We start from the raw sequence: 43,377 nt of genomic DNA on the forward strand, positions 1-43,377 counted from the left end.
CACCCGCTACGACAAGCGCGACGACAACTTCCTCGCTTCCGTCCAGCTTGCTTCAATCCGCATCTGGTTGCGTAGTTATGAGTCGGTCACCTAGCAAGGTCTGATCGGCCCGTGGGGGCGCAGAGGCAACCCCTACGATCTCGACTTTAGGGAACTGGGCTCTCTGCGCCCACCAACTGGATGTTGCCTATGACGATTCAGCAATTCAGGCGTTGTATATCTGTAGAAGATGACGAGTTTGAATTATTTTGAGGTAGGCAGTTATATATTGCACAACAGAAAATCATTATTGGCTACGCTGCACGCGCTTCGACGTCGGCAGTCTCGTTTGTCACGACCTCAGAAAACAAGCGTGAGAGAGCGGCCTGTCTTGCCGTCCGATCGAGAGCGTAGGAAGTTCGCTTAAACTGCACGCCGTCCAGCAGTCCATCGATGTAGCCCGCGATTGTGTCAGCCGCCATGATCAGTGCAGTATCAATGGTGTGGATGTAGCGGCTCGTGACTGTGCTGCGAGAATGACCGAGCAACGCGGCAACTGTGGCTTCCGTAAATCCAAGATCGTTGGCGATGCTGGCGAAGCTGTGGCGGAGCACGTGGGGTGTTATGCCCTCAAGCGTCGTCCCCTTGAGAACCTTTTTCCAATATTTTGGAAAGCCACCCAGCGATTTGCCCTCGGCCGTTCCTGGAAAAACGAACGTGCCCGGTTCATCAGTCCTAAGACCATCAGTCAAATCCAGAACGGACAGCCCGACCGGCCTTACGGAGGTTCCTTCCTTGCTGTCTTCAAATCGAAGGCAGCTATTTTCCTCATCCACCTCCGCCCATTTCAGGCTCAGCACTTCGCCTCTCCGACATCCCGTAAGGGCGAGAAACCGTATCACTGCGACGGAAGTGCCCAAGGCGACATTCTTTCGAGCCCTCTGCAAAATCACTCCGAGTTCGCGATACTCCTGCTCTGTCAGATGGCGATCTTTGATACGATCGGCCTGCTTCTTGACGCCGTGGGCTGGGTTCTTCTCAATAATCCCTTGTTCAATTGCGTATGTGAAAATGCCGCCGAGCAACCCTAGTGCACGGGCGGCTGTTCCGGCTCCACCACGAACAATTGCGCGACCTCGCGCCTTCGTTTTCACATTGGCCTTGGTCCGTCCGGCCGTGACGTCCCGGACGAAGCGGTTGACGTCGGTGGAAGCGATGTCCTTGACGCGACGGGTGCCCAGAAGTGGGACGATGTGACGGCGAATCCGGCTCTTGTCGATCGTCAGCGTAGATATCTTCTTAGGTCGGCGCGCTTTGCCTAGGATCAAGCCATTGTCAGCATCTTCGAGATATCGCTCACAAAGTTCCTTCACAGTGATGGCTTGGTGATCGAGGCGCCGTTCCTCGGATGGGTTTTCGCCCTGGGCGATTCTTCCGAGAAGCATTCGAGCTTCACGACGGGCGGTCTCGGGCGTCCATACGCCGTGAATCCCAATCGTATAGCGGCGGGTACGGCCGGCGGCGCGGTACTGGACGAGGTAGCTTCGTTTTCCTGACCGAAATATGCGTAGTCCAAACCCGGGCAACTCGTCGTCCCAGATGAAATAATCCACACCACGTGTTTCGGTGGCATCGACAACGCGCTTTGTCAGTCTGGCCATATGTCGCCTTCTTGCACCTTCCCGCCTGCTTCCGCGGAAGCGCCACGGAAGCAGGCAGGAGAAAATCTCGACCTGTCATAGCCTACAAAATTCGGCGCTGGTGTCAAAATAAATACGTAGAATCAAAGTGATAGAGAGCTACGGCGTGCAAAGAGAAACGTTGATGAAAGCTGTAAAATTTTCCTCCGAAGGCAGAGGTCACAGGTTCGAATCCTGTCGGGTGCGCCAATCTTTTCAATGACTTGTGATGTTTGATCGAGCTTGGCGAAATTGCCAACTCACCACACGCTCACCATTGAAGAGTAGGCCGCTCATGACCTTCAACACACCGCGTCAGCGCATGAGCGACAAGCGCCGGCAGCACATCTTTTCCGAGAACTGCACCGGCCACAACGTCGCGCCCTGTTGCCTCTGCGGTCGGCCGATCCACCGCCACAACGACCGGTGGATCGTTGAACACAAGCGGGCCCTTGCCCTACTCGGCAAGGACGTCAACACCAACTGCGGGCCGGCTCACTATAACTGCGCCCAGGTGAAGACCCACACCGAGGACTTGCCTCGCATCAGGAAGGCCAAGCGTCAGCAAGCGATGAACGAGGGCACCAAAGAGATATCGCGCCGCTTCGCACGCCCGGCAGGCATGGTCTATGATTGGCAGAGGCGCCGGTACGTGCAACAACCAGCGTAGCGATCCGGGGGGATTTCCTATGCTTACGCTCATAGCGGCGACGGTCATTTCGTGCATGCAGCTCAGCGCGGTGGATGGCGACACCATCAAGTGCAACGGCCAGAACATGCGCCTGATCGGCGACGGAGTTCCGTTCAAGTCGGGTATCGATACACCGGAGACAGGCGGGCTTGCGAAGTGCGCCCGCGAACGCATGCTTGGCAAGGAGGCCAAGAAGCGGCTGGCCGAATTGCTGCGCGATCCTGGCGGCGTGCGCATCGAGGACACGGGTCAAGTCGACGACACCGATCAGCGCCGGCCGCTCGTGCGCGTCAGGCTCGGAAACGGCAAGCTGGCTGAAAATGTGCTCTTGCAGGAGGGCCACGCCATCCGCTGGCGCCCGAAGATGAAGCGGCCATGGTGCGGATAATCAGTCGGCGGGCAATGCTTGCGATTCCGGTTGCGCTGATCGCCTCACCGGCGCTCGCTCGGCGAGGCGGCAGAAGTCGAGGGATAGGTGGAAGCCGGCAGGGTATAGGCGGCTCTGGCGTCCTTGCAGTCGTCGTGTTTGGATCGTTCATATCCTGGCTGATCTATCTGTTCATTCGTCGAAAGCCGCCTACGAGTGATCCTCGAAAGCCCACGCCTATGCGCAAGATTTCGGGAAAGCAGCAAAGAGCGATCGGGAAATCGATCCGGCGGCACCAACGTCGAACTGGCGCATAACGCAAAAAAAGCCCCGCGACCTTGCGGCGGCGGGGCTTGTTGCCTGAGGCGGGAACTCAAACAATCCCGCCAGCGCCCGATGAAGGCGCATTGTGTTCGAAGTTGGATCACCCGGGCGGCATGCCCTTGAACCTTCGGATCACCACATCAAAAGCGATATCGGAAATCCACATCGCACACACGCCAATCAAGAACGCGGTCGCATGCGTGGCGGCGGGATCGTCCGGCAGCGGCCAGTTGATCGATCGCAGATAGTAGACCGTCGGCATGGTCAGATACGCCGCCGCGATTGCGCCGCACACTGGCGAGGCGAACATTTCCCGCAGCTTGTAATGCCGATGCGACAGCGCCCGCAGGACGCCGCCGAAGAGGCCGGCCGCGAGCACGGAAGCTTTGATGCCCAAGATGTCAAAGAAGTCCTGCATGCCTTATGCTCCCACAGGCTTCTTGGCGATGAACCGCCCATAGAGCGCCCACACCGAACCGAAGAGGATGGTGACGGGGGCGACATAGAGCGTAGGCGCATCGGGGACGCCATTCGTCCATAGCTCTGCGAAGAGGGCCGCGGCGCCGAGGAATGAGGCGACAGAGCCCTGTGCAACGCGAGACTGATAGGCGGGCTCGCTGTTGGTTGAATGCTGCTCTCGCGCTTCGAGTTCGCGTCGCACGGTGTCGGCCACCACTTCGCGAACTGCCGGCACGTCCTGCGGCTCAAGCGAGATTTTCGGATTTACCGCCACCTTGTCGAGCACCCGCCCGATGACGGTTTCAAGCACCTTGCCGGCGATCAGCGGCCCAAGGAAGTTCTGTTGCTGAGACATGTCTATTTCCTTTTACGAGAAGAGCCGGGAGAGGACGCGGGACAGCCAGCCACGCGTTGGCTCAGGTGCGGGCGCTGGAATGGGTGCGGGAATAGGAGCGGGTTGCGGCGCGGCCAACTTCAGCGCGTCGGCCCGAACGCTGGAAACGCGAGCGGTCCAGCCGTTGCCGAATGTCGGCCAGGTCTTGAGCCCGCGCAGGAACTTCATGCGCTTGTCGCAGAGGTCATTGATGACGGTCGCGCGCATCATGGCCTTGGTCGCGGCGATGGTGGCCGGGCCGATCCGGCCGTCTTGCACAACACCGACGACGCCCTGCAGATATTTGGCCGCCCTGCCCGGCCCGCTGTTCACGGCAAAGTCGAAGACGGCGTAATCGACGCCGTCGGGCAGCTCGGCGCCATGCACGGCGTCCCAGTAGAAGCGGCGGTAGACCGTGGCCAACTGCTCGTCGGTGATCCGGCGCAGATCGTCCTTGGTCGCGTCCGGCTTCACGTATCGGCGGAAGTTCGCCAGCGTCACCCCCTTCATGGTGGCGCCGCCAGGGTCGGCCGGATGGTCCGACCAGCCCCCTTCATGTTTCAGGACGAGCGTTAGCGCCCGCGCGAAATTGCGGTCCATGTGATGCTCCATTGTGGGTGTTGGCCGGCGACGGGAGAATTGCCCGGCTCAGATTGAAATTCTCAAATCGCCCCGCTACGAGTGCGGGTAGTTCGACCGTCGATCAAAAAAGGGCGATGATGACCACTCTTGACCACTTCCATGCGATGCAGGCGCCGGCTCCTTATATTCCTGTCCATCGCTTCGACGGAGCGGCCATTGATGACTTCCACGCGCATCTACTGAACGCCCCCCTGGAAGAGGGCTCGGTCAAGATTGCCATGCCGATCAAAGGTTCACTGAGGCGAGAAGATGCAGCAAAACTGTACGAGCTCGCCTACTTTGCCGAAGGCGACGTACTGGACATTGGCACGAATAGGGGGCTCTCAGCATCGATCTTGAGCAGGGCACTGGCCGATACAGGGCGTAAGGTTCTGTCCGTGGATATGGACCCAAAGCTTTCAGGCATCGCTGCCAAGTCTTTGGCGCAACACGACCACACGAACGTTGAATGCAACGTCAGTGAAGCCGGGGCATGGCTTGAAGGGCTGCGCTCTGAGGGAAGGAAATTCGGCTTCGCCTTCGTCGACCACAGCCACCAGTACGAGCCCGTTCGAGCGGTATCATCGCTGTTGCGCGATGTCCTCCTGCCCGGCTCGTACGTGGCGTTTCATGATTTCATCGACCACCGGAACGGCAAGGCAGATTTCCCCGATTATGATGTCGCGCGAGGCGCCATCGATGGAATGGGCTCAGATTTCCTGGCTGCCGGTTGCAGTGGCTGCATGGGCGTCTTCCGTCTGGCCTAGCCGGCCAGGGCGTCGATCCTCACACCGATCTTAAAGGTTGCGCCAACTGTCGCGCTGGCCGTCGAAACGCGCGCCCTGACATTAACGTTGGTGGCGTCGACACCGTCGACCTGCAAAAAGGCGATCCCGTGGTCGGCAACTGCGGTTTCGCGCAGGAACGTGAGGGCTACATCTTGCAGGGCCGGCGTCACTCCAAGGCCATGGGGGATCACAGCGGTTTTGCTCCCTGTGCTGTCCAGGGTGAGAGACCCGCTGATGAGATTGGCGCTGGTCTTGAAGCCTTCAAGATTTCTGATGATCGTGTTGGTCCCGGAATTTCCAACATTTGCGCCGTTGCCATTGGCGCGCCCGCCGATGATCTTTGTTCCATCAGCCGCGCCGTCGATCAGGAAGCCGTGGCCGACGTTGCCGATTGCTTGACACCCGATGAACTGGGTTCCGTCTGCCGTCGCCCTGAAGCCACGGAGCGTGTTGTTCAGTGCCACACACGCCGTAAAGATTGCCCCGTCGCCTTCGTATGGCGCACTTTCAATGGTGTGAAAGCCCTCGCTAGCAGTGCCTTCGCAGGTAACCTGAGAGACGCGGCAGCGCAACTCTCCGACCTGGACGCCACGATGCCCGCCTGAAACGTAACCGTCCGAAACAACGACGTCGCGGGCAAACACGTTGACACCGAGGCCAGTTGCCGCCGCCCCCATGCGGATATCGAAGCCTTTGAGCGATGAGCGATGCGCGCCAAAACCCATAGAATCGAGCAGTTCGCCCTGCCGGAAACGCACACCGGTTCCGTCAGCAGGAGCGCCACTGATTGCTATGTTCGAAATATGCACCGGGCCTCGACAGTCGATGCCGGCCTGGGTTGGTGAACCTACGGTGTCGAGACCGAAATTAACGACCGTCACGTCGCTGATGAAGTTGGCGCGATTGATGTCCTCGAGGTTCTTGAAGTCGATGCCGTCGCCGCCGGTATCCTTGATCAGGCCGCGCGTAATGGTGACGCCGGATATTTCACCGCCTTGCGCCCCGATGCCATAGTGATAGGCATCGTGGACGTAAAAGTCCTGGATGACGAAGTTGGATGCCCAGTCCAGCCGGATCCCGTGACCAGCGTTCTGGTTTGTGCGATTTCCGTCGATCTCAAGACCGCGAATGCCCCCACCGGTAAGCAGAGAGGCACCGCCGTCGACACTGATGATGTTGCAGTTCTGGTTATTGGCGAGCCTGATGATGCTCGCACCCGCCCCATCGCCTGCCAAGTAAATATCGTTTGTGCTCACCATGATGGCTACAGTGGCTGTCGACCCCTCCGACACAAGGTAGCTGCTAGCAGGGAAATAGACGGTCCCGCCCCCGATGGCTGCCGCTGCATCAATCGCGGCCTGAATGGCGACAGTGTCGTCCGCTACACCGTTGCCAATTGCGCCAAATGCCAGGACGTTGAACCATGTGCGGGAGAGCAAATAGCCGCTCGCATCTTGTTTGATGACAAGTGTCTTGCTGGCGTCACCGGGCTGAATGGCTGGCAGGTTTAAGCTCGTCGCGGCGGCTTCTGCCGCAGCCTGCGCCGCCTGCGCAGCTAGAACGGCGGATGACAGTTCGTTGAGCGGGAAGACCACCTCAAAGCGAGCCCCGGTGAAGAACAGTACAGCCTGCCTTCCGGTCGTGAATTCGGTCGCCCCAACGTCGGAGCCGTCGCCGTATTTCACAGCATAGGTGCCCACACCCGCGACATTGATCGTGGTCGCGCCGCTGTTGTCAGCCGTGGGCGTCACAAGGTAGAGGCGGTTTGCCTGAAATCCTATCGGCTGGGAAACCACGACAGCGTTGCCCGTTCCGCCCGTCACCGTGAGCTTATCGACAGCGGCGCGGCCGAACAGCCGGCCATAGGTCATTGGCACCCAGGAAGCCCCGGTCGCGTCCCATTCCTTCAGGACAGCAGGATCGAAGTTCTTGTCCAGCCAGAGCTTGTCTGTTGCCGGTGCGACGGTGCCGTCGACCATGTTGCTGAACACGCCGGCCGCGCGCAACGCCGACAACACCAGCTCGGACACCCTGACATATTTGCCAGTCTCGCTGGTGAGCGTCGTTCCGGTGAGGAAGAAGCCCCAATGCAATGAGTTGTCAAATTCTGTGGCCATGTTTTATCCTCAACGGAAGGCGGCCCGCCGTGGCGAGCTGTTCAGGTCGGTTTGGGATGGGCTTTCAATGGGTAAACCCGCAGGGAAACTTGAGCTTGCTTGGCTTCATCTCAGGGATGCGGCCCCGTGGGGCGGCGTCTTCCTGGCGGTGTTCTTGGCAGCGTTTCTTTTCTTGATCGTCGCGGGCGCAACCGGTTTGATGCCAACGAAGTGGGGGCCTGGTGGTGACTGCGGTCCTCGGGGTATGACCCTGGCCGACAACTGCTAGTCGGCCAGTTCCTTCAGGGAAGGCTCGACACCTTTGAAGCCGCTCCATTCGTCCATATTGAAGCCGCCTTCGAGGATCCAGCGCCAGTATGGCAACGTGGCAAACGGGATCATTCCTGTTGCTCGCCCAACGTCGGCCGGCGAAACATCGAGGTCGCCAGACAGCCCCCGAGCCGGAACACCCAACAGTTGCGCCGCATCCGTGCCCAACTGAAATGAAGGGCCAAGGAGTGCGCCGAAGGCGTCACGGTTGGCATATCGAGATGCCGGCTGGCGGCCATCGGCGCCGGGCACCGCGAGACGTCCTGTCGCTGAGGCGAGCGCAAAGAAGCCCGGCCCGCCAATTTTCTCCCACGTGTTGTTGATCTCCATGCCGACAGACAGAATGCCCGAGCGCTCAAAACCCTCGGCAATCCATGTGCCCGGGTTGTTTGAAAGCTCCCGGCCGCTCTCCTTCTGCTTGAAGTAATAAGCGGCCATTCCCAGCGTCGACATTCCAAGGATGCCGGTGACCATCGAGCCGGGCCCGTCCTGAAGACCTCGCATCAAAACACGCTGGTTCGAGGCAATGGCAAAAGTCTTGAATTGGAGCAGTGCCCGGCCTGTCGGGGTATGAGCGAACAGTGGGACATCGGCCACGCTTTTGGTGACGATGATGCTGTCGACGTCCTTGTTGAGGCCGCCGGCGAAGGCGCGGCGCGCGCCTTCGTCGTCCCATCGCTCGATGCCGGGAATGTGGACGTTGCCGTCGACTTCGCCGAACTGATCGAACTGCCTGGCGATCCGCTCAGCCATGTGTTCGTCGATGCCAAGGAAACCCATGTAACGGCGCTCGTCTGGGTCGAGCTTGGCATAGTCGCCGAGGGCGGCGTTTTTCAGGATACGGTTCTGCACCAGCACCGACGCAATGGACTTATGCATGTCGTTCCACCACGACAGCAGCGACATGCGTGAGAACAGCGTCCCCATGTTGTCGATCAGCCGCTCAAACGGGCTGTTCTGTGCATAGGGATCGGCGAGTTCAGCCATTGTCGCAATGCGCGACTGCGTCATCCTCTCTGTCACTGCACCCACCGTCTTGGCATCGGCAATCGAAAGCTTTACCGCGTCGAGATTAGACAACAGCGGCGCGATGCCTTCGCTCATGTACCGGCCCAGACCGTGGACCATTGCCGGCCGCACGGCATCCGTCACCGAAGCAACGAGAACGCCGCCAAGCTGGCGGATGTAGTTGAACGTGCCGGCTGCGCGCAGCGCGCGGGCATAGTTCGTGTGCTGGCTGTCGACCTTGTACTGGCCGCGCAGCAGATCGCGGACGCTGGAAAAGTCCTCAACGTCGCTCTTCTCGCGGTTCTTGAGCCTCTTGAGTTCCTTGGCCTTCGCGTCCGCGCCCAGGTCGGAAGCTTCGACTTGCTCTCGCAGTGACCGGTAATCGTCCTTGAGACGATCGATCTGGGCCTGCAGCGTCGGCTTGCCGGGGCCACCATGGCGCTGATCCATGCGCGTCAACTCGACGTCGGCCGCCATGACGCGGGCATAGCGCCGCGCGATGAGCTCAATGTCGTGCTCCAGGAACTCTTCGATGAGGTGGTCGGGGATGTTGAAGGTGCGTTCCTTCAGCGGCCCGCGCGACGACATCACCATGTCATAGGACGGCATGCCCTGATTGGCCCGACCGGTGAGCTGGTCAAAGATATCGTCGACAATCCCATTCACATAATCGGCCCGGTCCTGTGGCGAGACAAACTCGGGGATCTCCTGTTTGACCTTCGGCACCATCGGTTCGAGCTTGTCAGCCTTCACCTTGAGCCCGCCGATGTCAGCCTGCATCCGCTCAAGGTCAACCGACTTGGCGGCCAGCTCGGCCAGCATGTCATCGTTGGCCTTGCCTTCGGCCTCCATGCGCTTCAGCGCGTCGACGCGTTTGCGCAACGAGCGCTCGGCCAGCTTTGCCTTGAACAGGTCGCGCTTGGTCGTGGCATAGTCGACGACGAGGCTGACACGCGGCGAGGCGTTAGCGAGGTCGCGCACCCCGTCTAACTCTAGCTCCAGCTTGGTCAGGCCCTCGCTCAACGTGCGGGCTTCCATGGCCGAAATCTCGCGTTCATTGACCAGCTTGTCGCCGGCCGCGTCGAAGTCGGCGAGTTCGCTTTCGAGCCGGGAAATCCGGCTGTCCATGCCATCGAGATTTTTTTCGGCTCCAGTCACGCGATCGATGAAATCGCGGACTTCCTTGACCGACGCATTCGGCGGCAGGCCGACGTCTTCCAGCCACTTCGCGGCCACCTTGTCGAGGTTGTCGAGCAGTGCGGCTGCAGCATCTTCGTCGGCGGTGCGCAGCGGCACCCCAGCCAGTTCGCCGCGGATCGCGTCAAGCACAGCGTTTGCGTCGACATAGCCGGCCCCGTCGCCTGGCAGGTTCGCAAACATGGCGTCTTCAGCCTGGACGAAGTTGTCGAGGTCGCCGATGCCGCCTTCCTTCCTGAACATGCCAGGATGCGTCTTCGGGGTGACGTCCATTGCCCGCAAGGCTTGGTCGAGCTTGGAGCCGATACGGACACCGCCCTTGCTCCTGATCAGCGCCAGAACCGGGCTGCGCTCGCCGAAGGACTGCTTGCGGCCTGCGGCGCGCTCGGCTTTGCGGACTTCCTTGACCGCATCCACCATGACCGCGTTTTCGTCCATGTTCCGAAGGCGCTTCACCAGATCGGCCGGCGCGCGCTCTTTCAGCACATCGAGGCGGGTCTTGCGCAACCCTTCCAGCGAAGCGGCCTTGCGATCACGAATGCCGCGCCGTTGGGTCAGTCGATCTTCCAGGCCTTCGAGCCGATCGGTCGCTTTGGTCAGCGCTTCACGCTGCTTGTCGGCATCGACAATCTTGTTGCCGATCCGGATCTCGTCCGCCTTGAACTCGAGTTGCGCAAGCTGCTCATCAATCCATGGGCCAACGATGCTTTTGAAGCGGGCTTCACCGGCATTCAGCCGCGGCGAATTCCAGATGCGGGTCAGGTAGGAGACTGCGGTTTTGACGTTCACGTCCGCCGGCAGCAAGCCGACCTCGATTGCCGCCTGCTTCAACGGCTCGAAAAGCCTTTCGCGCCAGACCGATGCAGCCTTGCTGATGACGTCGTTGTCGCCGACGTCACCCCGGCGCATGGCCTTGCTGACTGCCGTCCGGAACTCTTCAGGCGTCATGTCGAAATCAGCTGTCTTGCGCGCTTCGGCGTAGATGGCCTGCGTTTCCTCCAGGCCCTTGGTCAGCGCGCCCCGGTCCCAGTATTTCACGGCGCTTTCGACGGCCAGGTTGCCTTCGCCGCGCACATTCTTTTCGAGGTAATAGCCCGTCTCTGCGATATCGGCCATGTTCGCGCGATGCACCGCCGACGGGCTGTGAGCTGCACGCGTCAGTGGGTTCAGTTGCGCAGTAGCCTTGCCCACCGCCTTGGCGCCCTTGGCAATGTCATAGTCTTCAAGCACAGGCTTTTCGACCGCAGCAGCGCCAGCGCTCTGCCCCTCAGCCAAGCCAGCCCGGAAGTCAGCCAGCGCCGCGCCGTCGTCGTCAGGCTGTGCCCTGACATGATCAACCGAGGCCAGCGCTGCCTTACGTTCGGCGGCAGAGAACAGCGCGCCGACGCCGGAGCCGAGCAGCGTGCCCAGAACCGCACCGCCGCCAATGGCAAGGACGCTTTCTTCGAGAGGCCGCGTCTCCTGTGTCGCCTGCAACGCGAATTCCGACACACCAGCACCAAGCGCGCCGGCAAGGCCGGTTGAGACAGCGGTCCGCGCGATGGTTGCACCAGTCGTCGCGCCCTTCACCAGAGCGCCGCCCGGCAGCAGGGAAGGCCAATCGAACAATGACACGCCAAACTGCGCTCCCACGGCAGTCCATCCGCCAGCATCGAGAATGCGCCGGTCTTCCCGCTCCATGTCGATCTGGCTTTTCAGCGCCGTGAAGGCTCGCCGATTGAAGACGCCGGCGAGCCGGTCCCAATGCTGCTCATAGGGCGTGCCCTGGATTTCGCTCCAGACCTCTTCGCCGGTGAGCCCGTCTCGCGTTGCCCGGTCAATCCCGGCCATCTTGTTGTTGCTGGCCGACCCGATGGTGTGGTCTTGCCGCCAGGCAGCGCCCAAGATTGTCATGGTGTCCGGGGCAATCTCCGGCTCTTCTGGGGTGTAGTCCAGCGCACGGAAGGTGCCGAGCGCCGGACGTTCATCGGGATACTCAATCTGCGGCATCGTCACCCCACACAGCTTTGTCGATCGTGCGCTTTCGCGCCATGCCCGGACTGTCGGGCAGCGTCTTGGGATCAATGATCGGTCCAGGTGCTGCCGGCACATCAGACGGCTGGCGACGGATAGTGGCTGCTTCCGACCGGCCGAGTTCGCGTGCACCTTCTGCGGCTCGCGCCTTCATCCAGTCAGGACCGACAGTTTCATCAAGAGCACGGGCAGCAGCAGCCTCGCCAGCGCGTTCGGCGTCGTTGGCCGCGTCATTGCGCCCACGGGTCGCTAGGAAGCGTTCCTTGGCCTCGCCTGCGGCCTTGTCGCTCAGTTCCTTGATCGTGGCAGGCGTGACACCCCATGGCGGGCCAAGGACTTCATCGTACTGTACCTGGCCGCCCTCGGTGTATTGATAGAACAGGCGATAGCGTGGTGGCCTGCCTGCTTTGACTCCGCCGGCCTCAATGTCGGCGCGGGTCTTGTCACTCGCCAGGATCGCGACGTTCTCGACTTTCCGGCCGAACTTGGCGGCGTAGTCGCTGGCGGTCTTCATGGCATCTTCGCGCAGATAGTCCTGCGTGTCGCCGATTGCCGGATAGTGCAGCTCGGGCGGCATACGCATCAGGTTCGGCTTGCCCGAAATGTTGCTGACGTTCCAACGGGTCTTCAGGTCGGCGAGTGCTGCCGCCTTTGCCGAACCAGCATCGCCGCCCATCTCGTAGAACTTTTCTTCGGCAATCTCTCGGTACTCTGTCAGTAGGCCGACTGGATGATCGGGAATGATGCCGGCGCCAGGCTCCGACGTGAAGATGCTTGGGTCATACATAGCAGTCACGTCAGCAACCGTGAGGTCTTTGACGAACTTCTGAAGCTCCGGCTTGAGCACTTCCCGTTTGGCCTTCACCGCCGGATCGGCCATCGCGATAATGCGGGTCGCTGCTTCCTCGCCGCTGAGGCCCCGGTCGTTGACCAGGTGCCGGAATACGGCCAGCTTGTCGCGCGCCTGTGCGCCGCCTTCGAAAGCCCCGAACGAGATGGGCGCAATACGCTCGACGGCGTCGGCCGCTGACATGGCTTTCGCGAAAGTCGCCGGATCGGTCGACGCCACACCCTGGCGAACCATGGCCTGAACGGTCTTGGGGATGTATTTGGTGCGGTCGATGAAATCGGACGTGATGGCCTGTTGCTGGTCAGCATCTTCGGCCCGGGCGATCAACTGGTCGTAGGTCTTGTCGGCAACCTTGGTCTGGTCGTTGTCGAACGAGTTCACCGAGACGTCGCCGCTCGCCATGGCCTTGATCATGGCATTGACGTCGCCACTGTCTTTCTGCGCGGTGCGCAGAGCTCCAATCAATTCGGCCTTGTCGCCGTTGTCGAGCGTCGTGTCGGCTAGGATGACACTCTCCCGCACCTGGTCGGGTTCGGTCTTGATCAGAAGGCTGTAGTTGTCCTTTGCCGCCGCGCGCTCCTGCGTGACCTGCTGGCTGTATTCCGTCTCGCCCCATGAGGCCAATTGGTCACGGCGGTCGTGCGGGATCGCGTCGAGATCAGGGTCACCGGTTGCGGGCGTGTAGGTTCCGCCCAACAGCGCTGCAGCCTTCTGCTTATGGCCCTCCATCTGGAACTTGACCTTGTCGGCAACCGTGCCAGGCGCGCCGCCGGCCTTATAGTCCGAGCGGTCGTATCGCCCAGGTGCGCCGGCATTGATCGCCGAATAGATGTCGATCAGCCCCATACCCGGCTTGACGCCGGCATCGCGCAGATACTGGCCGGCAGCAGCAACCTGCTGCTCGATCGGCATGTCTTTGGTGACGCCATACTTCGCAGCCTGCGGCTCGCCCCACTGGATCAGCCCGCGATGGGTGCCCCATTTGGTGGTCGGCCCCTTGATCCATGGGTCAAACGTGCCCCCGGTTTCGTAAGACATGACCGTCGCGAGGTCGACAGGATCGATGCCGAGCTGCTCCGCGGTCTGCTGGATGGCGCCCGCAAGTCCCTTCGTGTCGACCTTGATGCCCTTGATGTCGCGGATTGCCGTCTGTGGATCCTGCTGAAACTTCCAACGCCATTTGCTTTCGGCTGCATCGGCCTCCCACTTCTGGCGGCGTTCAGCCTTCCACGGCTCCGGCATGTTCGCCGAGTTGATCGCCTCGAGGCCCTGGCGCTTCAAATCCTCGAAGCTGGCGGCATTGTTCTGGATCTGGGTCCGATAGGTACTGAGGTTGGTGTTCGTGGTGCGGTCGTAGTAGGCCGACTTCGTGGTGTTCTCGAAGTTGTTGGCCTTCTCGAACAGTGCGTTGCCACGCGACAGGATGTTGTTCAGGTAGCCCGTCTGGGCGTCCTTGGTCAGGCCTTCGAAATTGGCTTTGGCAAAATCGTTGGCGCGCTGCTGGTGGCCTTCCATGAACTGGCGCGTGAAGCCGATACCGCTTTCCGAGCTTTCTTCGCGAGCCTTGAGGAAACGCTGTTCCTCATCGGCGAGAAACCGCGTCAGGCTGGTCGAGACGGCATTCGAGCGGTCGTTGGCGACGTCGATCTTCTCACGGTCGGCGAGGTCCAACAGGTTGTAGCTCGCCCGCACGACGGCCTGTCCGGCATCCTGCATCGCAGCGCCGACCATGGGCGTCGGCCCGGAATTGGCAATGCGGCCCGAACGCGGGTTATTGTACGCGACGTCTCGGGCGGTAGGAATGTTCACCATGCGCTATTCACCATTAGCCATACGGGAGAGAGACGGACGTCGAGGTCTGGGTTTTCTTGTTGCTCTCGCCAAACCGGCTGAACATCGATGACATGCCGGAGAAGAGGTTGCCCGCCGCCCGGATGCGCGCCGCGCGCATGGCGCTTTCGGCGTTGTAGCCGGCGACCTTGGCGGCGTCGTTGTAACCGCGCGCCTGCTGCTCTCCCTTGTAGATGTCGGTTTCGGCGGCCAGTTCCACCCGCTCGGCAGTGTCGCCCATGATCTTGATCACCGACGGATCGGTCATGTTCCCGCCTGAACCGGCGATAGCCGCCTGTTGCTGTGACAACAGGTGCTTGCCTTCGCGATAGCGGGCCATGGCGTCACGCTGGCTTGCCGCCGCTGCCTCGTCCGCCTGCATCGCGGCGACCTTCTGTTCGTACTGGAACCGGGCCTTCTGTTCGCGGCCCTCTTGCATGGCCCCGGCAACGGACATGATCGTGCCGCCGATGCTCGCGATGGTGCCGATTGCCCCGAGGACAGGCGTCAGGAAACCCATTGCCACACCACCTTTCCGTCTAGCATTTCGTCTGTTGGCTTGAAGCCCAGCTTCGTCATCAAGGCTTCCGCTCTCGGGATCGACGTGTCGCACGTCGCCTTGATCACGCGAGCGCCCCGCTTCTTGACCTCGCCGAGCACCTGCAGGATGTGCCGGAAAATGAACGGCTTCCGCGCTTCGGCCGGCACTTCCAGGAAGGCCATCCACTCGCCTTCCGCTGTCTCGATGACACAGCCGAAACCAGCCAGGAGCCGACGGCGCCACAGGGCGCGGCCGATCCATTGGCCTGTGACCTGCACGCCGCCATAGAACCGGGCGAAGTCGATGTCGTCGGCCGGCCGGATGTCAGCCATTGGTTTGTACGTCCATAACGAGCGAGCCGGCGGTGAACGGGTATGGCGAACGCTGTTCCAGGCACAGACGGCTGTCGGTGCTCCAGTCACTGGAAATAGACATCATGTCGGCGTCGTAGCTGCTGAACAGCGTGTTTGGTGCGATCGGCTTGTCGCTCTTCGTCGTGGTGAGGCGTCGCAGATTGTCGAAGTCCATGCCGACGCGCAGGCCGTCCAGCATCGTGCTCACCAGATACATGCCCAGTTGCGAGACGCGCTTTTTCTTGAACAGCGCTGTGCCGTTGGCCGCCCCGTAGGCAAGCTTCGTCGACTGCCAGCGCCCGACATAGGGAAGACCGATTACAACGGCCTTGCCGGCAGGCTGTGGCGGCAACACCACCTGCCCGCCAGTGACCGAGTGGAGATTGTCCTGATCGTGAACCGCAGAGCCATCGACCCAGACAGTGACACCCTTGCCGTTGAGGTGCGGCACGGCGAAAGTCGTCTGGCTGGCGGTGGTGGTGAAGCGCTTGAAGCCATCGGCCAGGCAGTTCACCTGTCCGCCCCGACAGTCCTTCAGATCGGCGAGCCTTTCGAGACGCTGCGTCCCGTTGCGGACAATCGCGAAGTAGACGTTGTCCTGTCCCTTACCACGGCAGGCAATGACCTGCTTGAACTGGCCGTCAGTCAGCACACGCGACCAGGCGACGACCTTCTCGGAAGGCCGATAGGTCAAGGCGCGAGCCTCGCCGTTCTCCAGGATGAACCACACCACCGTATCGGGCTGGCGCTGGACCGCCACGCTCACAATCGGCGATCCGCCGCAGATTTCCTCGTGCATGGCCATCAGGTCCATAGCGCTGTAATCGAGCGTGCCTTGCTCGGCGATCAGCGCGAAGACACGCAAGCCCGTGCTCTGAACGAAGATGCCGTCCTTATCGCATTTGACCGCCCGCAGGTCGTAGCTGCCCTGCGTCGAGCCATCGACCGGAAACCAGCTCGACGCCGTCAGTGGTTCATCGAAGCTCGATGACTTGATCGAAATCTCGGAATTGTCGGTGCCGGCGATGAGGCGCTGCAGGCCGAGCAGCCAGAGAATGCCCCTGTCGGTGCTGGCGCCGATCGAGCGGAAGATCGGCGCACTGTCGCCTTCGACATTGTCGTCGAAGCTATGGAAGGCGTCGGGCACCGAGCCGTGCACGAAGTCGCCCTTGCCCCAGTAGAGCCGGCCGCCGAACGCCTCGATGCCCCACGGCCACCCGTCATAGTCCGACCAGGTCGAGAAGTCCCATTCGAATGTCGGGTTCAGGGAGTAGAAGCGGCTCAGCACCTCGACACTGGCCACGGTGTCGCTGGTGTAGCCTGTCATTCGCGCTACGCCCACCTGACTGCCCCCCGTGTAAATCAGGGTCGTGTCGATGGTGCCGCTGGTGTAGGCGACGGCCACGAAGCGGAAGAACTTCACGACATTGTCGTCAGGGTCGGTATAGTTCGAAGGCCCCACATTCGCCGCGTAGGTGTTCACCGTGCTCCAGGCGCCGGGGTTGCCGCTACCGTCGTCGGTGGCAACCTCAAGCCGGACAGTGCCGACCCATGTGCCTGACACCTGAAACGAGAACCTGCGCGCGGCATCAACGCCGGAGACACGGATTGAAGCGCCATTGGCCGGTGCAGCCGTGAAACTCTCCTGCACAGTCTGGCCGGACTGGAAGAGCCGAAACAGGCGGTTGAGCATGCTCGCTTCGAAGTAAGGCCTGCTGGCCGTTAGCGTGCCGTTGCCGGTATAGACCGAAGGCGTCAGTGCCACAGTCCCGTCGGCGGCCACGAAGGGGCCGTCATCGACTTTGTAGCGCTGGACGCCCCAGCTCGTGTCGCCACGGCGCTGGATTTCGCGCTGCTGGAACTGGCGCGAAGCCAGATAGAGCACATCGATATTCTGCTTGTGCCGAGGTTCCGCCAGATCGGCCGTCGCCCACGGCGTAGCAAGGATCAATGTCCCTGCCGTATCGATCTGGCAGCGGGTGACGAGCGCCTGTCTGGCGTTGTCGGTGTAGAGTTCGAGGAAGATGCTGCCGGTCGTGGGCGTGAAGGCGATCGAATGGTCGCCGTCGTCAAGGATCGACAGAGGCAGGACGTCGCTTGCCCCGGCAGTTGTGCCGATATGGACCCACACTGGGCCGCGAACGACCTCAACACGAAGGCCATGCTCCTTGCCTTGGTCACCACCGGCCACAGTGATGGTCTGGCGAGCTGCCGCGCGGCCCTGCGTCGTGCCGGTCAGCACGAGATTGCCACCCGACACATTCGCGGATGCGCCGGCAGCGCTGGCATTCGTCCAGCCTGTGAAGGAATTGAAGTCGCCGTTGGTGATCGCGGTCGAGACAGCCACGCGCGACACGAATGCGTTGTCCTTCAGGATCCGCATTTCATTGTTCGAGAGGATCGGCACCAGCATCGAGGCGTTCGAGCCGGCGAAGGAATATTCGAGCAGCCGAACATCGCCCAGATTGATGTCTGCAATATGCTCCAGACCGGGCCGAAGGGTCATCGAACCGACGACACGGGGCAGGATGTTCGAGCTGATCGCCGCCGCGAACTGCATGCGCTCCAGGTCGAGACGGGAAAGCGCTTCCTCGCCGACCTCACCGCCGTTCAGGGAGTAGACTGGGGCCGAAACGCGAGGCATCAGACGTCGCCCTCGCCGAACGTGATCTGCCCGCCGACAAGCGTCCCGCCATTGTCGCGCGAGCCGCCGATGCCACCGCCGCCGCGACGCGCACGAAGCCAGGTTCCGGGCTCGATGACCTTGTTGTTCTCGTTGCGGGCATCGACGTTCTTGGCCTGCATCAAGGCACGTTCCATGCGCTTGCCAAGCTTGTCTTCCAGTGTGTCGCCAGACGTCAGCTTGCCGCAGGTGTCGAAGGCCAGCTTCAGCGCCACATAGCGCCAGAACATCGTCGGCCAGGTCGAAATCTTGTCGTCAGCCGCGTTCACACTGCTGATGAAGCGCAGATAGAGCGTCGGCGTGTTGGCGTGCAGGTTTCCGCCTTGGTCGACATAGTCGTGGAAGGCGCCAAAGTCGGGCCGGTTCGAGACAGTCACCGTGCGCAGCCAGCCTGCCGGGTAATCGAAGGCATATGCCCAACCCACAGCCGGCGTAAGAGCGCCGTTGGGCGACAAAGCTGCCGATGCCTTGGCGAAGTTCCAGTCACCCGAGTTGAAGGCTTCTTCGACCGCACCCACCCAAGCATTGTCGAAGACGTATCGCGCCTCAACATCGTCGGTAAGGGTGGTGATCGTCGCCTTCTCCAGGTGAACCAGAGCTTGCTTCCAGATCTGCAGCTTTGTCGCCATAGGGGTTACACGCCCTTTGCCAATTCGATGTACTTTTCGGCGGCCTTCTCTGCGGCTTCCTTCGTGTCGAAGCCGGTTTGAATGACGTTGCCGCCGTGCAGGAAACGCCACTTGTGATGCGGGCCGCCAAAGCTAACTTCCGGCGCGCTGAGTTCCACAGCCGTGACCGCCGGAGCGGTCGCCTCGTCGAAGAGCCTGATCACACGCACCGTCGCTGACGTCTTGGTGACGGCCAGAACGCGCAACGAGCAATCGAGCGCGAAGTCATCCGAGATGATGTCGATGGTCATTCCGCGCCGGAACACCGACAGATGGTTGGCGAAGAATTCCGGATGCGTGACGTCGGCCAGGGTGGTTTCGGCGGGCACGGTCGCTGCGTATCGGCCGATTGCGTAATCAGCCTGCGCGAAGCGATGCCCCGCAAGTTTTGACACTTGGGTCATTGGGTCACCTCATGAAAGGAAAATGGAAAAGGGAGGCCCGAAAGCCTCCCCCGTTCGCTTTAGTCGGTGTCGGTCGCGGTGATGGCTAGGCCGTCGGTCAGATCGATGCCGAGGCCATTGGCGCCGGTCGCTTCGTCGATCACCCAGCAGTGGTGAATTGCCGTCACCGGGCCGGCAAGCGTGGTCGTGCGCGTGCGCACGATGACGATGTCACCCTGGCGGGCGCCCTTGGCGTGGCCGTCGCTGACGTAGTTGCTGGTGTTGACCGTGGCGATGGCGTCCACGGAGTCCAGCAGCCACGTTTTCATGGTGCTGGCGCCGGAAAGGCCATCGGTCAGGAGCTTGAAGCCGTTCGTTTCGTAAGCCATTTCCGCCTCCTTACGAGAATGCAGCGGTGTCGTCGGTGACGACCTTGATCACGCCGGCCTGCTGCAGAATGGTGGCGCCGTCGTAGATCGTGGCACGGTCGTAGGAGTAGTCATCCTCGCCGTTGTAGCCCGCATCGACCTTCACATCGCCCGCGATGGCATGACCCACCGCAGGCTTTGCGAAGATGAAGTTGGACGCAGTCGCCGTGCCCTTGCCGGGCAGGCCGTTGTGCATGATGTGCTTCGCACCGAGCCAGACCTTCGGCCGGTCGAGCGCCAGGCCGACGAGCGGCTTTGCATCGATATAGTCGGCCGACTTGAACTCTTGGAACGTGAGCAGACGAGCCCAAGCCTTCGGGGTCCACAGGCAAGTGATTTCGTTGCCGACCATGACGTCGAGCTCGAAAAGCTCGGTCAGGGCGTCGACGGTCTTGCCGTAAGTCAGGGTCTGAGCCGCGCCACTCGCATAGGAGTTCGTGGCGGTCGCCAGGGCGTCGATGATCGTGAAGTCGATTTCACGCGAAGCCGTCAGAGAGCTGGCATTCTGCATCGCTTCGCGCAGGTTTGCCGGAGCCGTGAACACGTCGAAGTTCGGGCGGGTCTCCTTGGTGTGCTTCTCTTCCAGCGTGATCGTCGGCTGGCTGTCGCCACGGTTACGCGACGGGATAAGACCGTTCGTACCGCGCTTGGTCATGCGACCCGCAGCGCCCTGAAGCGCAAACGAGGCCGTCAGGCCGCTGATCATGAGTTCCTTGGTGACGCAGTCCTTGAGGTAGGTTTCGCCGCGCTGAAAGGCGACGACCCACTCATCACGGTACTGGGTTTTCGTAATGGCGTAGGCCATGGCGAATATCCTTCGTTGATGATTTGGAGGGGTTTCTTCCAGCCGTGATCAGGGTGCCGCGCCCGAGCTTTCGCGGGGTGCCGTGCCGAAGCACAGGGCCGCTACTCCCCCAGCGCGGGGCGTCACATCAGCTTGTATTTTGGAGAGGTTTGCGGGGCCGGAAACCGGGATGCCGCGATCAGTATACAGCCGCCCGGATCACTTCCGAGCGGTTATCTTATCGAGCTGGGCATAGATCTTCGTCAGCTTGCCCTGAACATCATCGCTCTTGAACTTTGTCGGGTCCGAGACCCGCAGCGCCAGCAGTTCCTGCTTCTGCGCTTCCAACGTCTTGCCGGTCGCCTCGATGTCGCCGGTGAGGATCGCCGTGCTGCCGTAGTAGTCGGCGCCAATGGTGGCCATCATCTTCACGAACGGTAGGCTGTCCTGCAACCGGGAGCCATCCATGAGGCGCAGGCCCATCATCTGGCCGAAACCTTCCTCGCCCAGATGCGCCTTCATCAGCTCCTGCGCCGCGCCGATCTGGCCGTCATAGTCGCCGCCCCACTCGGCCCGAAGCGCCTTCTGGGTGTCGCCGGCAACCTTCGCAAGCTGTGCGTTCAGCTCTTGCGCCTGTGCCGCAGCGAAGTCCTGATACCAGTCGAGGGCGGCGGCGGCGACCTTCGGCGGGACATTCCGCTCGTGCATCGCTGCCTTGAAGTCCGCCAGGATCGCCTTGTCGGCGTCGGTCACTTCGAAGCCTTCCCGGAAGTCGCCGGGGTACTTCGTTGCGTCGTCGGGGATGCCGTTGGCCTCCCGATACGCCTTCACCTCTTCCGGGGTCGACTTTTCGGTCAGCTCGATCTGCTTGCCGCCGTTCTTGGCGTTCTTGTAGCCTTCGCGGAACGCCTTCGAAATCTCGTCGGCCGACTTGTAGCGCTCAAGCTGCTTCATCATGGCTGCGTCACCGCCAGCCAACTGTTCGCGGAACGACTGAAGTGCCGCGTCAGCGGCAGGATCGGCAGCCGGCGCTGGCGATGCAGGCGCTGTGCCTGGAGCCTGCGTTACTACGGGGTCAGGGTTTGGCGCGGTCTGCGTTACGTTCGTCGGCTGGTTTGCCGGTGCGTCGGTCGTGGGCTGGTCGGTCATTGGTTTCACCTGTCAAAATGGAAAGGGAATGGGTGATCAGCTTCCTGATCTGGAAGCCGACATGCTGCTTTCCGGCTGCGAAAGAGCTGTCTCGCTCGCCGCCGTGCTCTGCGGGCATCCATGCCATTTGGTGCATGCCGCAAATGTGGAGGATCGCCCCAAGGGCGCGCTTCTGCTGGTCCTCGCTCGCAATGCCGGCAGCAAGCGCCTGAAGCGCTACGCAATCGGTCCTGCGGATTTCCATGTCATTCCGGGGCATCTCATTGTCAGGGCGAACCGTGACCGGATGCCAGGGGCGATACAGCTTCTGGCTCATTGACCTAGCGCCGCCCGGATCGACTGGCCTGCATCACCAACCTGAGCGGCAACCGCAGCGCCGTTGCTGACTTGCTGCATCTCCTGCTGGTCAGCCATGGCCTGTTGCGCTTGCTGGCGGTTTGCAGCGGCCTGTTCAGCATCGATCAGCCAGTCAGCCCGACCGTTCGGCACCGCGGCGAAGGCGTCTCGGAACATCGTTCGGATATCAACCTCGCCGGCAAGCGAGGGATCGATCGAAGCGCCGGCTTGCAGAACCTGCGCGCCTTCCTGGAACGCGTTCAGAACCTGCCGGTCGCGTGCTTCCTTCAGAGCGTTGTTGAATTCGTACTGGATGTTCTGCCCGAGCAGGATGTCGGGCATGTCTTCCGGGATGCCGTTGCGATCGACGGGGCCATAGCCACCGGCCCGCATCACCTTTTGCGTCGTGAGGTCGAGCACCGCACCTGTCCATTCATGCTCGATCGGGCCGAACAGCGGCATTGCATTGCGGATCCACTCTTGGACACGCTGTGCTGCCTCATAGGCTGTCATAGTCTTGTCAGCCTGCGCGATCGGCTGGAGCTTGCTCAGGAAGAACGCATCGCCGAGCTGGTTGCGCTGGTCGTTGATCAGGTCGATGCCGAGGCCAACGTTCTTGCCCAGGTCAAGCACGCGAAGAGCAGCGCCGAGCCGTTCGTCATACTGACTGTCGATGAAGGTAACGCCGTTGGCGCCGAGATCGATGGGTGAGAGGACAGCGTCTTGTGTGGCAACCAAGGGCGGGTCGACCTGCTTTTCGCCCGCCTCGATGATCGTCATCTTCATGCGCTGAAGCATACGGCTTTCGGTCAGCGCAATCGTCGCGGCAGATGACACCGCGTAGAACTTGCCCGACAACAGCCACCAGCGAGGGACGACATAGTCGAAGGTGAAGGCCGGCAGCTCCTGCAGGATCGTACCGTCTTCCGTGACGTAGACGTCCGCCCACTTTGCCCCCTTCGGAAACTTGCGGTGCGGCTCATAGAGGTCCAGCGGAATGAAGATGTGCCGGACCTTGAACGTCGTCTTGATGTCGTTGTTCTGCAAGGCGTTCTTCACCGGCTGCGGAAGCCTCGCCTCGCCGAACAGGTGGGCCATCGCCGCCGCTGTCATGTCGCACTTGCGGTGGACATGGTTGACCTGGCCGTCTGGACCTTCCTGCCCGGCCATGTGCTTCGGGTGGTGGCACCGGTAAAGCAGATTGTCCCGGTTCTTGTTGTAGCTGACCTGCAGCCAGCCCATGCCGAACGTCGCAAAGTCATGCTCGACTTGCTGCGCGGCGCGCCGGAAGCCGCTGTCGCGTGAATTCAGAATGGCGCTGTTGACGTCAGTCATGAATTCGAGGAAGGCGGCGGCTCCACGATCACGGCCAACGCGCTTGTTCGAAGCCGCTGCCTTGAACCATTGCCGTCCATCGGGCCGCACCATCGAGCCGATCTGGTCGCCCAGCTCACGCCGCATCAGCACGGGCGTGGCGTCCGTCAGGTGGGCGGCAAACTCCTGCCCGTAGACGATGTCGGTCGTGAAGTCGGCACGCTCAGGGAACAGGAATTCGGCGATTTCCTGATACAGGCTGTCAAGCGCGCCCTTCGCAGAGAAGAGACGACCATCGATCGCCATCAGGTCGCGGCCTGCTTGATCGCTCATCAGCTCGCCCCGAGGGTTCCGCGCGAGAACTCCCGCCCGATCGTGCCGGGCACCTGCGCAAGACGATCTGTCGCCGCGCTGCTCTTCGCCGCCGGGGCCAGCGAGCGCGTCCGACTGCGCTGGCGCTTGGCCAACGGGTCTTCCGGGTCCGGCATGGTCGCCGGCGGCTCAGGCTCGGGCATCGGTTGTTTCTTGCCGAAAAGTCCACTCATCAGCGTTTTCCTCGCAGTTTGGCCTTCAAGGCACTGTTTGACGTCACGGACTGAAGCCGCATCCGCGATTGTTCGCGCCGCTCTTGCGCGGCCTTCGGGCGCCGGAGCCCGCCGATGCTCGAAGCCGACAGCATGATCGTCGTGTCGCCCTTGTCGGGGGAGCGGCCAAGCTGTTCGCGCATCAGTTCCTTCGGCAGGACGATGATTTCCTCGCCACCACCACGAGCGCGGATTTCGTATCGGAAGGCAGCCAGGTCAGCTTCGAGTTCGGGGTCGGGCGGCAATGCGATGCGTGAGCCGTAGGCTGGATCGAGCTGTTCACGGAACTGCCAAACAGCCTGTGCACGGAGGTTGTAGAAGCCGTACATGCCTTCACGGGTGGAAGAGGCAGAGGCATTCCCGCCCTTGAAGCCGAAGCAGTCAACATCAGCGTGAGCAAGCTGGGTCAGCGTGTCGCCGCCATACCCGCCGCCGGCATCGACGACGACGCGGCAGCGGTCCCGCATTTCCTTGATGATTAGTCCCGCAGCAGTCGGCCCGTCTGGCGTATCGCTGCCGGGATAGCTGGCAAATGGCGAGTACCACCAATCGCGCCGGCTCTGGATCTGCGTCTTGTCGGGTCCGCCCTGTGCGATGTCAGCGGCTACGGCAGTCATCGGTAGTTCGGGCGGCGTGCTGATCCACCGTGCTTGCGCTTCCCGTATCCACTTGGTCGGGATCACCTGCCAAGGATCGTCCTTGCCATCTGGTTCGAATGAGCCATAGCGGAGGCGTTCGCGGATTTCGTCGGGCAGGCTTTCGAGTTGCGAGGCGTACCCCGTCGCCATGAGGTCGGGATTGTCTTCCAGCATCGAGCGGATGAAGGTCCGAGACCGTGGCCGCTCACCCCTTGGCCCTACATAGTCCGCGTCGACTTCCCGGTCTTCGCCGTCGATCGTCGTGAACCACCGTAGTTCACCAGACGCTGCCGGGTTCGGGTGGCTCTTGTCCAGCCATGGCGACCAGTACCGAACGACCCACATGCCTTCGGCTGATGTCGGCGGGTTGCCAGTGCAGACCACACGGCAGCGGCGTCCCTGCGCATCGCGAAGCCAACCGATGATGTAGCGATACTGGGTTTCCGTGAACTGGGTGATTTCGTCGAAGGCTTTGAGGCGGTGCGCTCGGCCCTGATACTTTTCCTTGTCCGCCTCATGGGGCACGCCGCCCAGCTCTATCGTGCCACCAGTCGGGAGACGCCAGACGTGCGACTGACTGTTGTAGCCGTCGCGAGTGCCCAGCATCCGGGCCAGCTCATCCTCAATGCCCTTGAGCTGCGTTGCCTGCCTACGCAGGATCAGCGCCGGCTGGTACTCTTCCAGCCCGAGGCCGCAAATCAGCGTCGTCTTGCCGCCACCAGCCGCGCCGCCATAGAAGGTTTCATCGGCCTGCGAGAACCATGCGTCTGTCTGCGGGCCGGGGTTCGGGATCATATACCGGCCAGCCGAGGCATTCAGCGCCTCGTCAATGACTTCCTGCCTCGCTTCTGGCGGCAGCGCATCGAGCGCGGCGAGGACTTCACTTAGCTGCACTGTTCAGCCCTTGAGCCAGGAGGAAGGCCACACGGCGGGCAATGTCGTTCTTGGAGAGGTCATCCACTGCGGAGGTGAGCGGCGCACCACCCTTGCCCGTGACTTCGGCCTTCTCGACAAGCAATCCGTGCAGCTTGGCCTTGCCCATGATTGCAGAGACAGCGGCAGAAGCGCCCTTCTCGTCCTTCATGGCGTGAGCGCGAGCCTCTTCAAGCTCCCGGGTAAGCGTGCCGATGGACACCATTGCAAGGTCGCGGGCTTCCTGCTGAAGCTCTTTGACCCTTGCGGCAACCTTGGGCTTGGCGAGCAACCGGCTTGCCTCGCTCCAGACCGTCTCAGGCTTGGTGTCCGCGCCTACGTCGTGCGTGCGCCGGTATGCTTCCGAGCCGTTGCCTGTCTCGACGTAGGCGAGAGCGAACGCCTCTTGTTTGACAGTCAGGTCAGACATTGTGCAACTTCAACCGTAACATTGGGGCTAGTGGGAGGAACGCATGGCGATCAGGGTGCGCCGCGTGGGAACGCATCTATCCTTCAACCGGGTAGTGGAGCCCGAACCGGATATGCATGGGCTTACTTTCCATTGGAACACGGGCGGCCCTCAACGCTCTGCCCTGTGGGTACTCCGATGTGAGACCAAGAGCTTTCAGGAGGTGATCGCAGCCATGTTGGAGAGCGACCGCCACGCGACGCTGGATGCGATTGCCACGGCCCTGAAAGCTGAAGGAGCAAAAACGGCGGACTGAACGGCTGTTTCGGCCGGCTTCACAGTCGCAAATTGGCGGCGTTTCAAGTTGTGGAGTGACGAACGAATACCCACCTATCAGGTACCACCAAACAGGAGGTTCAAATGGCAGCAACCCTCTACCAAGTGAAGTACCAAGGCAATTTTCAACAAGGCGGCGCTGTGCTCTACGTCGGCAATGGCATCATTGCTGGCATGGACGTCGGCGGCCTCACCTACGATGGAACCTATTCTTCTGCAGCGGGTGGGGGCCTTACTGGTACCGTCACCCTCACAGCCTCGACCACGGGTCAGCTCGTGACAGGCGCTGTGCTTCAAGCCGGCCAGAGTGTGAGTCTTCCGGTGGCGCTGCCTGCAAATTTTGGCAATGGCCAGCAGTTTCAGTTCAATGTCGGCGGATTGCCCGTCAACGCTTCGTTCCACAAAATTCGCGACTTGCCTTGACCTGACCGCGAAAACGCTACCCTTGCCGGACTCTCTGTCCGGCCGGGGTAACGCGCTGGCCTGCCAGGCGGTCAGCGGGGCTGAGGAAATCCGGGCGCACTTCCCCGGTCACAGGTGGCGATTTCCTGTGCCGCTCCGGCTGGTGACTCTCAGGCCCCGCACAGACAAGCGTTTCGCCAAATAAGTTGCAAATGTAACTATCCTGTTTGGCCCAATTTTTCAAGGGGCACCTTCGCGGCCACCTCTCGCCCGAACATCTGCAGCATCATGATGACGTGCGCGTCGGTCGATGCAGACACCGGACCATGGAGGCCCGCGAGGGCGCCAGTGATGACCTTGACCGATGTGCCGGCCTCGACACGGCCATGCACCCGCATTTCGTCATACTCTCCGGTTTCCTGCTTTGACCGGATCCCCTGGACGGTCGCGTCGAGGATAGGCACCGGCTCCCCGTTGTTGGATCGCAAGATGCAGTCGACGCTCTCGCAGTCGAGGACGCGCGGCCAGTGGTCGGACGCCAGCACGAACAGGTAACCGGTCAAAAGCGAGAAGTACTTCACCGACCAGCGCTTATGCCGGGCGTGTTTGTACTCCTTTCGGAATCGCGGCACGTAGACCACTTGCCCAAGACCGGCGATTTCCTCGGCCGCTTTGAGTTCGAGCGAAGGGCGAGCGCGAACTACGTACCAGCGGGCCGTGTCGGTAGCTTGCTTCATTTGGCTTCCTTCGTTGCGAGATATTCGGCGGGATCTATGCGGCGCACGTCTGAAGCAGGGCCGAATGTCCCCAGTCTGGATTGCTGGTACTGGTCCTTCGGACGGTTCCCACGAAGCCCGAGCACCGACTGAAGATGCAGCAACGCCGGAAAGCATGGCTGACCTCGCTTAGGCATGCGGACCTTACGCCGACCGAGCACGGTCCCGAGATAGAGCGCCTGCCGCTCGGTCTTGAGATGATCGACGTCGACACCCTGTCTGGCCAGCCAAGTGCGCAGTCCAGCCAATTCGTCCGGTAGAGTGTACTGAGCTGCTGGCTTCATGCTCCGTCCTTACTGCCAAGCGTGGCGTAGCTGTCGGGGTAGTCGCGAAATCGCCGGTCAGCGCCGATGAACTCGAACTTGACCGAGCCCGGCCTGCCACAGATCGGCTGTCGCCTGATCTTCTTGGAAATGACGAAGGTGGTTTCGTTCTCGTAGTCCCGGTAGACGACCAGCCCCGCATCGGCCTTGTTGCGCCAATGAGCACTGCCGGCGAGGTCGTATAGCCCCGGAACCGGGTCTTTGCCGTCCTCAGTGGTTTTCATCTTTGTGGGGTGGATCACCATCCACACGGCGCAACCGTGGTGCTTGGCGAAGCGCTTGCACTTGGAAATCAGCTGAGAAACGAATTCGGTTTCGGTCAGCTTCTCCGGGCGCGATGCCTCCACCTCGTTGTACGGGTCGATGACGATGTTTGTGACCCCGTAGCGGATCACGGCAGCGCGCGCCCGCTCAAGCAGCCAGTCGATTGACGGCGTGTGTTCGACAGCGCCAAGCAGGAAAATGCGCTCGTTGAGCCAGAGCATTGCCGACGACAGATCGGATTCCGTCATTCGCTGGTTGGGGCCGTCATAGAACGGCTGCCCCGCCCAAATCTCGCAAAGGTCGGCCACATGGTTGGCTTCGCCAGTCTCAGGCGAGAACATCGCCCACTTTTCATTTCGCAGACGCGCCGTCTGCACTGCAATCTGGTCGATGACGCGTGATTTGCCGTGATTGGGTATGCCGGTTACCGCTATGAACTGGCCAGGGATGTACTTGAACGCCTTGTCGAGTTCGTAAAACCCAGTGGAGAGAGGCCGCGGTCCACGCCCATGGTAGAGGTCCATCACGTCGACGGCGAAGTCCTCGACGTCGTGCAATCCATCGATAGGCCATGGCTCTGCCTGGGCCACACATTCCCGCAAGACCTCGATGCCATGATCCACAAGGCACTCGTTGGCATCCTTGCACTGGACATCACCACCCGCCGGCATCCGAACACGGAAGCACCGATCACGTCCGACACGCCGGGCGATCTCTTGCGCGAGCATTTCGCCAGGCTCGTCCATATCGCTGGCAATCAGGATGCGGCGGACCTTGACCAGCTCCTCCCAATGCGTCCCGAACGGCTCGTAACGCTTGTCGCTGGCTTCCTCTTTCGAGGGCGCGCCGTTGGGCAACGACACGACATGCTGGAACCCGGCAACCGCGAACGACATCACGTCAACCTCGCCTTCGCAGATGATCAGGTCTTCGCCTTCGGCAATGCTGTCGGCATTGAAGAATACCGGTTCGGGCTCCTTCTCCTGGCGGAACTGCTTAGCGACCGTCCGGTATTTGACGTTGCGAAGCTCGCCCTGCCACTCGTAGGGGAAGGCTAGGCAGTCCTCTTCCACGTTGGTTTGCGGGAACCATTTCCGGGTCTTGTAGATGCCGAACTGGTCGACCACGGCTTGCGTGATCCCCCGCTTCGTGAACCACCCGTAGAGGGTTTCGGGTCGCTGCGGATTTTCCACCCGTTCGGGTTTGCGGTAAGTCCGCCGCTCACGAATTGGCCGGTAACCTTCGCCCCCGGCACCGCCGCTCCATCCGCAATGGTGGCAGTTCCATACAACTCGGCCGTCATCCTCAATCGTCACGGATAGGCATTGATCGGTCTTCTTGCGCCGAGTGCTGGAGCAGTTCGGACACGTCGTCTTGTGATTGCCGGTCTTGTGGTCCCGCAAGCGGATACCATGCTCGGCAAGGGCGGCACTGGTGTCGGTCAAGTCAACCTCGGCTGAAGAGGAATGCGTTGGTCAGGTCACCGTGCGCGTTGCGCACCGGCCGGGCACCAAATCGGGACTGCCTGGTGTCAACGGCCTTTCGCACCCAGTTCTGCCAAGTGACACGCCAGTCGAGCTTGACGCCCCGCTGACCTGCGATGCCAAGCCAGTAGTCGCGGAATTTGTCGGCTTCCCGCCTGATCTCGAATTCGGAGAGGCCTTGTCCGGCTGCCCAGTCAGCCCAATCCTTGGCAAGCTGCCAGTCGTTCGGAAGGCGGTTCCCGCGCTTTTTGGAAGAACCATAAGGTTCTTCTTTTTCTTCCCTGCTTTGAATGTTTTCTTCTTTGCGTCGCGCGCGCGTCGAGCGCCCGTCGCCTGGTGCGTCATTATCTGCGTCGGTAGGGAGACTGACTTTCTGATAATCATTGTATTTACAGATGGTTATGCGCGTCGTCTGCGCGTCACCCTGTGCGTCGATCATTGCGTCGCTTTTCAGTCGCTTCAGAAAACGCCTAACGCGGGCTTCAGACCACTGCCATCTGGCGGCCATGAAGCGGGTGGAATGCGCGAGCTGACCTCGTTGTAACTCAACGACACCATGACGTCCGCGCACCTGCCGTGGTTTCCAAGCGGCGTCGGCTAGTAGCCACACCCAAGCCTCGCGCTCGGTGAAGGGTTCGTTGGCAAAGAATGGATGGTCAAACAGCCGCCTCGATACGGCGAACACTCCTCCGACCATCAGGCAGCGCCCCCGATTTCCGGCGGCCGCTTTGGGAAAGCCACGACATTGGGCGTGGCCGGCCCATCGACCAGATTGAGAAAGAACCACCACGCGCGCTTGGCTGCCATAGCGTCGTGGAATACTTGCGAGGCTTCGGCCTTAGCTCTGGCAGCCTTGTAAGCTTCAAAGGCTTCGATCTGGGCCTGTTGAGATGTATCCTCACTCATGCCGCCGACCTCTCAGACGTTGACCGCACAGGTTTGGACAGCCGGGCCGCCGCCCAGGCGTCGAGAGCGTCGACGTGGTAGAGGGGAATGCGGCCGGCGTACTGCATTTCAGGCCCGCCACCGATTGTGGCAAGCTTGTTCAACGTTGACAGGGCGATGTCGATGCCATGGGTTGAGGCCAAATAGGCCGGAACGTCTTTACGACGAAGTCGGGGGCGTAGAGTCATTGAAACTCCAGGAACGGTTGCGGGTGGAACCAAAAGCGTGGGATCGCGTTCCTTCTGGTTCACCATCATCTCAACTTCCCTAGTTGGCCAAAGTTCCTCGGTATCGGATCGGCCATGCTGAATTTGCTGTGATATTCCGCCAGTTTACTGTGGGCGCGCGTCATGCTGCACCGCCTTTCGCCTTCACGTTGCTCTCGTGGACTTCCTCCCAGCGCCTTTTCAGAGCTAGTGAGAGCTTGTTTGCGTGGAAGACGGCGAACAGAAGCTGGTTCCATTCGTCATCAGTGACGAGAGTGCCGCCGGGGCGCTGAACTCCTGCGTGTTCGATGAGTGAGCAGGCAATCTCGGACATGTTCACCGCTTCGTGCAGTTCGCTCTCGATGTCGGTGTAGTCCAAAGTTTCTGTGACGGGGTTCATCGGACACCGCCTTTTAGGCCCTCATGACTTTCGAGGGCGTCGTGCATCACGCCGACCAGTTCGAGCGCCACGACGAGCGCTTGAGAAATGTCCGCGCCAGCCGCAGTCTCAGGATTGATAGGCGACAGGTCATCGCCCACACGAATGCAGAGGGAAATGATCGCCTGCGCCTGATAGCTGCACTGCATGAGGTCGTTAGCACTCATGTCGGTATGAGGAATGAAGCGGCTCATCGTGCATCCCCGTTCGGAAGGTTGCCTGTCCAGAGTTGCGCTGCGACCATCGCGAACTCGTTGATCTGGCGGAAAAAGCCGACCTCAATGCCGCTGAACCCCTTGGTGCCTGCATTTTTATGGATATCGCTCACGATGCCGTTGAGCAGGGTAGCGTGACCAGCCGTGGGATGTTTGCCGATAAACTCAAGGTATTCAGTTGCCAGCTGCGCGCCGGTCGCGCAGTCGTTCCCGTATGATCCCGTGGGCTCGACGCACCAGTAGTCGATGCCCGTACCGCGAGGCTTCCGCCTGCGCATGAAGGAAAGAGCCTCTGCAAAATGTGCCATAGCTCAAGCCCTCGTCGCTTTGGTCGCGAACTGACGCGACACCGAGAGATAGAAGCGAGTGTTCGGCTCACTCCCGACGGCTCTACCCATGCCGAGTTCACGGGCGTCCGGATCAATGTCGCGGGCGGCGATAGCATAGTGCTTGGCGTGATATTCGAGCCGATTTTCAGCAGTCTCACTAATATCGGAAAACAGGATGGGGCGGCGTCCCTCTTGATGCGGATGGATCGTCGCCATCCACTGGGCGCCCTCGCATTCGGCAAGAGCCTGGGACAGTTCCCTCGCAAGGCGGCGAACCTTCACCCAGATCTCCGGGTTTTCGGTCGCCGCCCTTGCCCCATGGACCGGAGCAGTGTTATGTTCCGTCATCATTTCATCAATCTCCATTAAGCCGGTAGTTGGTGGGTGACATGGCTCGGAGAGGCTGCAACCTCTGCCGGGCCTTTTGCTTCCTGCGCATCCAGTGCGCGGTCGAGGTAGTGGACGATCTCAGCATTCATTGACCGTCGATTTTGAGCCGCGCGTTCGCGGATACGGTCGCGCATGCCGTCTGGAAAACGGATGATGTACTTGTCGGCCTCCCGACTGGGTGTCATTTATGTCTCCTTAACAAATATGGCCTAAGGCCAATATGGCCTAAGGCCGACATTGTCGCAAGCGCAAAGTTGGCCTATGGCCATATCTGTGGACAAAGGAGCTCCCGCATGGCCCAAGAGTCGGAGAGTCGAAATCTGGACAAGGTGATTGTTCGCCTGCCAGACGGCATGCGCGACCGCATCAAGAACTCAGCCGAACGTCACGGTCGGTCCATGAATGCTGAGATCGTCCAGGCGTTGGAACAGGTATTTCCGCCGGAACCAGACATCATTGAAGTGATTGACCGAGTCCATCAGGCGATTAATCAGGCAGAGGCTGCGCAGAGCCTTCCCTATCGCAAAGGACTAATTGCCGCGCTCGACAAGCTGTCGGAACGATTGACCAGTGGAATCGAGTTCAACCAGGCCAGGACGAGCACGCTAAGCCCCTCATTTCTGCGGATGCAAGATTTCACGTTACGACATGAACGCTGGAAGCGAGCGTCCGAGAATGGCATTGAAACCTCGGATCTCGCGAGGGAAATCGAACGGGGCCTTTTTGGCAAGCTGGATCGAAACTATACTTGGACCGCTATCGACTACTTCAAGGAGGGGCGTGCGGACTTGGCCTATAAGCTCCTCCGATTGAATGAGCTTAAGTTCGCGGACCCGTCAGATGCAGAAGCGTTGATCGTGTCGCACCTACGTAAACGCTATGAAGAGAATTGGGGGGATCCAGACGAACCGTATGAGCCGTGGAGCGATTGACTTGTCGAGCGGGTCATGCGGCGGTCATTCTGCTGGCTCCATGGCGAGGCGATCAAGATAGGTGACGCCGTCCAGGCCTGGGATCGGCGCATCCAGCGACAGCGTTTTGCGGTCGCCGAATTCTGCATAGTGACGGGTGATATACTTTCGTGCGCGTGAGGCGATCTGCTTTACGGTAATTTCCCCTTCGAGCACGGCCAAGACAATATCGGATATGACGTCATCCCGGATCCAGCGCGGATATCCGGCTGGCACGGCGCGCTCTGCTGCCGCGTAGAAGTCATTTTGCCGAAGCGATTTCTTGCGCAGCTCTGCGGAGCTCAGCGGCGTGTTGCCGGCCTTGGCGGCACGCCAGAGTGCGCGTACCTTCAAAATTCGCTCTCGGTTTTTTTCCCTGTATGCCTTCTTCCTAGCCGCTTCTTTTTCTGGATTCCTAGCAATCCAGCTTTTTTGAAGCTCGCGGCATTTCTCTGGGTATCGCTCGCGGTACGAACGGTTTTGCTTTGCGATCTGCTCTTTGGTTCTTTTGTCGCCGAGGCGCGCCCTTGACGCCTTCACATAGCAGCGGTGCTTTTCCGCCTTGGTCATCTGCAGCCAGAGGCTAGGCTCTACGCCGCAATTGTTTTTACCGGTGGGGTCGGCCTTCATCATGTCGGCGTTCTCTCTTTCGTAGCGGCTTGATGCCGCTGTCTGAGTGGGCTGACCGCGCACGAAAAAGCCCGCCGAAGCGGGCTGGGTGTCGGGTGGCGAGAGGTTAAGACAAAACGAAGTCGGCGTGAGCTTTCAGTTCGCGCCTAGCGCTTTTATGCCCCAAAGTGCATAACATGACCTTGAGACCTTCCCGACGCACAAACTTGAAGGCGGGAACAAAGTCGCTGTCGCCTGTGACAACTGCTACCGCCCGCACTGTGTCACGCAAGGCAAGGCGAGCCATGTCCAAGCCAATTCGGATATCAACGCCCTTCTGCCCAATATCGAGGTCAAAGTCTCTATCTGCTACAGCACGGGGTTCTTTGATCAGCTGCTTGGCAGAGCGCGGTTTCATTTTCCACTGGAATGGGGACAATCTAGTTTCCCCCATCCTTATGGCGAAGCCATCGCGAAGTTCTAGCTGGTCATAAAGGCTTTGAGCGTGACGGTAACGATCGGTGCCTGACAGGTGGAACTCTTCACCGCTCACAGGCTTGGCGATTGTCTCGCCTGACGGGGGCGCGTCATAGTAGTAGATGCGCATGAGTTCATAGTTTTTCAGGTGGTCGCTAGCTTTTATCTCATCGCATAAGGCAACGATATCGTCCGCTGTGGCAACCCGGCCAAGCCGCTCTTTAAGCTTTCTTGTGACGAACCCGCCATCAAGCAGGATCGCATAGCGCGCTAAGAACATATCCCCCCTTAAACGGATCCAGCCCATCCAAGCACCGCACTCGCAGTACTTATGGGATGGGCTGTCTCACCGTTTATTCCGTTGTCGCGCGAAGCGCGCCCCTCTTTGCGAGGTACGAACCGAACTTGGCCACCCTTTAAAACGGGCCAGTGCCTGTAAAGTTCACCGTGTCACTCGCACCCGAAACATAGGGTCTTGACATGCGAAAGTCAACACGCTACCGCCGAACGAGCGGTAGCGTGAAAGATTCGAATTGCCGACTATTTTTCAAGTTTGGATCCGGCTCAAGTCATCTTAGCATCACTTTGGCTGGAGATCTCATCTGCATCGCATTTGCCGCTCGATCTCGCCGGAAATCTTGTCAGCAGCAGCCACAAGGACACTGTCCAGCCGATGTGTGTATCGGCTGGTAATCCCGCTGCCGGAGTGACCCAGGCACGCGCCGATGGTGCTGTCCGAGTAATCCAGATCAGCACCGACCGACGCAAAGCTATGTCGCAAGGTGTGGGCTGTGACCCCCTCCAGCTTAGCCGCCTGCATGATGCGGTCCATCGCGCCCGCTAGGCCTCCATAGGGCTTGCTCTCGTCCCGCACGCCGGGCATGACGTAGTCACCCTTCTTGCGATCGATCCCCTTGAGTACGTCAATCGCTGCTTGGCCGAGAGGACGGACTGAGGCGCCCGTCTTGGAATCGCTCAAGCGGAGCGCCTTCCCATCGATGTCGACTTCGGGCCACTTCAGCCCCTCGATTTCGCCGCGACGGCACCCAGTAAAAGCCAGAAGCTTGACGCTGGCGATGGCCTGCCATGGCTCTTCACTGTCGGTCAGCACCTTGCCGAGGGCAGCGTATTCGGCTGCGTCCAATCGCCGTTGGCGCTGGCCGTCGTTCGGGCGCTTTACGCCTCGTGCCGGGTTCGCGTCGATGATGCCTTCGGACAGCGCATAGGAGAGGATGCCACCCAGAAGGCCGGCCGTCCGGCTAGCCGTGCCGGCGCCACCTTCGACAACAGCCTTGCCCCTCAGCTTGTCGGTCTTCTCGACAGTGGCAGTCTTGCCGGTCGTGACGTCGCGAATGAATTTCGAGATGTCGGACTGCCTGATGTCGATCACCAGCTTGCGTCCGAGCAGCGGCTTGATATGCCGCTCGATCCTGCCTTTGTCCGTGGCGAGGGTAGACGGCTTTTTCGGGCGGCCAGCCTTGCCCAGCACAAGTCCTTTCTCGACCGCAGTGATGTAGTCGTCGCACAGATCGGAGACGGTGAGGGATGTTCGCCGGGTTCGCTTCTCAAGCAGTGGATCTGCCTTCTGCAGCACGACGCCGCCGAGTGTTTCGATTGCCAGCTTGCGCGCCTGGTCGGTCGTGATGGTGCCATGGCGACCGATGGTCATGCGTCGGCGGCCGCCGTCGCTTGTCCTATAGTCGACGAAGTAGGTTCGGCTGCCCGAGGGCTGAACGTAGACGCCGAACCCCTTCAGCTCGCCATCCCATATCGTATATTGTTTGGTTCGCGGCTCGGCACGATCCACGACCGATTTGGTGAGCTTGGCCATTCTGTCCTGCTATTTCGAAAACTCACCAGATACTCACCATAAAATCGGAAACATGGGAAGAGGTGAGTAAACGCTAGCGATTGACAGAAAGGGGAAAGCCTCGTAATTTCATTGTGTTAGAAAGGATTGGCAAGCACAGGTAAATTCGAGGAAGTCCTTTACCAATGCCCTCCGAAGGCAGAGGTCACAGGTTCGAATCCTGTCGGGTGCGCCAATTTCAACATAAATATCAAATAGTTATCCGATCACGATTTTCGCAAGTGTCCTCGTTTTTTTGCGCGGAAGCACTACGGAAGCACAACAGACCGTACCAATTTCGACGTACCTTCCTGTGGAAAAATGCAATGGAGCTCTGCTCGACGATGACGCGGTAACCGAAGGCTGCCCATTTCGTTCGGGGGGAGCGTGTGCTTCTGGCGCTGTGTTGACCTAAAGATGTGAGGCTTAGTGGCGGTACCGGTCCGCGACGAAGACGGCCTGCCGCCGGGCAACATCTCCATCGATGAGCCGGCTGCGGAAGCCCCCGCGCAGGCAGAGCGCGTATATGCTGCACCCCGGACAACATGTCCCGGGACTAGGTTCTTAGTTCACAGCGGGGCGTTCATGGACTACTTTAGAGGTATTCATGGAATAGCCCATCTGCTCTTAAGGCGTTGTTTTAGAACGCTTGTGCAGCGTGATTGGCCGATTCCAAGGGAGGACTGGTTCTAGATAGACTAGTTGGGATCGGCTTTTTTCGCATCATCGACGCGAACCAAAAGGATCCTCGCCAATGGAAAAGGCGCCTGAACTCATCACTACTCTGGCCAACACGCCGGCCGTCATTCTCGCCCTTATGATCGCGCTCGCAGCCTTCGGCTTGGCTGCCTTCACGATCTGGGTCGTTCACGAGCACACCAAGCCGAAGGGGAAGCGCTAATGGCCCTGCAGAACTTCGTCCGCCTGCCGAATGCCTGGATCGAGGACCGTGGCCTCAAGGGCTTCACCTGGGGCAGGGAGAACCGAGTCGAGTGCCTAGCTGCTCTCATGACGCTCATGGTGATCGCTCAGCATACCGACCAGGAGACGGGTGCGGTGAAGATCACCTACGACAACCTGCATCGCGCGACCGGCCTCAGCCGGACGACGATCGCGGCCGGGCTCGGCCTCCTAGAGACGCGTTTCATCGAACGTGGTGACCGGCAGAGCGAGTTCCGGCTCCGCGACTTCGACCCGTTGCGTGGCTATGCGCTGCTGCCGGCGAAGCCGCTCTATAACAGCAAGGGCCAGATCGACTTCTTCCAAGAACTCAAGTTGCGTAGGCAGGTCGAACTGAATGCCATCAAGCTCTACCTTCTGATCGTCTCCAGGCGCGACAGAAATAACAATCTGGCGCATATTACGCACCAGAAGATCGAGGAATACACCGGCATCCACCACGACGACATCAAGCGCGCGGTGAGCTTCCTCGCTGGCAACGGAATGATCCACGTGGAGCACCTGCCTAGGCATATCAGCCAGTACGGCTACTCAAGCGCGTATCGTCTTGTGCACCTCCACACCTACCAGCACATGGGCACGGTCGGCCGGAACCTTGACATCGCTGACTTCGAACCAGTCATGGCGCGGATTAGGCCCGACGTTTTTTAGCGCCATCGCGAGCGCCATCTCCCATCTTTTGAGAGCTAAGTACTGGCGAGAACTGAGGGGCGACCGATGAACTTTGAGGACGAAGAGCGCGAGCGGGAGACTGATCTCCTGATGCATCTGGCGCGACACGAGCTCGGCCACCACGTTATGGCGCGGATCGTCGGCTTTAAGGTTGGCGACTTCAATATCGGCCAAGACACGCTGCAGATATACGGCCCCGGCGGTTCGTCTTCGACGAACATGATGCGGCCGTTGCGCACCAAAGAAGAAATCGTCACCTACTCTCGCGATCGATGCAAGGTAGCCCTTGCTGGCGTGTTAGCCGGAGAGATGGAAGACGCCGTCATAGTAGAGGCGCAGTCCGAGAACAAGTTGGAACACGGCGGAGGGCAAGACGACTACACCAAGGCAATCGAAAACATTCAGTTGCTCCGCAACATCCTCTACCCGGACAGCGACATCGACCAAGCCACTAAAGAGGTGCACGTGCTGCTCAAGGAGCTCTGGATGGAGACCATTCAGATCATCAGCGCCGAGGGGTTGATGATCGAGCAGCTCGCCACGGAGCTTGTCGAGCGGAAGATGAAGACGCCCAAAAAGGCGCTCATCCTGACGGCTGAGGAAATGGCTGAGCTTCCCCTGCTTAAAGAGCGCTTCGGGTAGCAGTGGTGGACGATCTCGGAAGAGTGAACTGCCAATGCAGGAGGTCTTTCGTGGTAGTGGTACGCGCTGCTGCCGACGCAGGATTTGGCCATCATCTTAGGGTCGTATAATGAACAGTGTGGACAGACATTATGCCCGTCCATGAGGCGGTGGCGGGGGCTTCTACCTGTCATCACTTGACTCTCAAATGGGCAGGCGACCAGTAGGCCGGCTTATGTTAGAGATTGGATCGAAACGAAAATGACGCTCGACATCAGGGGAAGCATTAAAAACACTAGACTCAGCTTTAACCAGTATGTCGTTGTTGAAGAACTTATCGCGAATGCCATCGACGCCTATCTGATCCGCAGAGCGGATGACCCCTCCGTACCGGGCATGAATGTCACGATCGAAGTCGACTTCTCGCCCGCTGACATGCTCGAAGACCGCGAAGTCATGAGTGTGTCCTGCGGCGACAATGGATGCGGTCTCGGCGACGAACAACTCAAGGCCTTTCTCACCAAGGATACGTCCTACAAGGACGACCTTTCCATTTCGGGTATCGGCAAGTGCAAGGGCGCCGGACGCATCCAGTTCTTCCATCACTTCGCGGCGATGACGATCGCCACTACTTACCATGATGGCGACAAATTCCTGAAGCGCGAGTTGCGCTATGCCGAGCCGCAGAAGCAAATCGAGGCCGCTGATTTCAGCATCGGTCCCAGCGTCGAAGCTGATATTGGAACCGTCATCAAGCTTGAGCAGTTCAAGGAATTGGTTCGCCCCCGGATATCTCACGGCGACGCCCTTAGTAGCCTCTTCTCCGCGCCTGTGCTCAAAAAGCAAATGCTCGTAGCCTTCTTGCAGCGGCTCGTCGGACTTGGAGAGCGGCTGGGCAACTTCGAGATCTGGTTCACCACGCGACATTGGAAGGACGAAGAGCCCCAGAACGAAGTGCTGCGGCTCGCCGATCTACCGGCCGTAACCGCGGAGCGTCCGATTGACGTCGAGGAGCGTGATCCGAGAACAGGCGACCGTCTCGGCAGCTGGCAAAGATTCAACCTCTCACATTATCAGCTCGACGCCGAGCAATATGACCTTCCGCGCAACGCCATCGCATTCTGCGCCAAATCAACGCCTGTAAAGGACATTACGGGACACTACCTTCGTACGCGCGCCGAGCAGAATAACCCAGTTGGCGGCTTCCACCATATCGTGCTTATCGAAGCCGATTATCTCGATGCCCGCGTCAACGAACAGCGCGATGATTTCGACAACATCCCGGATGAGATTCCGAGCGGCGACATGTTTTCCTCCGAGAGACTGTCCTATGCCGACATACATGAGGCGCTTGACCCAGTTATTGACGGGATGGTCACCCCGGCTGACTGGAACAAAAGCAATGTGCTCAAAGAGGCGACCTACCAGTTCGGCATCAGTGAAGCGATGCTCCAGGATACCAAGACCCGTATTGTCTATGGCGAATCCGCCCAGTCAGTCGCCGAACGCGTGTTGAGCAAATATCAGAAGGCCGTCATCGACGACACCGCCGCTATCTTCAACCTCAAGGAGGAGATCATCCTGGCGGAGCCGGACTCCGACGAGTTCCGGCAGAAAATCCATGAACTTTCATGGAAATATACCTCGTCGCTCAAGAATTTCGACATGGCCAACCTATCGCAGCTCATTGTGCGTCGCGCGGCCATCGTTGATATTCTCGATCTCGCGTGCGGCCAGCGGCTCGCCATGCAAGCGCCTGCCGACGGCGTTCGGCGCAGGGATGAGCAGATCATCCATAGCATCTTCTTCCCGATGCGCAGGGACAGCACCGAGACGACAGATCATGACATCTGGCTGCTGAGCGAAGAGTATCAATATTATGACTACATCGCCTCGGACATGCCGCTCGCAAACATCAAATGGAACGATGATACGAACGTATTCGAAAGCGATATCGACGAGGCGCTCCGGGCGGTTCTTGCCAAACGGACTACGGACAACGGCGGCAAGCGCCCCGATATCGCGGTCTTCAGCAAGGAGGGCTCCGCGATCATCGTCGAGTTTAAAGCGCCCGGTGTCTCAACCGATGAGCACATTGGCGATCTTTCGGAGTATGCCCAGCTACTTGCCGCGAAATCCGGCGGGAAACTTAGGAAGTTCTATGGCTACCTTATCGGCGACAGCGTCAATACGCTGCGTCTGAGCGGAAACTGGACGCCGTTCCCGACTGGCAATGGCTGGTTCCAGTCAAGCGAACTGAAGGATCCCGAGACTCGGCAGTCGCTCGGTGAAACTTATTTTGAGATCTTGCATTTCAACGATGTGATCGACCGCGCCAAAAAACGTATAGGCGTGTACCAGGATAAGCTCAAACTGGATTTTCGCCGCAACGACAGTTGAACTGCGACAGCGCTCGTAGGTCCGCCAAGCGCATTTGAGTTCTGTAAGCGGACTGGCAGGACTCGGCCCGCAACTGTCTTCGAATATTCCGAACCCGCAAATGGCGCTTTACGGATGTTTATGTAGCTTATTACGCTTTGACTGCGGCACGACCTCAGCGGCGAGTTCGCACAAATGCCGGTGGTGCGTAACACAAAATCGTCTTGACCACCTGAGCCATCATGCAGACGCACCGCTGATTTCTCTGGCGCTCATCTTTAGTTCTTCGGGTCCCGTTTCCGCGATGCCGGCTACCCAAACTGACTAGATGAACTTTGAACGATGCCTCTCCTCCGGGGCTACCCAGCTTTCTATGAAATCCAGCGGATCCGCGTTTCCCATCATTGCCTTCGCGAGCGCCAGACGCTCCTCCAGTCGCAGCCGGCGCCCGTCGTTCGTACACTTCAGACGCTCTTCAGCATCCGCGAAAAAGCGCTCGACCGTCATAGCCTTTCCCCACCTTTCGATAATTTCCGCAAGCTGCTGCTGGCTATCGGCAAGAGCTTGATCTGTCTTGCGGGCATCCTCTTGCCTTAGGTAGCGTTCCCACTCCTCCTCTCGCTCTTTTTTCCTTTTCGCCGCCGCCACATCCTCGGCGTCCATAAGGCGTTGCACATGCCATGCAGATGTATTTGGCGGTTCTCTACGAACGAATTCATGATCGCGAAGCCCTTGCGATCGTAGCTGATGTTCAGGGCGTGGCGGTTGCGACAGGACGGCTCTTAAACTCGCTTCTTGACATATCGCAATTGGAGGCAGGAGCAGTGGTGCCGCAACGCGAGCATTTCTTACTCCAAGACTTGTTTCAGCGGGTTTCGATTTCCTATTTGCCACAGGCTGTGGACAAGGGACTTGAGTTGCGTGTCGTGCGGACCACTGCCACGGTCTACAGCGACCCGGTCTTGCTCGAACGCAGCTTGGGAAACCTGCTGTCGAACGCAATCCGCTATACGACCACAGGTAAGGTGCTGCTGGGATGCCGGCGCCGAGGCGACGATATTGCTATCCAAGTGTGGGACACAGGCTCGGGAATTCCCAAAGACCAGGCTACCGCGATCTTTGACGATTTTCATCAATTGCATAATCCCGAACGCGATCGAGGTCAGGGACTTGGCCTTGGGTTGGCGATTGTGCGGCGGTTAGCTGATTGCCTGGGGCACTCGATAGAGCACAGCTCGAGCTTACAAAAGGGGTCATACTTCGGCCTGGTGGTAAAGCGAGGTGAGCCGGTGGTGGTGCGGGGCGAGGGCCAAGAGCGGGCGGAGCTCCCCAATCCTCTGGTTGGGCTTCGGGTGCTGCTCGTCGAAGATGACTATGCAGTAGCAGACGCGACGACCCAGCTACTCAATTCTTGGGGGTGTCTGGTCCTTGGGGCCAGGACTGCCGAGGAAGCATTGAAGATTGTCGATCAAGAAGTCGAAATGCCGGGGATCGTCATTGCCGACTACAGGCTTCCCGGCAAGTTAGACGGGGCTGAAGCTATCCAACGTATCCATGTTGCGCTGCAAACTGCGATACCTGCCGTTATTATCACAGGTGAAAGCGATTTGGCTGAGATCAAAGAGCTGGCGAAAATGGGATATCTCATTCTACGCAAGCCCGTCCGGCCTGCGAAGCTACGTAGGCTGATTACCCACCACGCGATCCGCCGCAGCAGTGCTGCATACTTTGATGAACCGCACACGCTCTTTGATCCCTCCGGCGGAGACGAACAGTGGCTCGTGCGTTCACTGCGCGATGAGCTAAACGGGGGACGCAATAGCCTTGGTTAAGGTGAGGAAAACCGAAGGCGACGCCCGCCTAGCAATTGGCGGAGAGGGGGGCTATCCGACAGCCGGCGCGTCAAGTTGGGGCTCGGCACCGCCGTCGATCTCTCCCCGGAATGGGCAGGCTTTGCAGCGGGAGAAGCTGCTCCGCGAAGCCATTGGCAGCGAGGTCCGGGCCCGCAGAAGAAATTTTGGCATGACAGCCACGCGCCTTGCAGCAGCTTCCGCCATTTCAACGGGAATGCTCTCGAAAATCGAAAATGGTTCCATATCTCCGTCGCTGGGCACTTTGCGAGCCTTGGCATCTGCACTAGCCACGCCGCTCACTAGCCTTTTTCGGAACTTCAATGAAAGACGCGATGCGATGCTGGTCAAGGCAGGGCGCGGCGTCAATGTCGAGAGACCCGGCACAGGTTACCAACTCAACCTTCTAGGGTGCATAGACTCCAGTTCTTGCGGCGTCATGATCGAGCCTTACCTTGTTACGATTACCAACGAGACCGAACCAAGGCCGATATTCAAATGTAAGGGAAAGCAGTTTATCTATATGCTTGAAGGTGAAATAATATACAGGCATAGCGATAATCTATATCGATTGTTACCTGGAGACAGCCTCTTTTTCGACACGGATACGCCGCATGGTCCCGATGAACTTACGGTGCTGCCGATCCGATACCTCTCGATTACCGCATGCGAGCGTGGTGCCGAAGAGAGATGAGGATAGCAGGCGACAGGTGTGGCTCGCTTTTCTCGATTCACCACGCCAGCGAGTGTCGGAGTGTGCGTCTCGTGGTTGCGTGTGCGCGATTTGAACCAGCATCGTGCCCCGGCGAAAGCTTGATCGGAGGCGTACCCGTCAGAGACGGAGGGAGCCGCGTCGACACGCAGACGATTTGGCCAACGGCACTTGGCTAGGTGCAAGCGCTTCGACATCAGCATCTTCGTCACCCGCGACCTCTGCAAACAGACGCGAAAGAGCGGCCTCTCTTGCCGGACGATCGAGGGCGTACGATGTTCGCGCAAAGCGCATTCCAGTCAGAAGTCCATTGACGTACCCCGCAATCGTGTCAGCCGCCATGATCAGCGCGGTATCAACGGTATGGATGTACCGGCTCGTCACTGTGCCACGCGAATGACC

At 59.9% G+C, this 43,377-nt stretch carries 47 protein-coding genes, 1 tRNA gene and 1 pseudogene; 13 read left to right on the forward strand and 36 right to left on the reverse strand.

What is annotated here, in order from left to right; genetic code table 11:
* Nucleotides 1-293: 293 nt before the first annotated feature.
* Nucleotides 294-1,640: a tyrosine-type recombinase/integrase gene (locus tag HNQ95_RS29380; protein WP_154385834.1), complete on the reverse strand. Its 1,347-nt coding sequence runs from the start codon at nucleotides 1,638-1,640 to the stop codon at nucleotides 294-296.
* 313 nt (nucleotides 1,641-1,953) lie between these two features.
* Here HNQ95_RS29380 and HNQ95_RS29385 point away from each other — a divergent pair, with 313 nt between their 5' ends.
* Together HNQ95_RS29385 and HNQ95_RS29390 are read left to right on the forward strand one after the other, a co-directional pair.
* Entirely contained in the window at nucleotides 1,954-2,328 is a 375-nt protein-coding gene (locus HNQ95_RS29385) for a hypothetical protein (protein ID WP_182575873.1), read from the forward strand.
* Between the two features lie 19 nt (nucleotides 2,329-2,347).
* A complete protein-coding gene (locus HNQ95_RS29390; RefSeq protein WP_182575874.1) occupies nucleotides 2,348-2,737 on the forward strand; it encodes a thermonuclease family protein in 390 nt (129 codons plus the stop codon).
* A 403-nt stretch (nucleotides 2,738-3,140) separates the two neighbouring features.
* On the opposite strand, the gene HNQ95_RS29395 is transcribed toward HNQ95_RS29390, so the two are convergent.
* The 3 genes from HNQ95_RS29395 to HNQ95_RS29405 are packed head-to-tail and all read right to left on the reverse strand — an operon-like array spanning nucleotide 3,141 to nucleotide 4,472.
* Nucleotides 3,141-3,458 (reverse strand): hypothetical protein, encoded by a 318-nt coding sequence (locus tag HNQ95_RS29395; protein ID WP_182575875.1) that lies wholly within the window; start codon nucleotides 3,456-3,458, stop codon nucleotides 3,141-3,143.
* A 3-nt stretch (nucleotides 3,459-3,461) separates the two neighbouring features.
* Nucleotides 3,462-3,854 (reverse strand): hypothetical protein, encoded by a 393-nt coding sequence (locus tag HNQ95_RS29400; RefSeq protein ID WP_182575876.1) that lies wholly within the window; start codon nucleotides 3,852-3,854, stop codon nucleotides 3,462-3,464.
* A 12-nt stretch (nucleotides 3,855-3,866) separates the two neighbouring features.
* Nucleotides 3,867-4,472: a glycoside hydrolase family 108 protein gene (locus HNQ95_RS29405; protein WP_182575877.1), complete on the reverse strand. Its 606-nt coding sequence runs from the start codon at nucleotides 4,470-4,472 to the stop codon at nucleotides 3,867-3,869.
* Between the two features lie 116 nt (nucleotides 4,473-4,588).
* Between HNQ95_RS29405 and HNQ95_RS29410 the strand changes: the two genes are divergently transcribed.
* Nucleotides 4,589-5,260 (forward strand): class I SAM-dependent methyltransferase, encoded by a 672-nt coding sequence (locus HNQ95_RS29410; protein ID WP_182575878.1) that lies wholly within the window; start codon nucleotides 4,589-4,591, stop codon nucleotides 5,258-5,260.
* Here HNQ95_RS29410 and HNQ95_RS29415 read toward each other — a convergent pair.
* The 16 genes from HNQ95_RS29415 to HNQ95_RS29490 all read right to left on the reverse strand — a co-directional run bounded on the left by HNQ95_RS29415 (nucleotide 5,257) and on the right by HNQ95_RS29490 (nucleotide 25,808).
* Nucleotides 5,257-7,398 (reverse strand): right-handed parallel beta-helix repeat-containing protein, encoded by a 2,142-nt coding sequence (locus HNQ95_RS29415; protein WP_182575879.1) that lies wholly within the window; start codon nucleotides 7,396-7,398, stop codon nucleotides 5,257-5,259. The two genes, HNQ95_RS29410 and HNQ95_RS29415, sit on opposite strands and share 4 nt — an antisense overlap.
* Before the next feature lie 264 nt (nucleotides 7,399-7,662).
* Nucleotides 7,663-11,901, reverse strand: a complete 4,239-nt coding sequence (locus HNQ95_RS29420) for a hypothetical protein (protein ID WP_182575880.1) — start codon at nucleotides 11,899-11,901, stop codon at nucleotides 7,663-7,665.
* Entirely contained in the window at nucleotides 11,888-14,587 is a 2,700-nt protein-coding gene (locus HNQ95_RS33850; RefSeq protein WP_246341041.1) for a hypothetical protein, read from the reverse strand. Before HNQ95_RS33850 ends, HNQ95_RS29420 begins: the two co-directional genes overlap by 14 nt.
* Before the next feature lie 13 nt (nucleotides 14,588-14,600).
* On the reverse strand, nucleotides 14,601-15,125 hold the full coding sequence (locus HNQ95_RS29430) for a hypothetical protein (RefSeq protein ID WP_246341042.1): 525 nt from the start codon (nucleotides 15,123-15,125) through the stop codon (nucleotides 14,601-14,603).
* The gene (locus HNQ95_RS29435; RefSeq protein WP_182575881.1) at nucleotides 15,113-15,478 is read right to left on the reverse strand and encodes a hypothetical protein; all 366 of its coding nucleotides are present in this window, start codon (nucleotides 15,476-15,478) and stop codon (nucleotides 15,113-15,115) included. The genes HNQ95_RS29430 and HNQ95_RS29435 overlap by 13 nt, the downstream gene beginning before the upstream one ends.
* Entirely contained in the window at nucleotides 15,471-18,143 is a 2,673-nt protein-coding gene (locus HNQ95_RS29440; RefSeq protein WP_182575882.1) for a phage tail protein, read from the reverse strand. Before HNQ95_RS29440 ends, HNQ95_RS29435 begins: the two co-directional genes overlap by 8 nt.
* On the reverse strand, nucleotides 18,143-18,811 hold the full coding sequence (locus tag HNQ95_RS29445) for a phage connector family protein (RefSeq protein WP_182575883.1): 669 nt from the start codon (nucleotides 18,809-18,811) through the stop codon (nucleotides 18,143-18,145). The genes HNQ95_RS29440 and HNQ95_RS29445 overlap by 1 nt, the downstream gene beginning before the upstream one ends.
* A 5-nt stretch (nucleotides 18,812-18,816) precedes the next feature.
* Nucleotides 18,817-19,101, reverse strand: coding sequence for a hypothetical protein (locus HNQ95_RS29450; protein WP_210289178.1), 285 nt, complete (start codon nucleotides 19,099-19,101; stop codon nucleotides 18,817-18,819).
* Nucleotides 19,102-19,313: 212 nt separating this feature from the next.
* The gene (locus tag HNQ95_RS29455; protein WP_182575885.1) at nucleotides 19,314-19,622 is read right to left on the reverse strand and encodes a hypothetical protein; all 309 of its coding nucleotides are present in this window, start codon (nucleotides 19,620-19,622) and stop codon (nucleotides 19,314-19,316) included.
* Between the two features lie 10 nt (nucleotides 19,623-19,632).
* Nucleotides 19,633-20,466 carry a phage capsid protein gene (locus HNQ95_RS29460; protein ID WP_182575886.1) on the reverse strand — a complete coding sequence of 278 codons (834 nt, stop codon included), beginning with the start codon at nucleotides 20,464-20,466 and terminating at the stop codon, nucleotides 19,633-19,635.
* A 198-nt stretch (nucleotides 20,467-20,664) separates the two neighbouring features.
* Nucleotides 20,665-21,402: a hypothetical protein gene (locus tag HNQ95_RS29465; protein ID WP_246341043.1), complete on the reverse strand. Its 738-nt coding sequence runs from the start codon at nucleotides 21,400-21,402 to the stop codon at nucleotides 20,665-20,667.
* Nucleotides 21,403-21,520: 118 nt separating this feature from the next.
* Complete coding sequence (locus tag HNQ95_RS29470) at nucleotides 21,521-21,910, reverse strand: hypothetical protein (protein ID WP_246341044.1); 390 nt, start codon at nucleotides 21,908-21,910, stop codon at nucleotides 21,521-21,523.
* Nucleotides 21,907-23,577, reverse strand: coding sequence for a portal protein (locus HNQ95_RS29475; protein ID WP_182575888.1), 1,671 nt, complete (start codon nucleotides 23,575-23,577; stop codon nucleotides 21,907-21,909). Before HNQ95_RS29475 ends, HNQ95_RS29470 begins: the two co-directional genes overlap by 4 nt.
* A complete protein-coding gene (locus HNQ95_RS29480) occupies nucleotides 23,577-23,789 on the reverse strand; it encodes a hypothetical protein (protein ID WP_067963548.1) in 213 nt (70 codons plus the stop codon). Before HNQ95_RS29480 ends, HNQ95_RS29475 begins: the two co-directional genes overlap by 1 nt.
* The gene (locus tag HNQ95_RS29485) at nucleotides 23,789-25,360 is read right to left on the reverse strand and encodes a terminase family protein (protein WP_182575889.1); all 1,572 of its coding nucleotides are present in this window, start codon (nucleotides 25,358-25,360) and stop codon (nucleotides 23,789-23,791) included. Before HNQ95_RS29485 ends, HNQ95_RS29480 begins: the two co-directional genes overlap by 1 nt.
* On the reverse strand, nucleotides 25,347-25,808 hold the full coding sequence (locus HNQ95_RS29490; protein ID WP_182575890.1) for a terminase small subunit: 462 nt from the start codon (nucleotides 25,806-25,808) through the stop codon (nucleotides 25,347-25,349). The genes HNQ95_RS29485 and HNQ95_RS29490 overlap by 14 nt, the downstream gene beginning before the upstream one ends.
* Before the next feature lie 43 nt (nucleotides 25,809-25,851).
* On the opposite strand from HNQ95_RS29490, the gene HNQ95_RS29495 reads away from it, so the two are divergent.
* Both HNQ95_RS29495 and HNQ95_RS29500 read left to right on the forward strand, forming a co-directional pair.
* Nucleotides 25,852-26,103 (forward strand): hypothetical protein, encoded by a 252-nt coding sequence (locus HNQ95_RS29495; RefSeq protein WP_182575891.1) that lies wholly within the window; start codon nucleotides 25,852-25,854, stop codon nucleotides 26,101-26,103.
* Between the two features lie 104 nt (nucleotides 26,104-26,207).
* A complete protein-coding gene (locus tag HNQ95_RS29500; protein ID WP_182575892.1) occupies nucleotides 26,208-26,546 on the forward strand; it encodes a hypothetical protein in 339 nt (112 codons plus the stop codon).
* A gap of 197 nt (nucleotides 26,547-26,743) precedes the next feature.
* On the opposite strand, the gene nusG is transcribed toward HNQ95_RS29500, so the two are convergent.
* From nusG to HNQ95_RS29555, 11 genes are all read right to left on the reverse strand, one after another.
* On the reverse strand, nucleotides 26,744-27,262 hold the full coding sequence (gene nusG / locus HNQ95_RS29505; protein WP_182575893.1) for a transcription termination/antitermination protein NusG: 519 nt from the start codon (nucleotides 27,260-27,262) through the stop codon (nucleotides 26,744-26,746).
* Nucleotides 27,259-27,585 carry a hypothetical protein gene (locus tag HNQ95_RS29510; protein ID WP_182575894.1) on the reverse strand — a complete coding sequence of 109 codons (327 nt, stop codon included), beginning with the start codon at nucleotides 27,583-27,585 and terminating at the stop codon, nucleotides 27,259-27,261. The genes nusG and HNQ95_RS29510 overlap by 4 nt, the downstream gene beginning before the upstream one ends.
* Nucleotides 27,582-29,333 carry a DnaB-like helicase C-terminal domain-containing protein gene (locus HNQ95_RS29515; protein ID WP_182575895.1) on the reverse strand — a complete coding sequence of 584 codons (1,752 nt, stop codon included), beginning with the start codon at nucleotides 29,331-29,333 and terminating at the stop codon, nucleotides 27,582-27,584. Before HNQ95_RS29515 ends, HNQ95_RS29510 begins: the two co-directional genes overlap by 4 nt.
* Nucleotide 29,334: 1 nt before the next feature.
* Nucleotides 29,335-30,057, reverse strand: coding sequence for a hypothetical protein (locus tag HNQ95_RS29520; protein WP_182575896.1), 723 nt, complete (start codon nucleotides 30,055-30,057; stop codon nucleotides 29,335-29,337).
* Nucleotides 30,058-30,068: 11 nt separating this feature from the next.
* Nucleotides 30,069-30,278 carry a hypothetical protein gene (locus tag HNQ95_RS29525; protein ID WP_182575897.1) on the reverse strand — a complete coding sequence of 70 codons (210 nt, stop codon included), beginning with the start codon at nucleotides 30,276-30,278 and terminating at the stop codon, nucleotides 30,069-30,071.
* Nucleotides 30,275-30,574 (reverse strand): hypothetical protein, encoded by a 300-nt coding sequence (locus HNQ95_RS29530; RefSeq protein ID WP_246341045.1) that lies wholly within the window; start codon nucleotides 30,572-30,574, stop codon nucleotides 30,275-30,277. The genes HNQ95_RS29525 and HNQ95_RS29530 overlap by 4 nt, the downstream gene beginning before the upstream one ends.
* 91 nt (nucleotides 30,575-30,665) lie before the next feature.
* On the reverse strand, nucleotides 30,666-30,923 hold the full coding sequence (locus HNQ95_RS29535; RefSeq protein WP_182575898.1) for a hypothetical protein: 258 nt from the start codon (nucleotides 30,921-30,923) through the stop codon (nucleotides 30,666-30,668).
* A complete protein-coding gene (locus HNQ95_RS29540) occupies nucleotides 30,920-31,156 on the reverse strand; it encodes a hypothetical protein (protein WP_182575899.1) in 237 nt (78 codons plus the stop codon). The genes HNQ95_RS29535 and HNQ95_RS29540 overlap by 4 nt, the downstream gene beginning before the upstream one ends.
* On the reverse strand, nucleotides 31,153-31,485 hold the full coding sequence (locus HNQ95_RS29545; RefSeq protein WP_182575900.1) for a hypothetical protein: 333 nt from the start codon (nucleotides 31,483-31,485) through the stop codon (nucleotides 31,153-31,155). The genes HNQ95_RS29540 and HNQ95_RS29545 overlap by 4 nt, the downstream gene beginning before the upstream one ends.
* 3 nt (nucleotides 31,486-31,488) lie before the next feature.
* Complete coding sequence (locus HNQ95_RS29550) at nucleotides 31,489-31,872, reverse strand: hypothetical protein (protein WP_182585845.1); 384 nt, start codon at nucleotides 31,870-31,872, stop codon at nucleotides 31,489-31,491.
* Nucleotides 31,872-32,081, reverse strand: a complete 210-nt coding sequence (locus tag HNQ95_RS29555; protein WP_182575902.1) for an Arc family DNA-binding protein — start codon at nucleotides 32,079-32,081, stop codon at nucleotides 31,872-31,874. The genes HNQ95_RS29550 and HNQ95_RS29555 overlap by 1 nt, the downstream gene beginning before the upstream one ends.
* 108 nt (nucleotides 32,082-32,189) lie before the next feature.
* Here HNQ95_RS29555 and HNQ95_RS29560 point away from each other — a divergent pair, with 108 nt between their 5' ends.
* Entirely contained in the window at nucleotides 32,190-32,828 is a 639-nt protein-coding gene (locus tag HNQ95_RS29560) for an Arc family DNA-binding protein (RefSeq protein ID WP_182575903.1), read from the forward strand.
* A 24-nt stretch (nucleotides 32,829-32,852) separates the two neighbouring features.
* On the opposite strand, the gene HNQ95_RS29565 is transcribed toward HNQ95_RS29560, so the two are convergent.
* The 3 genes from HNQ95_RS29565 to HNQ95_RS29575 form a co-directional block, all read right to left on the reverse strand.
* Complete coding sequence (locus tag HNQ95_RS29565) at nucleotides 32,853-33,479, reverse strand: hypothetical protein (RefSeq protein ID WP_182575904.1); 627 nt, start codon at nucleotides 33,477-33,479, stop codon at nucleotides 32,853-32,855.
* 103 nt (nucleotides 33,480-33,582) lie between these two features.
* Nucleotides 33,583-34,239, reverse strand: coding sequence for an NYN domain-containing protein (locus HNQ95_RS29570; protein ID WP_182575905.1), 657 nt, complete (start codon nucleotides 34,237-34,239; stop codon nucleotides 33,583-33,585).
* A 291-nt stretch (nucleotides 34,240-34,530) separates the two neighbouring features.
* Nucleotides 34,531-35,763, reverse strand: coding sequence for a tyrosine-type recombinase/integrase (locus tag HNQ95_RS29575; protein WP_182575906.1), 1,233 nt, complete (start codon nucleotides 35,761-35,763; stop codon nucleotides 34,531-34,533).
* A 133-nt stretch (nucleotides 35,764-35,896) separates the two neighbouring features.
* Here HNQ95_RS29575 and HNQ95_RS29580 point away from each other — a divergent pair.
* The 5 genes from HNQ95_RS29580 (at nucleotide 35,897) to HNQ95_RS29600 (ending at nucleotide 40,434) form a co-directional block, all read left to right on the forward strand.
* Nucleotides 35,897-35,977, forward strand: a tRNA-Arg gene (locus HNQ95_RS29580).
* Nucleotides 35,978-36,535: 558 nt separating this feature from the next.
* Nucleotides 36,536-36,682 carry a hypothetical protein gene (locus HNQ95_RS29585; protein WP_015314521.1) on the forward strand — a complete coding sequence of 49 codons (147 nt, stop codon included), beginning with the start codon at nucleotides 36,536-36,538 and terminating at the stop codon, nucleotides 36,680-36,682.
* The gene (locus HNQ95_RS29590) at nucleotides 36,682-37,392 is read left to right on the forward strand and encodes a hypothetical protein (protein WP_067955158.1); all 711 of its coding nucleotides are present in this window, start codon (nucleotides 36,682-36,684) and stop codon (nucleotides 37,390-37,392) included. The genes HNQ95_RS29585 and HNQ95_RS29590 overlap by 1 nt, the downstream gene beginning before the upstream one ends.
* A 66-nt stretch (nucleotides 37,393-37,458) precedes the next feature.
* On the forward strand, nucleotides 37,459-38,055 hold the full coding sequence (locus HNQ95_RS29595) for a zinc metalloprotease (RefSeq protein ID WP_067955156.1): 597 nt from the start codon (nucleotides 37,459-37,461) through the stop codon (nucleotides 38,053-38,055).
* A 240-nt stretch (nucleotides 38,056-38,295) separates the two neighbouring features.
* Entirely contained in the window at nucleotides 38,296-40,434 is a 2,139-nt protein-coding gene (locus HNQ95_RS29600; protein ID WP_067955153.1) for a hypothetical protein, read from the forward strand.
* 303 nt (nucleotides 40,435-40,737) lie between these two features.
* Here HNQ95_RS29600 and HNQ95_RS29605 read toward each other — a convergent pair whose 3' ends face one another.
* Nucleotides 40,738-41,076 carry a hypothetical protein gene (locus HNQ95_RS29605; RefSeq protein ID WP_182575907.1) on the reverse strand — a complete coding sequence of 113 codons (339 nt, stop codon included), beginning with the start codon at nucleotides 41,074-41,076 and terminating at the stop codon, nucleotides 40,738-40,740.
* A 17-nt stretch (nucleotides 41,077-41,093) separates the two neighbouring features.
* On the opposite strand from HNQ95_RS29605, the gene HNQ95_RS29610 reads away from it, so the two are divergent.
* Complete coding sequence (locus tag HNQ95_RS29610) at nucleotides 41,094-42,245, forward strand: hybrid sensor histidine kinase/response regulator (protein WP_182575908.1); 1,152 nt, start codon at nucleotides 41,094-41,096, stop codon at nucleotides 42,243-42,245.
* Nucleotide 42,246: 1 nt separating this feature from the next.
* A complete protein-coding gene (locus HNQ95_RS29615; protein WP_376769280.1) occupies nucleotides 42,247-42,957 on the forward strand; it encodes a helix-turn-helix domain-containing protein in 711 nt (236 codons plus the stop codon).
* A 138-nt stretch (nucleotides 42,958-43,095) separates the two neighbouring features.
* On the opposite strand, the pseudogene HNQ95_RS33470 reads toward HNQ95_RS29615, so the two are convergent.
* Nucleotides 43,096-43,377: pseudogene (locus tag HNQ95_RS33470) on the reverse strand (hypothetical protein); the annotation flags it as partial.

Source organism: Aminobacter ciceronei, from assembly GCF_014138625.1.
GTDB lineage: Bacteria > Pseudomonadota > Alphaproteobacteria > Rhizobiales > Rhizobiaceae > Aminobacter > Aminobacter ciceronei.

Excerpts from the sequence above, each read along its gene's own strand:
- HNQ95_RS29380 (WP_154385834.1), bottom strand. The coding sequence starts at position 1,640 with ATGGCCAGACTGACAAAGCGCGTTGTCGATGCCACCGAAACACGTGGT.
- HNQ95_RS29385 (WP_182575873.1), top strand. The coding sequence starts at position 1,954 with ATGACCTTCAACACACCGCGTCAGCGCATGAGCGACAAGCGCCGGCAG.
- HNQ95_RS29390 (WP_182575874.1), top strand. The coding sequence starts at position 2,348 with ATGCTTACGCTCATAGCGGCGACGGTCATTTCGTGCATGCAGCTCAGC.
- HNQ95_RS29395 (WP_182575875.1), bottom strand. The coding sequence starts at position 3,458 with ATGCAGGACTTCTTTGACATCTTGGGCATCAAAGCTTCCGTGCTCGCG.
- HNQ95_RS29400 (WP_182575876.1), bottom strand. The coding sequence starts at position 3,854 with ATGTCTCAGCAACAGAACTTCCTTGGGCCGCTGATCGCCGGCAAGGTG.
- HNQ95_RS29405 (WP_182575877.1), bottom strand. The coding sequence starts at position 4,472 with ATGGACCGCAATTTCGCGCGGGCGCTAACGCTCGTCCTGAAACATGAA.
- HNQ95_RS29410 (WP_182575878.1), top strand. The coding sequence starts at position 4,589 with ATGATGACCACTCTTGACCACTTCCATGCGATGCAGGCGCCGGCTCCT.
- HNQ95_RS29415 (WP_182575879.1), bottom strand. The coding sequence starts at position 7,398 with ATGGCCACAGAATTTGACAACTCATTGCATTGGGGCTTCTTCCTCACC.
- HNQ95_RS29420 (WP_182575880.1), bottom strand. The coding sequence starts at position 11,901 with ATGCCGCAGATTGAGTATCCCGATGAACGTCCGGCGCTCGGCACCTTC.
- HNQ95_RS33850 (WP_246341041.1), bottom strand. The coding sequence starts at position 14,587 with ATGGTGAACATTCCTACCGCCCGAGACGTCGCGTACAATAACCCGCGT.
- HNQ95_RS29430 (WP_246341042.1), bottom strand. The coding sequence starts at position 15,125 with ATGGGTTTCCTGACGCCTGTCCTCGGGGCAATCGGCACCATCGCGAGC.
- HNQ95_RS29435 (WP_182575881.1), bottom strand. The coding sequence starts at position 15,478 with ATGGCTGACATCCGGCCGGCCGACGACATCGACTTCGCCCGGTTCTAT.
- HNQ95_RS29440 (WP_182575882.1), bottom strand. The coding sequence starts at position 18,143 with ATGCCTCGCGTTTCGGCCCCAGTCTACTCCCTGAACGGCGGTGAGGTC.
- HNQ95_RS29445 (WP_182575883.1), bottom strand. The coding sequence starts at position 18,811 with ATGGCGACAAAGCTGCAGATCTGGAAGCAAGCTCTGGTTCACCTGGAG.
- HNQ95_RS29450 (WP_210289178.1), bottom strand. The coding sequence starts at position 19,101 with ATGACCATCGACATCATCTCGGATGACTTCGCGCTCGATTGCTCGTTG.
- HNQ95_RS29455 (WP_182575885.1), bottom strand. The coding sequence starts at position 19,622 with ATGGCTTACGAAACGAACGGCTTCAAGCTCCTGACCGATGGCCTTTCC.
- HNQ95_RS29460 (WP_182575886.1), bottom strand. The coding sequence starts at position 20,466 with ATGGCCTACGCCATTACGAAAACCCAGTACCGTGATGAGTGGGTCGTC.
- HNQ95_RS29465 (WP_246341043.1), bottom strand. The coding sequence starts at position 21,402 with ATGATGAAGCAGCTTGAGCGCTACAAGTCGGCCGACGAGATTTCGAAG.
- HNQ95_RS29470 (WP_246341044.1), bottom strand. The coding sequence starts at position 21,910 with ATGAGCCAGAAGCTGTATCGCCCCTGGCATCCGGTCACGGTTCGCCCT.
- HNQ95_RS29475 (WP_182575888.1), bottom strand. The coding sequence starts at position 23,577 with ATGAGCGATCAAGCAGGCCGCGACCTGATGGCGATCGATGGTCGTCTC.
- HNQ95_RS29480 (WP_067963548.1), bottom strand. The coding sequence starts at position 23,789 with ATGAGTGGACTTTTCGGCAAGAAACAACCGATGCCCGAGCCTGAGCCG.
- HNQ95_RS29490 (WP_182575890.1), bottom strand. The coding sequence starts at position 25,808 with ATGTCTGACCTGACTGTCAAACAAGAGGCGTTCGCTCTCGCCTACGTC.
- HNQ95_RS29495 (WP_182575891.1), top strand. The coding sequence starts at position 25,852 with ATGGCGATCAGGGTGCGCCGCGTGGGAACGCATCTATCCTTCAACCGG.
- HNQ95_RS29500 (WP_182575892.1), top strand. The coding sequence starts at position 26,208 with ATGGCAGCAACCCTCTACCAAGTGAAGTACCAAGGCAATTTTCAACAA.
- nusG (WP_182575893.1), bottom strand. The coding sequence starts at position 27,262 with ATGAAGCAAGCTACCGACACGGCCCGCTGGTACGTAGTTCGCGCTCGC.
- HNQ95_RS29510 (WP_182575894.1), bottom strand. The coding sequence starts at position 27,585 with ATGAAGCCAGCAGCTCAGTACACTCTACCGGACGAATTGGCTGGACTG.
- HNQ95_RS29525 (WP_182575897.1), bottom strand. The coding sequence starts at position 30,278 with ATGAGTGAGGATACATCTCAACAGGCCCAGATCGAAGCCTTTGAAGCT.
- HNQ95_RS29530 (WP_246341045.1), bottom strand. The coding sequence starts at position 30,574 with ATGATGGTGAACCAGAAGGAACGCGATCCCACGCTTTTGGTTCCACCC.
- HNQ95_RS29535 (WP_182575898.1), bottom strand. The coding sequence starts at position 30,923 with ATGAACCCCGTCACAGAAACTTTGGACTACACCGACATCGAGAGCGAA.
- HNQ95_RS29540 (WP_182575899.1), bottom strand. The coding sequence starts at position 31,156 with ATGAGCCGCTTCATTCCTCATACCGACATGAGTGCTAACGACCTCATG.
- HNQ95_RS29545 (WP_182575900.1), bottom strand. The coding sequence starts at position 31,485 with ATGGCACATTTTGCAGAGGCTCTTTCCTTCATGCGCAGGCGGAAGCCT.
- HNQ95_RS29550 (WP_182585845.1), bottom strand. The coding sequence starts at position 31,872 with ATGGAGATTGATGAAATGATGACGGAACATAACACTGCTCCGGTCCAT.
- HNQ95_RS29555 (WP_182575902.1), bottom strand. The coding sequence starts at position 32,081 with ATGACACCCAGTCGGGAGGCCGACAAGTACATCATCCGTTTTCCAGAC.
- HNQ95_RS29560 (WP_182575903.1), top strand. The coding sequence starts at position 32,190 with ATGGCCCAAGAGTCGGAGAGTCGAAATCTGGACAAGGTGATTGTTCGC.
- HNQ95_RS29565 (WP_182575904.1), bottom strand. The coding sequence starts at position 33,479 with ATGATGAAGGCCGACCCCACCGGTAAAAACAATTGCGGCGTAGAGCCT.
- HNQ95_RS29570 (WP_182575905.1), bottom strand. The coding sequence starts at position 34,239 with ATGGGCTGGATCCGTTTAAGGGGGGATATGTTCTTAGCGCGCTATGCG.
- HNQ95_RS29575 (WP_182575906.1), bottom strand. The coding sequence starts at position 35,763 with ATGGCCAAGCTCACCAAATCGGTCGTGGATCGTGCCGAGCCGCGAACC.
- HNQ95_RS29585 (WP_015314521.1), top strand. The coding sequence starts at position 36,536 with ATGGAAAAGGCGCCTGAACTCATCACTACTCTGGCCAACACGCCGGCC.
- HNQ95_RS29590 (WP_067955158.1), top strand. The coding sequence starts at position 36,682 with ATGGCCCTGCAGAACTTCGTCCGCCTGCCGAATGCCTGGATCGAGGAC.
- HNQ95_RS29595 (WP_067955156.1), top strand. The coding sequence starts at position 37,459 with ATGAACTTTGAGGACGAAGAGCGCGAGCGGGAGACTGATCTCCTGATG.
- HNQ95_RS29600 (WP_067955153.1), top strand. The coding sequence starts at position 38,296 with ATGACGCTCGACATCAGGGGAAGCATTAAAAACACTAGACTCAGCTTT.
- HNQ95_RS29605 (WP_182575907.1), bottom strand. The coding sequence starts at position 41,076 with ATGGACGCCGAGGATGTGGCGGCGGCGAAAAGGAAAAAAGAGCGAGAG.
- HNQ95_RS29610 (WP_182575908.1), top strand. The coding sequence starts at position 41,094 with ATGCAGATGTATTTGGCGGTTCTCTACGAACGAATTCATGATCGCGAA.